Origin of the sequence: Cryobacterium sp. TMT2-42-4 (assembly GCF_004402645.1) — a bacterium.
GTDB classification, from domain to species: Bacteria; Actinomycetota; Actinomycetes; order Actinomycetales; family Microbacteriaceae; genus Cryobacterium; species Cryobacterium sandaracinum.
Genome location: NZ_SOFT01000022.1, coordinates 56,894 through 114,564 on the forward strand (window position 1 = coordinate 56,894; position 57,671 = coordinate 114,564).

The following is a 57,671-nucleotide window of genomic DNA, read 5'->3' on the forward strand; positions in this document are numbered from 1 at the left end:
GGCGACATCCGTTGCGACCAGGATGTCCAGCTTGCCGGACTTGAGCTGGTTGACGGTGCGCTCGCGCTGCACTTGGGCCACATCGCCGTTGATGGCAGCGGCGGAGTAGCCGCGTGCGCGCAGCTTCTCGGCGAGCAATTCGGTCTCGTTCTTGGTGCGGGTGAAGACGATCATGCCCTCGAAGTTCTCCACTTCGAGGATGCGGGTGAGCGCGTCGACCTTCTGCGGGTACGACACCATCAGGTAGCGCTGGGTCGTGTTCGCGGAGGTCGTGGTCTTGTTCTTGATCGTGATCTCTTCGGGGTCGTTCAGGTACTTCTTCGAAATCCGCCTGATCTGCGGCGGCATGGTCGCCGAGAACAGGGCGACCTGCTTGTCGTTCGGGGTGTCGGCGAGGATCGTCTCGACGTCCTCGGCGAAGCCCATCTTGAGCATCTCATCGGCCTCGTCGAGCACCAGGTACTTCAGCTGCGACAGGTCGAGCGTGCCCTTTTCGAGGTGGTCCATGATGCGGCCGGGCGTACCGACGACGATGTGCACCCCACGGCGCAGCGCGGAGAGCTGCACGCCATAGCCCTGGCCGCCGTAGACGGGGAGCACGTGCACGCCGCGCATGTGACCGGCGTACTTCTCGAATGCCTCACAGACCTGTAAGGCAAGCTCACGGGTCGGGGAGAGCACGAGTGCCTGCGGGGTCTTCTGCGCCATGTCGAGGCGCGAAAGAATCGGCAGCGCGAACGCGGCAGTCTTGCCGGTTCCGGTCTGGGCGAGGCCGACGACGTCGCGCCCGGCGAGAAGCGGGGGGATGGTGGCGGCCTGGATGGCGGAGGGAGTTTCGTACCCGACGTCCTTGAGCGCCTTGAGCATCGCATCATTGAGCCCGAGGTCGGCGAAGGTTTTCGTGTCGCGGGCAGTATCTGCCTCGCTCTGCGTGGGGGTCGTGTCAGGGGTGTGCATACTACAACGGTAATCCATCGGAGAGTGCGCCCCGTTCGTGCGGGAGGATGAGACCATGTCGACAACGCAGCAGCAACCCTGGGTGAAGAACTATCAGCCGGGCGTCCCGGCCGAGATCGAGCTCCCCACGGAGTCGCTCGTCGCGATGCTCGAGCGGTCCGTGATCGAGGCCGGTGACCACCCCGCACTCGAGTTCTTCGGGCGCCGCACGACGTACACCGAGCTCGGCGACCAGGTCGACCGGGTTGCGGAGGGTCTGCGGCACCTTGGGGTGCGAGCGGGAGACCGGGTGGCCCTGATCCTGCCGAACTGCCCTCAGCACGTCGTCGCCTTCTACGCGGTGCTGCGCCTGGGCGCCGTGGTGGTCGAGCACAACCCGCTGTACACCTCGCGGGAACTCCGCCACCAGTTCGAGGACCACCAGGCGCGCATCGTGATCGCCTGGGACAAGTCCGTCGCCTCCGTTCGCGCCTTCCCGCGCGACATCGAGATCGACCACATCGTGTCCGTGAACCTGCTCCTGGCGTTCCCGACCCTCAAGCGCCTCGCCCTGCACCTGCCGGTGAAGAAACTGCGCGAATCCCGCGAGGCCCTCACGATTGCCGCGCCGGGCACGATCTCGTGGAAGGAACTGCTCAGCCATGACCCGATCGATCCCGGGCATCCGCGCCCCTCGGTCGACGACCTCGCGGCCCTCCAGTACACCTCGGGCACCACGGGCCAGCCCAAGGGCGCCATGCTCACCCACTTCAACCTGTACTCCAACGCCCTGCAGGGCGAGGCATGGATGCACGGGGCCGAGTACCGCAAGGAGGTCTTCTACGCGATCCTGCCGATGTTCCACGCGTTCGGCATGACCCTGTACCTGACCTACGGCATCCGTAAGCAGGGTCTGCTCGTCTTGTTCCCCAAGTTCGACCCCAACTTGATCCTCGACGCCATGAAGAAGTCTCCCGCCACGGTGTATTGCGCGGTGCCGCCGATCTACGAGCGCACGGCCGTGGTGGCGAAGGAGCGCGGAATCTCGCTGCGGTCCTGCAAGTACTGCATCTCGGGTGCGATGAACCTGCCCGACCATGTCGTGGAACTGTGGGAGTCGGTGTCGGGCGGGCTGCTGGTGGAGGGCTATGGCATGACGGAGACGTCGCCGGTGGCCCTCGGCAACCCGTTCCACCCCACCCGCCGGCCCGGCACGGTCGGCGTGCCCTTTCCCTCCACGCTGATGAAGGTGGTCGACCTGGACGACCCCGCCGTGGAGGTGGTTCAGGGCCGGCCCGGAGAGCTGCTGCTGAAGGGCCCCCAGGTTTTCCAGGGCTACTGGAACAACCCCGAGGAGACCGCAAAGGCCCTCCTCCCCGGCGGCTGGCTGCGCACGGGGGACATCGTGACCGTCGACGCAGACGGCTTCACCACGATCGTGGACCGCGCCAAGGAACTCGTCATCACCGGTGGCTTCAACGTCTCGCCCTCGGAGGTCGAGGCGGTGCTGCGACTGCACACGGATGTCGTCGACGCCGCCGTCGTCGGCAAGGCTCTCGAACGCGGCGGGGAAATGGTCGTCGCGGCAGTCGAGCTGAAGCCCGGAGTGCCGCTCGATGAGGATTCATTGCGGGAGCACTGCCGCGAGCACCTCGCCGCCTACAAGATCCCGCGCCGGATCGTTTCGATCGAGGACATGCCCCGCTCCATGCTCGGCAAGATCCTGCGCAAGCAGGTGCGCGAGCAGGTTCTGCCGGGGCTCTGAGGCTGGGCCCGTTCGAGGGAAGCCCCGAGCGTTCGGGCCGTTTTTTCAGGGGGCACTAGCACTGGGGATGCTGTCGCTGCGGGCAGTGTCCCTTCCCTATGGCAGCGTATTGCACATGTCCATTTCACAGCCGCCAGCAGCCCCGGCACAGCAGACCCCCGTCCCGCCCCACGTCCCTGGAAGCCCGATGCCGGTGAAGAAGTCCGGCAACGGTCTCGGCCTCGCCGCTCTGATCGTCGGTCTCGTCGCGCTGCTGTTCGCGTTCATTCCGGCCATCAGCCTGGTGGCCGGCTTCATCGGCTTTGTTGGCCTGGTCCTCGGCGTCATCGCCATCTTCCGCAAAGGAAGGTCGAGGGGTGTCGCAATTTCCGGCACCGCTGTTTCGCTGATCTCCATCATCGTGGCGATCATCATGTCGATCGTCTATGCGGCGGCCTTCATCACCGCCGTCGATGACGCGATCCAGAGCGAATCCAGCGTGACGGAACCAGGCGTAGCCGCAGCCGACGACGCAGCGGAACCCGTCGAGGCGGGCGACGTGGGCACCCGTGCCAACCCGGCCCCCGTCGGTTCGACGGTGACCATTGAGGAGTTCGGCACCCCGACGTGGGAGGTCACGCTTGGTGCGGCCACGTTGAACGCGACGGATCAGGTGAAAGCTGCGAACGAGTTCAACCCGGACCCGGAGCCGGGAAATGCGTACGCGATCGTACCCGCTACTGTGAAGTACATCGGAGCGGAATCCGGCAACCCGAACTTCAGTCTCGACTTCACGTATGTGTCCTCGGATGGTCGGTCGTACGACGGCGGATTCGTCTCGATGGATGGGCAGCTTTCGGATGTCGCTGATCTCTATACGGATGCCACCGCAACCGCAAACGTAATCATCGAGGTGCCCGCGACCGGTCCGGAGGCCGGCCTGTGGGGCGTGTCCTACATCGGCGGCGATCCGGTCTTCCTCGCCGTGCAGTAGCTGGTTCGACACGGACTTCGAGGGAGGCCCGGCGGACCCGCGCCGGTATTCTGAGATGATGACGACGGCACCCGAGAACATTATGACGGATGCCCGGTTCACCCGCCTGCGCGCCGTGAACCTCGTCGTCGGCCTCCTCCTGCTGGCACAGGCCGTTCTGGTCTCCGTGGTCGTCCTGGCCCAGAGCGCCCCGGTGCTGCTGCCGGTCACGGCCGGCTTCCCCGGCGGGTCGGTGGATTCCCAGGCCGAACCGCAGGTCGTCGACCTGGCCGCCGTGAACCTCGGGGTAGCCGTCGCCATCCTGCTCGCCTTTTCCGGGTTCCTGCGCCTCGCCGCCGTGACCCCGACGTTCGCCGGCAGTTACCGGCGCGGTCTGGCCGCCGCACGCAACCCGCTGCGCTGGGTCGAGTACTCGCAGGTCTCCGCGATCACCGTGTTCCTGGTCGCCCAGCTCAACGGCGTCACGGAGGTGGGCACGCTGGTGGCGCTCTACGCCGTCACGGCCGGTGCCACGCTCTTCCTCGCCCTCACGGAGCGCGAACCGGCAGGCGGCTCGCTTCGGCCCTTCGTCTTCGGGGCCATGGTGGGCATCGTGCCGTGGGGAATCATCGCGTTCTATCAGATCGGCGCCGGAGTTCGCGGTGACGTGCCCGAACTTTTCGTGCGCACCGTCACCCTTTCGCTGCTCGCGGTGGCGGCCCTGGTCTGGACCAACGCGTGGCTCGGGCGGACAGGCGACGGCGCGTGGGCGCATCCGCACCGAGTGGAGATCGTCCAGATCGCCCTCGTCACGCTCGGCACCACGCTGCTGACCGGGCAGGTGCTGTGGGGCGTGCTGCTCTAGTTCGAGGCCTGGCCGGTAACGAGGCTCGTGGCGCAGGGTGTGGAAGTGGGCGCAGGGCAGAACGTGCGCCTGCTTCTACACGGTGCGCCGTGACCGATGCGGGCGCCGGGCCCAGGCGGGCTAGGTGAGCGCCCGGGCCACGTCCAGCCCGGAGCGCACGGCACGGGAGACCCCCGACGGATGCCCGTGCAGCCGCCCGAAACCGTCTCCCGCCACGAAAATGCCCGGCTGGTCCGCGCGGCGGGAGAACGTGGCATCAGGCACCGACTCCACCGCATTCGCGTACCGCCAGCGCTTGAGCTCCGAATCCACGACGGGCGCTCCGGGCAGCAGGCGGATCAGCTCGAACAGGAGCGCCGCCTGCGCGAATGTGGCGTCGGCTTCCCAGGTCGCCTCGGTCCACTGCGGGCTTGCGAAGACCTCGAGCCAGAGCTGGCCGGCGTCGTCCCGGTGCCTGACCCGAACCGCCTCGATGACGCCGTCGGGAGTCGACCGGCCCACGAGGTGACCCGGGAGATCACCCTGAGCGCCACCGTCGACGACGCAGAGCAGAACGGCCCGTTTGTCGTAGGTCACCTCGTGCAGCTCGGGAGCCACGAGAAGCCCGCTTCCGCGCAGGATCTTCACACTCTGCGGAACCGGTGCGGTGAGAACCACCGCCCGGCCGGCGAACGGTGCCCCGGAGCCGTGCGGCACCACGTGGATGAGCCCGGACTCCTGCACGACCAGGTGAGTGACGACGGTGCTCCGCAGCGTCGTGCCGGCCGCCCACCGCTTGGCGATGTCGCCCGCGGGCTCGTCGAAAGCCCCGTCCGCGCGGCCCTCGGTCACAGGCGTGAACCGGGCGCCCGTTCGGTGCATGATCTCCTGCGTCACCTCAGGGTCGTGGCTGCGAACCGTGTCGACGGACGGGTTCAGCAGCCGGCCGTCGAGGGGCCGGCTGGACAGTCGACCGCCCGGACGGGAGCCCTTGTCGAGGAGCAGCACCGAACGGCCGCGCTCCTGAAGGTTCTGGGCGACCGTCAGCCCGCACACACCGGCACCGACCACGACGACATCCCACGTTTGCATGTCTGGAGGCTAGTGCACGCAGTCGTACGCTTGTTCTTGTTGCCACCGCCGCCGACATCGGCACGGATGCAGCAGCTCGCCGACCATGAAGAGGAGTCCCGCATGAAGATCGTTGTCACAGGTGGAAGCGGAAAGCTCGGCCGGACCGTCGTGAAGTACCTTGTCGCCGAAGGTCACGAGGTGCTGAACCTCGACCGTGACGGTGCCCGCAGCCATGACCTGGTGGTCGTGGACCTCACAGACTACGGCCAGGTCGTCGACGCGGTCCTCGGTATTGACGACCGGCACAGCGGGTTCGACGCCATCGTGCACCTGGGCGCGATCCCGGCCCCTGGCCTGGTTCCCGACGTGGCCACGTTCCACAACAACATCCTCTCCACCTACAACGTTTTCCAGGCGGCCCGGCGTGCGGGCATCACGAAGCTGGTCTATGCGTCCAGCGAGACCGTGCTCGGTCTGCCGTTCGACATCGACCCGCCTTACATTCCCGTGGACGAGGAGTACCCGGCCCGCCCCGAGAGCACGTACTCGCTGGTGAAGCACCTCGAGGAGCAGATGGCGATCCAGCTCACCCGGTGGGATCCCGAACTGAGCATCACGGCCCTGCGCTTCTCCAACGTGAAGGACCCGGAGGACTACGCGGTCTTTCCCGCCTTCGACGCCGACGCCACCCTGCGCAAGTGGAACCTGTGGGGCTACATCGACGGCCGTGACGGCGCCCAGGCCGTGCTGCGGGCGCTGCAGAACGCGAAGCCGGGCTTCGAGACGTTCATCATCGCCGCCGCCGACACGGTGATGAGCCGGCCCAACGCCGAGCTGGCCGCCGAGGTCTTCCCCGGCGTCGAACTCCGGGAGGTCGGCGAGAACGACACCTTGCTCTCCATCGACAAGGCCCGACGGATGCTCGGCTACGCACCGGAGCACAGCTGGCGCGACCACGTGTAGCCATCGCCCGGAGGGAGCGGTAGAACTGTGGCATGACGACGACACCTCTCGTGCTGGGTCCCATGTTGCGGTACGTGGACACGGTTTCGGCGAGCATCTGGGTCGAGACCCGGGGCACGGCATCCGTCGGGGTCGACGCCGGGAACCGATCGTGGACGGCGCGGACCTTCGCCGTGCACGGCCACCATTACGCGCTGGTGCACGTCGACGGCCTGGGACCGGGCACCGTCACGCCCTACACCGTGTCAATCGACGGGGCACAGGTCTGGCCCCCGGCTGATTCGGTCTACCCGGCCTCCGTCATCACGACGCTGACGCCGGGCGCACCCCTACGGCTGTCTTTCGGATCCTGCCGCACCAGCGTGCCCCACGACAAGAAGGGCACGCGCACGCACGGGGTGGATGCCCTCAGGGCGTACGCCCTGCAGATGGCGGAGGGCGACGGAATCCTTTCCTGGCCGGACCTGATGCTGTTTCTCGGCGACCAGGTCTACGCCGACCTCACCAGTGAGGCGATGCAGGAGTTCATCCGCGATCGCCGCGACATCAGAGAGCCGCCCGGCGAAGAGCTGGCGGACTTCGAGGAATACGCGCACCTCTACAACCTGGCCTGGTCGGACACGGCGAACCGATGGCTGTTGGCCACCGTGCCCGTCGCGATGATCTTCGACGACCACGATGTGCGCGACGACTGGAATGCGTCGCTCAGCTGGAAGCGCCGGATGGAAGCCACGTCCTGGTGGCACGGACGGATCGTGGCCGGGCTGGCCTCGTACTGGGTCTACCAGCATCTGGGCAATCTCTCACCCGGGGAGCGTGCCCACGACGAGGTGTGGCAGGCAATCCAGACGCATGACGGCGCCGAAGAACTCGACCTCAGCTCGGTGCTCGACGGGTTCGCCGAGCGGTGCGACCGGGAGCCGACCACCTACCGGTGGAGCTATTGCCGCGACTTGGGTGAGGACCGACTGATCGTCCTCGACTCCCGCGCGGCGCGCGAACTCGATCCCCGGCGGCGGGCGCTGGTGGACGAGCAGGAGACGGCCTGGTTTGACGAACGGATGCAGGGCGGGTTCCGGCACCTGGTGGTGGCGACCTCCCTGCCGTTCCTGCTCCCACCGGGCGTGGCGGACATCATCACCGACGTCGCTGACGGCAAACGGGGCGCGGCTCCGCAGCCCGTGACGTTCCTGTCGGGCGACGTGCACTACTCCTACGTGTCGGAGTTGGACCGCACCTCGGGCAATCGCATCATCCAGGCCGTCTGTTCGCCGATTCGCAACCCGCTGCCCATCCTGTTGCGGTCCGTCTCCGCCGTCCTCTCCTATGGAATGTCCACCCGGCTGAGCGCGCTGCTGTCCCGGTCGGTGGGGGTTCCTCCTCCGCCGTTCCACTGGTCGGGCATCATCGGGCCCTGGTTCGACAACTGCCTGGCGACCGTCGCCGACACCCCCGATGGGCTGCGGCTCTCCTGGGCGTCCGGAGTCGTCGATGGCGGTGATCCGGCTCACCCGACCGTCACGGAACGCGCCGCGATCACGGTGGCACCGCGCCGCGACGCAACGCTCGGCCGATGAAAGTTGTATTCGGTATTGAGGGCCGGTAGCTGGTTGGTGCACCTAGAGCGCCAGCAGCTGCGGTCCGCCCGGTGAGCCCACGCTGAGGCCGGCCCACGACACGAGGGTCCAACCGTCTTCGGGAGAGCCGGACAACTCGACCATCCCCGTGTTCTCGAGGTCGGTCGTGCCCGCGAACAGGGGCGACACATTGCTGGCGCGGGCCGCGGTCCACACGCGGATCGCCGCGCCGTGGCTGAACACCGCCGCCGTGTCGGCACCGGCGGCGGCAGACGCGATATCGGCGTCGAACCGGGAGAAGAAGCTGTTCCCGTCCAGGCCTTCAGGCATCCTGGCTGTCAGGTCCCCGGTGACCCAGGTCAGCACGGTTTCAAAATAGGTGCGAATGGATGCCCGGTCGCTGAGTCCCTCGAGCGCGCCCGCTTCGATCTCGTGCAGCCCGGTGGCCACCTGAACGTCGAGCTGCAACGCGGTCGCCAGCGGCTCGGCCGTGAGCTGGGTGCGTACGAGCGTCGACGCGAAGATGACGTCGATGGACTCGAGGCGCAGGGCATCCGGAATCACCGAGGCCTGCCGGGACCCGAGCTCGGTCAGGCCGGGACCGGGGTGAGCGGTGTCGAGCTGGCCGAGCACATTCGCGGGCGTCTGGCCGTGGCGGATCAGGAAGAGTCGCATTATGCCCCCAGCATAGGCATCGCGGTCGGCGAGCGTCCGCAGGGTGAGGTCTTCGCAGCCGAGGGTGACAGCATGGGGGGAGCAGGCAGTGCATCCACGAGAGGGAGAAACCCCATGACGATCGTCAAAATCAACGCCATCACGGTACCCGGCGACAACGGCGACGAGCTGGCTCGCCGGTTCGCCGCCCGAGCCGGTGCGGTCGACGACCGACCGGGTTTCGAGGGTTTCGAACTGCTCAAGCCCACGGATGACCGCAGCACCTGGCTGGTCGTCACCCGCTGGGCCGACGAAGAGTCCTTCCAGGCCTGGCTGACCTCGCCGTCCTTCGCGCAGGGTCACCGCGGCGACGACCCCACCGATGGTGCGGCGCCGGCGCGGCCCGTGGGCATCAGCAGCGAGCTGTGGTCCTACGAGATCGCCGGCGGCTCGACGGCCTGACGCAGTCGCGTCCGCTGCGGTGCCCGAGGCCACGGCGCGTAACACGCAGCCGCGCGGCGAGAGGCCCGGTTAAGCTGGGCCGATGAGCGAACCCCGTGCACACGACGCCACGCAATTCGACGCCGTGCGCCCGGTCCGGTCCCTGGCTCTGCTCGATGCGTTGGCCATCCGGGTCGTCATCGCCGACGGCGCCATGGGCACCATGCTGCAGGAGCACAATCCCACCCTCCTGGACTACCAGCAGCTCGAGGGCTGCAACGAGATCCTCAACGTCAGCCGGCCCGACATGATCGAAGCCATCCACGATGCCTACCTCGAGACCGGCATCGACGCGGTGGAGAGCAACACCTTCGGCGCGAACTGTCGAACCTCTCGGACTACGGGATCGAAGACCGCATCGAAGAGCTCGCCCGGCTGGGAGCGGAAATCGCCCGCCGGAGCGTGGAGGCCTTCGAGGCCCGTGACGGCCGAATGCGCTGGGTGCTCGGCTCGATGGGCCCCGGCACGAAACTGCCCAGCCTCGGCCACACCACCTACGCCCACCTCAAGGCGACGTTCGCCGAACAGGCGCACGGTCTCATCCGCGGCGGCGCCGACGCCTTCCTGATCGAGACCTCCCAGGACCTGCTGCAGACCAAGTCCGCGGTGAACGGGTGTAAGCAGGCGATCGCTGAGACGGGCATCCGGCTGCCGATCTTCGCCCTGGTCACGGTCGAGACCACCGGCACCATGCTGATGGGCAGCGAAATCGGCGCGGCGCTCACGGCCCTGGAGCCGCTCGGCATCGACGCCATCGGCCTCAACTGCGCCACCGGCCCGACCGAGATGAGCGAGCACCTCCGCCACCTCTCCAAGTATTCGCCTGTGCCCGTGATGTGCATGCCCAACGCCGGCCTGCTCCAGTTGACCGCCACCGGTGCGAGCTACCCGCTCACCCCCGAACAGCTGGCCACGGCGCACGAATAGTTCGTCAAGGAGTTCGGGCTGGGCCTGGTCGGCGGATGCTGCGGCACCACGCCCGCGCACATGACCGCCGTGGTCGAAAGGTTGCGTAGTGTCACGGTGAAACCCCGCACCCTCGAACAGGACGCGGGTGTCGCGAGTCTGTACCAGCACGTCAGTTTCGACCAGGACAGCGCATTTTTGGCCATTGGAGAGCGTACCAACGCCAATGGATCGCGCGCTTTTCGTGATGCCATGCTTGCTGAAAACTGGGACGACTGCGTCGACATCGCCCGCAGCCAGGTGCGTGACGGCGCTCACCTGCTCGACGTCTGCATCGACTACGTCGGTCGCGATGGAGTCGCCGACATGAAGCAGGTCCTCTCCCGACTGGCCGGCGCCTCGACCCTGCCGCTCGTCGTCGACTCCACTGAGCCGGCCGTGCTGCAGGCCGGCATGGAACTCATCGGTGGGCGTCCGGTCGTGAACTCGGTCAACTTCGAAGACGGCGAGGGGCCCACGTCGCGGTTCGGCCGCATCATGCCGCTGGTCAAGGAGCACGGCGCGGCCGTGATCGCCCTGACCATCGACGAGGAGGGCCAGGCCCGCACCGCCGAACACAAGGTGCGCATCGCCACCCGTCTGGTGGACACCCTCGTGAGCACCTGGGGCATGCGGGTCGAGGACATCATCGTCGACGCGTTGACCTTTCCCATCGCGACCGGCCAGGAAGAAACCCGTCGCGATGGCATCGAGACCATCGACGCGATTCGCCAGATCAAGGCGAAGTATCCCGGCATCCACACGACGCTCGGCGTCTCGAACGTGTCCTTCGGGCTCAACCCCGCGGCCCGCTCGGTGCTCAACTCGGTCTTTCTGCACGAAGCCACGGAGGCGGGCCTCGACTCGGCCATCGTGAACTCGGCCAAAATCGTGCCGCTCGCTTCGGTGCCCGCCGACCGCCGCAAGGTGGCGCTCGACCTGGTCTGGGACCGCCGCGAATACGACGCCGAGGGCACCCTCACCTACGACCCGTTGGTGGCCCTGCTCGACCTGTTCGCCGGCGTCGACTCCGCCGCCCTGAAAGACGAGCGCGCCGACGAGCTCGCCGCCCTGCCGGTGGGCGAACGCCTGGAACGACGCATCATCGACGGTGAGGTCAAGGGGCTCGAGGCTGACCTCGCCCGTGCCGGGGGGTTGAGCGCCCTCGATATTGTCAACGTGCACCTGCTCGTTGGCATGCAGGTCGTCGGTGCCCGGTTCGGCAGCGGCGAGATGCAGCTGCCGTTCGTGCTGCAATCCGCCGAGGTGATGAAAGCCGCCGTGGCCCTGCTCGAGCGGCACATGGAGAAATCTGAAGCGGCCGGCAAGGGCACGATCGTGCTCGGCACCGTACGCGGTGATGTGCACGACATCGGCAAGAACCTCGTCGACATCATCCTCACCAACAACGGCTACGACGTGATCAATATCGGCATCAAGCAGCCGATTGCCGAGTTCATCCGGGTCGCCGAGGAGAACAACGCCGATGTCATCGGTATGAGCGGGCTGCTCGTGAAGTCCACGGTGGTCATGAAAGAGAACCTGCTCGAGCTCGAGTCCCGCGGTTTCGCCGACAAATGGCCGATTCTGCTCGGCGGCGCGGCCCTCACCCGCTGCTACGTCGAGGAGGACCTTGCCGCATCGTTCGACGGCACGGTGCGCTACGCGCGGGATGCCTTCGAGCGCTTGGCATTGATGGAACCGCTGGTCGCCGTCGCGCGGGGCGCCGACCCGGCATCCGTGAGTCTGCCGCCGCTCAAAAAGCGCATCCACAAGCGCAGCCTGCTCACCGTCACGGAGCCGGACGCCATGCCCGCCCGCTCCGATGTGGTCGCCAACAACCCCGTGCCCATTCCGCCGTTCTGGGGCACCCGCATCGTCAAGGGGATCGCGCTGGCCGAGTACTCCGCGTTCCTCGACGAGCGGGCCACGTTCATGGGGCAGTGGGGTCTGAAGCCCAGCCGCGGCGACGGCAAGAGCTACCAGCATCTGGTGGAAACCGAGGGCCGACCCCGGCTGCGCTACTGGCTCGACCGCATCCTCTCCGAGGGTATGCTCGACGCCTCCGTCGCCTACGGCTACTTCCCGGCCTACAGCGAGGGCAACGACCTCGTCGTGCTGCACCACGGCGACGACCTGTCGGGCGTGCTGGGGGTCGCCGGCCTGCTCGCCCCCGACGGCGGCTCCGGCGGCCCCGTGGGTTCCGAACGCCTGCGATTCGTTTTCCCCCGGCAGCGGCGCGACCGGCACCTGTGCCTGGCGGACTTCCTTCGCCCACGCGAATCCGGCCAGACGGATGTCGTCGCCCTTCAGCTGGTCACGGGCGGAGCCAACGTCGACACGGTCACGGCGAAGCTCTTTGCCGAGAACAAGTACCGTGACTACATGGAGCTCAACGGGCTGACCATGCAGCTCACCGAGGCGCTGGCCGAATACTGGCACTCCCGGGTGCGGGAGGAGCTCGGCCTGGGTGCCGAAGACCCGGCCGAACTGGCCGGCATGTTCAAGCTCGAGTACCGCGGCGCCCGGTTCTCGCTGGGCTACCCGGCCTGCCCCGAGATGGAGGACCGCCGTACGGTGGTTGAACTGCTCAGGCCCGAGCGGATGGGTGTGGTGCTGTCGGAGGAGCTGCAGCTGCACCCGGAGCAGTCGACGGATGCGTTCGTGTTCCACCACCCGGAAGCGAAGTACTTCTCGGTGTAGCCGGTTCGGCCTGGGGTGGTCGGGTGGCCCTGCCCGGCCGGCCCAGCTTCGCTCGCCGGAGCGCGGCCAGTGCGGCCGGGCCCACCAGCACGATCCCGACCGTCGTGGTGATGGCGCGCACGGTGTCCCAGGTGAGGGTCGACGTCACGAGCGTGTACAGGGCGAAGGAGGCGAGGTTCTCGCCGAGCGGGGCATCGGCCGCATAGGAGATGTCGGTGCCCGAGCCCACCGCGAACGGCCAGAACCAGAGGTTCATCACCAGTCCGAAGAGGTAGGACGCCACGATGCCGTAGGCCACGAGCATCGCGATCTCGAGGCGGGCCGCGCCGATAGGTGCGGAACGGATGCGCGGCAGCAGCGCCGCCCCGGCTCCCACCCAGCCGCAGGCGAACATCTGGAACGGGGTCCACGGGCCGAATCCACCCCACAGGGCCGAGGACACCGCGATGGTGAGCAGGCCGAGCAGGAACCCGAAGCGGGCCCCGTAGGCGCGACCGGCCAGGATCAGCAGGATGAACACAGCCTCGACGCCGCCGACGCCGGTGCCCGCGATGCGCACGGCGGCGCCGACCGCGGAGAGCACCCCCAGCAGGGCCACGGTCTTGGCCGTGTACATCTCCCCGTCGAGGGTGAGCGCGAGGGCCACGATCAGGGCCGGCACGAGCGCGAAGGCCACGACCGGCGCGGCCGCCTGGGCGTTCTCCGGCAGCGCCGAGGCGAAGAACGGCCAGGCGAAGCCGGCGGCGGCGAGGATACTGCCGCCGCCGAGCACCCAGGCGGTCCAGCCCGTCCCGCCGGTGCGCCTCATGACCGCACCGGTTCCGGTTCGGTGAGCAGGCCGGCGGCCATGATGACCGTCTTCGTCGCCAGGGAGCGGGCGAAGTCGCGGTCGTGGGTGGCGAACAGGACCGCCGACGTGTCACTCGAGGCGCGCACTAGCGCGGCGGCGACGAGCGCCCGGGCCTGTGGATCGAGGCCGCGCGTCGGTTCGTCCACCAGCAGCACCCGCGGCTCGGCGGCCAGCTGGATGGCCATCACGAGGCAGAGGCGTTCGCCGGCCGAGAGGTCCCGCGGATGCCGCCGCATCAGGTGCGCCGCCTCCGCCACGGTGCCGAGCCCGAGCAGGTTCGCGAACCGGAGCGCGGTCCCGATCCCGGTTCTCCTCCCGGCCGGGGTCTTCAGCCGGCGGTCGGCCCGGCGGCACTCCTCGGCCACCGTGACGGCGAAGAGTAGATCGTCGAAATTCTCCGGTACCAGGGCCACGGCCGTGCGGCGGTATCGGGGGCGCAGCTGCGCCACGTCCCGCCCGGCCACGAGTACGCTGCCTCGCGTCGCCGAGAGGGCGATCGCGCGCAGCAGGCTGCTCTTGCCCGCGCCGTTCCGACCCTCGAGCGCCACCAGGTCGCCCGCGTAGAGGTCCAGCGACACATCGTCGACCGCCCGCTCGCTCCCGTGCAGGACCGTGAGGTGACGGATACTCGCGAGCGGTCCCGCAGGCCCGGTGCCGGGGGTGGTCAGGGTGCTCTGACCCTGCTGTGCCGCCCGCTGTGCCGCCTGCTGTGCCGCGACCAGCGCACTCGGCCGCTCGCCCGGGCCGAGCGCATGCACGCGCGCACCGCGGAGCTCGAGCCAGGCATCCGCCGCATTCGACCACTCCCGGGTGTTGTGCTCGGCGACCACGACGCAGACCTGGGTCTCGTGGGCCAGGCGGTCGAGCACCTGCACCACCCGCTCCCGGGCCGGGGTGTCGAGATCGGCCAGAGGCTCGTCCACGAGCAGCAGGATCGGCTGGTCGACCAGGGCGGCGCCGATGGCGACGAGACTGGCCTCGCCCGCCGAGAGCTCCGAGGTGCCGCGGCCGAGCAGATGCTCGATCCCCAGCCGCTCGGCCACCTCGCGCACCCGCTGCTCCACGAGGACCGGTGCGATGCCGCGCACCGCGAGGGCGAAGCCGATCTCGTCCGGCACGGTTTCGGCCACGAAGGAGAGCCGCACGTTCTGGGTGACAAGTCCGACGAAGCCGGCCGTTTCGCGCGGGGGAGTGGCGGCGCGATCGGCGCCGCCCACCTCGATCGAGCCGTGCTGGGTGCCATCGGCGAAGTGCTGGAAGAGACCGCTCATGCTGTGCAGCAGGCTGGTCTTTCCCGATCCGGTCGGACCGACGATCACGGTCAGCGTGCCGGGAGCGAGGTCGAGGGTGAGTCCCTCGAGGTGCCAGCGCTCACCCTCGAAGCCAAGTGCGGCATCCGTCATCACGACCGGCTTCTCACACCCGCCGGCTGCCGCCCGGGTGGCGGCGAACCCGCGGGACTCCATGGACGCAGCAAGGCCGAGCGCCCGTTCCACGGTCTGCTCGAAGACCGGCACCAGCAGGGCCGGTGCCGACCGTTCGCCGCGCAACGCACCGGCCGTGCGCACCCGGCGCACCGCGTCGATCAGTGCCGGGAACGTCGCCCAGGCGATCACGAGCGACCGCGACAGGGCGCGCAGCGGGCCCCGGTTAGCGCCGCGGGCGAAGAAGCGGCGCACGTCGACGAGCGCGTTGAGCACACCGAACCCGAGGATCACCAGAGCGAAGGGCAGCGCGCTCAGGGCGGCATTGCCGAGGCCTCCGGTCGTGACGGGCCCGAACAGCGCAATGTGGTTGAACGGCCCATCGAGCGGCAGGCGCGGGAGGTCGAGCAGCAACAGGCCACCGCCGGATGCCCCGCCGAAGGCCACCCGGTAGATCACGCGGATGCCCACGAACGCTCCGGCGAGCAACGCCGCCGAGCGCAGGGGGGAAAACCGGAAGCGCAGCACTAGCTTCCGGGGGTGGGCGTCTCGGTGCCGGTCGTGAAGACAAGGCCGACGGACTGGCCTGGTTCCAGTTCGAGGCTGCCGAGGCCCTCCTCGGCGTACTCCCACTCCGCGTCGGCGGTGGGCTTGACCCAGAGCGCCCAGTAAGCGGCGGCGGCGGGCATGGACGCGCAGGATTCGGTGAACGGGGTTTCGCCGGCCACGTCGATGGTTTCGTCGGCGGCCGGGCGGCCACTTACGCGGCAGACCACCTGGTCGCCCCACTCCGCGGTGCCCTCGGTTGCCACACCGGCGGTCTCCAGGACCGTGCTGGCCGCGATCGTCTCGGCGGTGGCGGTGGCGACGCAATCCCTGATCTCGGGGGCGTCGAGCGCGCCGAAGTCGACGACGACGCTCACGCCGGCACAGGCCCCGTCGGCCGGAGCGGCGGTGGCGGAGGCGGTGGCGGTGGCGGAGGAGGCGGCGGGGGTGGTGTCGGTCTCGGGTGCGCCGGTGGTGCATCCGCTCAAGGCCAGCGCTCCCACCAGGATCAGGGTGGCCAGTGCTGTCAGCTTCATGTGCTCCAGAATACCGAGCGGCGGGTGAAGTCTGGTTTCTGTCACGCGCCGAGACGGGGGCACCGAGTGTTCACCGGGCCGACACCGGCTGGAGACCGGGAGACCTCCGGGCGTCAGCTTGAGGCTCATAGATTCGATGGCGTTGTACCTACCCCCTATGAAGGAGTCGCGCCTTGCGCAAGAAGATCGTTGTCTTTGCCCTTACCGCCACCGCCACTGCCACCGCAGTCGTCGGCATCGCCCCTGCCGCGCTCGCCGCGACCGGCCCGTTCGATTTCGTGCCTCTCGCCGGTTCCGCCTACGGCATGGGCAGCACCGACTGGACCCAGCCGTACCTGCTCCCGGAGGGTTTCACCCAGACCCTCGTGCACGACGAAACCGTGCTCGACGTCTACCCCGGCGTGGACGACCTGCATGACATGAATACCCAGAACGAGACCGGTGCCCAGGCCGGCCGCTACCTCTACAACACCTACGAGGTCGGCTCGAACGGTGCCGTCTCTGTGACCGACCTGAAGACCGGTGCGGTCAGCGTCATCGCGCAGCGCGCGGACTGGAACCGTCTCGACGGCATCCGCTGGACTCCCTGGGGCAGCCTCCTCGTCACGGAAGAGACCACCGGCGGCAAGGTCTTCGAACTGTTCTTCGCGAAGAACGACCCGACCACGGTCGAGCGTATCGAGGAGCGCACCGAGCTCGGAGCCCAACGTCACGAGGGCATCGACGTCACGGCCGACGGGTCCGTCATCGTCATCGACGAACTCAATGGCGGCTCAATCTTCAAGTTCGTGCCGACCGTTCGCGGCGACCTCTCCCAGGGCCAGATGCACGCCCTCAAGATCACCGGGCTGACGGATGCCGCTCAAAAGTGGAACCAGACCACGTTCACCGAGAAGGTGGGCGCCTTCGAATGGGTGGCCCTCGACCAGGCGCAGGTGCGCGTCGACGCGGATGCCGCGGCCAACGCGGTGAGCGCCACCGAATTCGGTCGCCCGGAAGACGTCGAGGTCATCGGCCAGACCCTGTACGTGGCCAACACGTCCGAGGAGCGCGTGGTCGCTATCGACCTCTCGAAGCTCACCGTCAGTAGCTTCGTCGAGGCCGGCGTGAACGTGCCGGTCGAGGACAAGGCCGCCGGGGTCAGCGGGTTCAACAACCCGGACAACCTTGCAGAGGGCCCCGATGGCGCCCTCTGGATCACGGAAGACAACAGTTTCAGCGACATCTTCCGGGCCGAAAAAGACCGGGACCACGACGGAGCGTCCGACAGCGTCGAGCTCTTCGCCTCGCTGACGGATGAAGGCGCCGAGACCACCGGGATCTACTTCGGCAAGAACCCGAAGGAGCTGTTCGCTACGGTGCAGCACCCCGACAAGGACCTCGCCGACGGCATCTGGAAGATCACGCGCGACTAGCCCCACCCCGGCGGCAGGCTCCTGCCGCGCCGAGGTCAGCCGCGCGAGGCCGTCGAGCATGGTCTTGCTGGGGGCTCGGTGCTCCGATCCGGCGGCGTCAGCTCCCGGCTGACCTCCCGGTAGCCTGCCTCCACCTCCCGCATCCGGTCGACGGACGTGCGTCCACGCACCATCAGGGAGGTTTCGACGTCGAGTGCAGGGCCTTCACCTCCGGAAAGCCGCGAAGGGCGTGGATCACCTTCGTGTTCGCGCGCCCCTCAACCTCGATCAGGGTGATCGCCCAAATCGAGTTCGGGTCGCGGTCCTCCCTGATCCGCACGCCGAAACCCACGACGGTTCCCGAATCGGTCAGCCTCTCGAGCCTGCTGTCGACCGTGGACCGGGTGACACCGAGGTCGCGGGCGAGGCTGGCCACGGGCTCGCGGCGTTCACGCGGAGGGCGGAGAGCAGGCGGCGGTCGAGTCATCAAGGGGATACATTGCACATAGTGTATGTATCCAGCCGGCATAATGCATAGTCACCTGGGCAGAATGCGGCAATAATCGAATGGCGGCTGCACATTGCCCACGCATAGTGTTGTAACCCTGAACGAGGGGAGACGCGCGTGGTGCGCTTTGTAGACGTAGGAAACATCAACCGGTGGGCCGCCGCGACCGGTGTGGAACGCATCCTCACCGACATGGTCGAGTACCTCGAGCGGGACTTCCGCCGCTGGCCTACCTTCGACAAGGCACCGCGCGTGGCCAGCCACTCACCGCTCGGCGTGATCGAACTCATGCCCACGAGCGACGGCGTCACCTACGGCTTCAAGTACGTCAACGGCCATCCGTCGAACCCGTCGCGCGGCCTGCAGACCGTCACCGCCTTCGGCGTCCTCGCCGACGTGCAGAGCGGCTACCCCACGTTCTGGTCCGAGATGACCGTGCTCACGGCCTTCCGCACCGCCGCGACCTCGGCCATGGTCGCCCGCGCGCTGGCCCGCTCCGACGCCCACACCATGGCCATGATCGGCACGGGCACCCAGTCGGAGTTCCAGGCGCTCGCCTTTCGCGGGCTCCTCGGCATCAACCGGCTCCGCGTCTGGGACACCGATCCCGATGCCCTCGCCAAATTCGTGCGCAACCTGACTCCGCTCGGTTTCGAGATCCTGGTCGCCACCGGGGCGACGGATGCCGTGACGGGTGCCGACATCATCACGACCTGCACCGCGGACAAGGCGAATGCCACCGTACTCACCGACGCCATGGTCGGCCCCGGCGTGCACATCAACGCCATCGGCGGCGACTGCCCGGGCAAGACGGAGCTCGACGCGGGCATCCTGCACCGCGCCGACGTCTTCGTGGAATTCACCGCGCAGACCCGTATCGAGGGCGAAATCCAGCAGATGCACCCCGAATTCCCGGTCACCGAGATCTGGCAGGTGCTCCTCGGCGAGGCCGCCGGCCGCACCTCGGCAGCGCAGATCACGGTCTTCGACTCCGTAGGCTTCGCCATCGAGGACTTCTCGGCGCTCCGCTTCCTGCAGGATGCCGTCGACCAGACCTCGTTCTACACCGACATCGACCTCGTCGCCGACCCCGATGACCCGAAAGACCTCTTCGGTCTGGTCACCGCGGGCGCGCCCGTCCTCGTCTGACCCCGGTGTCCGTGCAGGCCCCGTCGGCCGTGGTGCTCATCCGGCCACATTTCTTCTCGCCGAACCCCGAGACGGCCCATGACAACGCTTTCCAGTCACGGGACGCCGGGCACGACGCCGCCCTGGTGGCCGAGGCCGCCTACGCCGAGGTGACCCAGGTAGCAGGCACCCTGGAGGCGCAGGGCATCGCGGTGCACCTGTTCGATGACGACGGGCCGGGCCGCCCCGACAGCGTGTTCCCCAACAACTGGATCTCGACCCACGCCGGGGGTCACGTGGCGCTCTATCCGATGCACGCGCCGAACCGGCGCACCGAGCGTCGGGGTGACATCGTCGAGATGCTCAAGCAGCGCTACCGCGTGCAGGATGTCGTCGACTACTCCGGTCTCGAACTTGACGACGTCTTCCTCGAGGGAACCGGCGCCATGGTTCTCGACCATGCGGCGCGCATCGCCTATGTGGCCCGGTCGCGGCGGGCCGACCCGATCGCGCTCGAACGGTTCTGCACCAACTTCGGCTACGAGCCCATCGTCTTCGACGCGTCTGACGAGAACGGCACGCCGATCTACCACACCAACGTCATGATGTGCATCGCCACGGACTTTGCCCTGGTCGGTCTCGACCTGATCGAGTCGCCGGCCCGGCGCAGCCACGTCGTGGAGCGCCTGGCCGCGCAGGATCGTCAGGTGATCGCCCTCGACCGCGATCAGATCCGCAACTACGCCGGCAACGCGATCGAACTGCACGGCCGGAACGGACGGATGCTGGCGCTCTCCCGCCGCGCCCTCGGCAGTCTGACTGCCGAGCAGCGCCGGATCATCGAGCAGAGCTGCGCGATCCTGCCGCTTGACGTGCCCACGATCGAACTCGCCGGCGGCTCAGTGCGGTGCATGCTCGCCGGGATCCACCTCGACCGTCGTGCTGCGCTCACCTCTCAGGCGGCCGCTGCCGCCTGAGAGCTCAGGCGTTCCACGCTAGAGGCGTTCGTCCGGATGGATGCTCCTGGTTGCAGCCCGGCGGTTGCGTCCGCGAAACCAGTCCGTGGGGTGCACCTTCGGGAGGATCTTCGCAACCGCGAGTGCGGCGAACATGACCGTATTGATGGCGACGAACGCCGCAAGGATGGCGAATTCGTCCGATTGAAGCACCGTTGACGGAAGGAGGATTCCGACCGGAACCAGGGCGGGGAGAGCACCAACCATGATGGATCAGTCCACCCTTCGCAGTTCGTCGTGGGGTGCGGAGTGGACGACATGGCCCCACTGTGCCTGCCGGCCCAGGGTGATGTCGATGATCCCCTTGACGTAGACGAGGTCGAGGAACACATCGAAGATCAGCTCGGGGAAAAGCGTAAGCGCCAGCAGGCGTGCCCGTCGGCCGCCCGCCCAGACCGACACGACACGTTCGGCGATGAAAACGAGACCGAGGCCCAGCCAGAACGGAAACCAAACCCACGAATCGATCGCCAGAAGCGTCACGAGCACGAGCAGCAGGAACGCGCTGAGCGCGATGACGCTGTAGCCCAGGCCCAACTGCTGGGCCCAGTACCGGAAGGTGGACGGTGAGACGCCGTACGCCCCGATGTTCTCCAACGCGCCCCGTTGCCAGCGCAGACGTTGCACCCACAGAGTGCGAACGGTTGGCATTACCTCGGTGACGACCGTGCACTCCGAGGGAGAGATGATGAGCGCGCCCAGCGACTTCAGGGCAATGGTGAGCTCGTTGTCTTCCGTGAGCGCAGCCGTGTCATAGACATCCCCGCTGGCACCGGGAATCGTGTCGCCGCGACTTTCAGCCACCGTACGCAAGGCGGCGGGCCGGAATAGCGAAGCGGTGCCCGTGAGAACGAAGACGTGGCCCCGGCGACGGCGAATGTCACGGGAGTACCGAATGTACTCGTTGCGCTGGAACTGACCGAGAAGCCCGGAACCTTCCTCGCCGTAGAACAACCCACCGACCGCCATCAGCGCACGATCGCTGGTGAAGCGACCGACGGCGGCCTCCAAGAAGCCGTCGTCGAGACGTGTGTCGGCATCCAGGACCATGATGAGGTCGTTGTCGCCCTGGCCCGGTAGGAGCACCTTCAGGATCTGATTAAGTGCCCCGGCTTTCTTGAATGTGTTCCGGCGAGATTCGAAGATCTCCACCCCCAGCGATCGGGCAATGTCGACGGTCCCGTCGGTGCAGTTATCCGCCACGACCACGACGCGTTCCGGGCGGTGCGACTGGGCGAGCAGCGATGAGAGTGTCGCGAAGATCGAAGCCTCTTCGTTGTGCGCGGGCACCAGAACGGTGACGGTCACGGCGCCGGCGAAGACTCCGCGCGTTCGTGCCATTACGACTCCCGCCGAGAGGGGCGTGGTGCGCTGGTTTAAGGATCGACGGGCCTTGCTGGACGTTCCTCGTTCGAGCATTGCAATTCCTGCGGCGAAGAGGAAAGCCAGAGCAACGGCGCCGAGGATGACCCGCGGCGTCGGTGCCGCCAAATCATAAAGCACCCGCCACATTCCGAGCAGCAGCCCTTGGGAGGGCATTTCGCCCGCCGTCGGCGTTCCGGCGGCGACGACGAACCAGAGGAGGGCCGCTGCGCCTCCAGCCACAAGCCCGATGACGACGCCGACGCCGCGATCGAAAGTCTTTGCCCCCATGAGCGCAGACTAGCAGAGCAGGGGAACCTCGACCCTCCCGCTGCTGCTTCCGCTGCGGAAGAACTCGATCGCCGCCTCCCGGAACGCGCGTGACGTCGGGGCGTTGAAGTGATTGCGCCCGGGGACCTCGAAGAATTCTCCGCTCGGTGTGGCCGCGGCGAGTGCCTTGGAGGCCTCGAGGATGCTGTCTTTGGTCCCGGTGGCGAAGAGCAGGGGCTGCGTCGGCGCGTTGTCCGCGCCGGGTTGGGGGCCGCCGCGCATTCCCTCGACGAGGGCCACGAGGGCTTTGAGGTCGTTGCCGGGCAGCGCGCGGGCCATGGTCAGGTAGGCGCCGGTAAGGCGGTCGGCGACCTCGGTGCCGTGCTCGATATGAGCGCGGGCATCCGTGACCTTGAAGCGTTTGAGGGGGTCACCGTCGGGTATGCCGCCGAGCACGGCCCGCGAGATGCGTCCCTCCAGTTCGCGGGCGGCCTGCCAGCCCACGCGGGCGCCGAGGGAGTATCCCGCGTAGGCGACCTCGTCGAGCAGGTAGGCGTCGAGTACCCGCAACACGTCGTCGACCAACGCCTCCATCGTGTAGTCGGCGGGGGAGCGGGGCTTGTCGCTCAGGCCGTGCCCGCGCTGGTCGATCGCGATCACGTGGAAGCCGGCGCGGATGAGATCGCGCGTCCAGCCGGTGACGTGCCAATTGGCGACGGCGCTGGAGGCGAAGCCGTGCACGGCGAGCACGGTGGGGGCGCTCGAATCTCCGAATTCGTAGGTGGCTAGGTTGACTCCATCGGCCGAATAGACGAAGCGGTGCGGTGGTGCGGTGCGTTGTGACATCACGGACCATTGCATCACGACCATCCGGATTTCGGCCCACCAGATCAACTCTTGAGCAATCCCGCCACCCCGCTTTGCCAGCACTCTGCCAGCTTAAAATGAGGATACGTCCAGAAATTCCGGGCAGTCTTGAAACTTCGCCCGGCCGGATCCCCGACCGTGGAACGTCAAAAAAGAATCGTGAGCGCAGCCGCGCGCGCGCTTCGCCCTGTGAAAGTTATGCCAAACTCAGACTCGTCTTCCCCTTCGTCCGACCTTTTCCCCAGTTCAAAACCTGAATCGGACGCCATGCCGATCCGTGCGGCAGCCGCAATCGGCACCGACATCGGATTCACCCGCCATCAGGAAACGCGTCGCCGGCGTGGACGAAGTCGCCTTTTCGTGGCCGGTGCCGTCATCGCCGTCGGCGCCATCGTGGGCAGTGGATTCTCCGCCCAGTCTGCGTCGCAGGCTGCCGAGGCCGAGCAAAAGAAACGCATCATTGCCACCGCGGCTCTGGCAGCCGCCACCGGCCCTCATCCCGAGCAAGCAGGCAGTCTCGAGGGAGTCGTCCCGGCCCACGCCTCCGCGAGCGCCCGCACCACCCTTGCCGGTGCCACCGGCGTGATCGCGGCGGCCCAGGGCAAGACGGATGTCTCGGCCCTCTCGAGCACCGTCGCCTCGCTCAGCGAGTACACGCTTCTGGCCCCCGAGCGAGTTTTCGATCTTGTGGAGCAGGTCACTGCCCAAGCCGAGGTCGTGAAGGCCTCGACCGCTGAGGCCGATCGCCTCGCCGCGGAGCAGGCTGCGGCTGCCACAGCGGCTGCCGCAGCTGCTCAGGCTGCCGCGGATGCCCAGGCGCAGGCTGCTGCCCAGGCGGCGGCTCCGAAGCCGGCAGCACCGAAGCCGGTCGCTCCTGCCCCGGCACCGCCCCGCCCCGCCGCCCCCACGAACCCCAGCGGAGCCCAGGCGATCGCCCGGGACATGATGGCGTCCAAGTACGGCTGGGGCGCCGACCAGCTCGGATGCCTGGTCAGCCTCTGGAACAAGGAGTCCGGCTGGAACGTCAACGCCTACAACGCCTCGAGCGGTGCCACCGGCATCCCGCAGGCCCTGCCCGGCAGCAAGATGGCCTCGGCCGGCGCCGACTGGGCGACCAACCCGGCCACCCAGATCTCCTGGGGTCTGAACTACATCGCGGAGCGCTACGGCGACCCCTGTGGAGCGTGGAACAAGTCGGTGGCCTCGGGCTGGTATTGATGGTCAACATCTTCGAAAAGTAGCGCACATTTGCGGCGCGCTACTAGAACTGGGATTTCATCAGTGCCAAAATTGGGGTATGGAAAACCTGGCCGATCTCAGCGACATCGAGGACTCCGACCGTCAGAACTTCGACGTCAAGCAGCTTGACGACGGTGGCGTGCTCGGCGTCGTGACGGCCGAGACGTCCGGCGACGCGGCGTCCCTCGCTCGCAGAATGAGCGTCCTGGCCCAGCTCAGAGCGGATGCCTTCGCGGCACTGGTAGTCGACGGCGTCACCCCCGCGGGGCTCGGCCGGGGCATCCGCGCCACCGTGAACGTGACGGTGCCGGTGCCGGTGCCGGTGCTCACCCTCCTCGGCCGCGGCGACGAGCCGGGTCACCTTGAGGGGTGCGGGCCGATCGACCCCGAGACGGCCCGGGAACTGGCGGCCGGAGCGCCGAGCTTTACCCGCATTCTCGTCCATCCCGAGACCGGCGTGATGCTGTCGGTCGGCCGACATCAGTACCGGGTACCGAAGGACCTCCGACGGCTCCTTGATATTCGAGACGAAACCTGCCGATTCGCCGGCTGCAACCGACCGGCGGCCCGCGCCGAGATGGACCACAGCCACGAATGGCGAGAAGACGGCATCACTCGGTACGACAACCTCGCCAGCCTCTGTGCGCCCGACCACCGGTTGAAGACACAAACCAACTGGACGGTGACCCAGTCGCCGGGCGGCGAGCTCCACTGGACTGCGCCCAGCGGTCTCCACTACAGGTCCGATCCGGCAATACCCTTCGAGCCTCCGGGCGCCGTCGACGACCCACCGCCCTTCTCGGGCCGGCGTTCAGGGTCACAATGTCTGCGGAAGCTCCCTCTCGTGCTCACGCGAGCCCAGGGCGTAGCCTCAAGCCATGAAGCGTGCGCTCGCAATTGCCCTGGTGTCGGCCCAGTTCCTGCTGCTCCTGGCGCTGGCCCTCCTTCCCCACGGCACACTGTGGCCGGCGAACCTCGCCGTTGTCGTCGCCGCGATCGTGCTCGCTGTCGTAGGCGCGGTCTTCGCCGTGCTCGCCGTGCTCGGCCTCGGACCGGCCCTCACCGCGAGTCCGATTCCGCGGGAGCACGCGCCGCTGGTCACCACCGGTGTATACGGTCTCGTGCGCAGCCCCATCTACACCGGTCTGATGATCGGCGGCCTGGGGCTCGTGCTGCTCGGCGCATCGGTCTGGCATCTCGTAGCCTGGCTCGCCCTCGTGCTGTTGCTGGCGGGCAAGGCGCGCTGGGAAGAGCGGATGCTCGTGGCCGAGCAACCGGACTACGCCGCTTACGGCGCCCGCGCCGGCCGCTTCCTCCCCGGGGTGGGCCGGCTGAAGCCGTGACGTGGTGAACCAATCGACGGAGATTTTGGAGCACAGTGCTTTTCGGCCGGGTTTTGGGACATTTCGGCCAGATTCACCGTCGAATTCGTTCAGGACGCGGAGCGGAACACGAGGGCTAGAACATGACGGCTAGAACATGACGGCTAGACGAAGACCAGAACCAGCCGCACGACGACAGCCAGAATCGCGACTCCCGACAGAGCCAGCGACGCGAGCACCAGCCCTCGCCCTCGGGCGCCGGCCGGGATCACACTGAAAGCCCGCAGTGAAAGGGAAAGCCCGATCAGGGCAACGAACAGCGCGGGAAACGGCAGCAGCACCGCGAGGACGACGCTGACGACCGACACCCAGAAACCCGGCACCCGGCCGGGCGTCTTCGACCAGTCCAGGTGCGGCGCACCGAGATTGAGCAGGTTGTTGCCCTCCATGTTCGCGCGCGGGTCGGTCACGTGTCGCTCCTTCAGCTTGTCCTGCCAGTCTCACACGCGCCACGAGCGCCTGCCCGCGTGCCGGCCCGCACGCGGGGACCGTTACCCTTGAGGAGGCCCGGGAAGGAACTTCGATATGAGCGAGCTTGCGGGTGAACTGGCGCGGGTGCGCGAAGCCTTCGACAAACCCACCCTGCGCCTGCTGGACCGCAAGTGGGCGCCGTTCGTGCTCGTCGTGTTCAAGTCCTCCTTCAGCCGCGACCGGCGCAGCGTGCGGGCCGATCTGCTGCACACTCAGGTCGACGCCTACCTTGCCGACCTGCGCTCGGTCGGCAGCGATGTGCCGGGCAAGACCGGTCGGGCCCTCTGCGTGCAGTGGATGAACGACCAGTGGCTTTTCCGCGAAACGGGGGAGGGCGACGAAGAACACTACTCGCTCACCTCGCACGCCCTCGAGGCGCTGCTCCTGGTCGAGAGCCTGTCCCGCGATCGGGCTTTGATCAGCGAATCCCGTCTCACCACGATCGTCGATACGGTGCGTCACCGCGCCACGCAGGCCAACCCTGATCGGGAGGAGCGCATCCGTCGCCTCGACCGGGCGATCGCCGAGAACGCCGCCGAGCGTGACCGCCTCGCAGCCGGCGGCGAGATCGCGCCCGTCTCGAACGAGCAGATGCGCGAGGGCTACGCCGACCTGGTCGACCTGATCGGCCAGCTGCCCAGCGATTTTAAACGCGTCGAGGAATCCGTCGCCGCCATGCACCGGCAGATCGTCAACGATTTCCGCGGCGAGGAACGCCCGATCAGCGAGGTACTCGACGAGTACCTCGTGAAAACGGATGCCCTGATGACCTCGACCCGGGAAGGTCGCGCCTTCGAGGGGGCCTTCACCCTGCTGCGCGACGACGACCTGCTGCGGGAGCTGGGGGACGACCTGGAGACGATCCTGCTGCATCCGTTCGCCCTCGAACTCAGCGCCACCGACCGCCGCAGCTTCATGGGCACCGTGCGCCTGATCCGCAAGGGCATCGATGATGTGCTCACCCAACGCAACGGGTTGACGACCACCCTGCGCGAGCACATCGTCAACCACGACGTGGTCAAGGACCGCGAACTCGAGCGCCTGCTGCGCGAGATCAACAAGGAACTCGCGACCTGGATGCAGACCGCCGGGCCCCGCAGCACGGTCACCGCCGAACTCATGCCGGGAACCCTCGACGCCCCGCACCTCCGCGAACGCTTCTACGACCCGGGCGCCCACCGCGCGCCGCCCGAGCTGCAGGATGTCTCCGACGACGCCCCACCGCCACCGAGTCTCGACGAGATGCGCACGCAGGGCGGCCCGCTGCTGGGGGAGCTGCGCGACGCGATCGTGACGGCCTTCAACCACGGCGACGCCGCATCCGTCGGTGACGCCTTCAACGACCTCGACGTCACCCTGCGCCGCCCGGTCGAGATCCTGGGGATGCTGCAGATCGCCACCCAGATCGATGCGGTCAGCCGGTCCCAGACGCTCGAACGCTTCGAAACCGTGCGACCCGACGGCTCCACCCGCAGCTTCGAGGTGCCCCGAATCATGCTCAGCGACGACGAAACTGCGGCGCTGTCCGCCCTGAACTACGGATCCGACAATGACTGACGAGCCCACCGCCGAGCACACCGACATCGATTCGCCCAGCTTGTCCCTCTTCGAGGGCGACGAGGGCGGGCTCACCGTGGAGCAGCGTCGCACCCTGGTGCTGCTGCTGAAGCACCGTTACATCTCCGCCGCGCTGCAGCCGGCCGAATGGCAGACACTGCTGCGCTCCCAGAGCCTGCTCAAATCGCGACTGAACGACATGTTCCTCGATCTGCATGTCGACCTGCACTACGAGGTGGCATTCAAACGGCAGGCGGTCGCCGAGGGCGGAGACCGATTCCCGACCCTGCTGCACGACGTGTCCTACACGCGGGAGGAGACCATTCTGCTCGTGCTGCTGCGGCAGCGATTCCGCAGCGAGCGTGCCAACGGCCATGACATCGTCATCGTGGACCGCGACAACCTGGTGGAGAACGTCGGTCATTTCCGGCCCGAACACGCCACCGACCGCTGGGGCGACGCCCGAAAGGCCACGGCCGCCGTCGACAGCCTCGCGAAGGCGCGGGTGCTGCTGAAGACCAGCGACCCCGACCGATTCCGCATCTCCGCCGTGATCGAGGTGCTGCTGCCGGTGGAACGGCTGAGCGAACTGCTGGAGTGGCTGGTCACCCAGAACTCCGATTCCGGCTCGGAAGCCACCGATCTCGACGATCTGCGTCTCCTGTCCGAAGCCCTGCCGGAGGCCCTGTCATGAACGATTCCCCGCTCTTTTATGTCGATGGCCTCACCGAGGGCACCACGCAGTGGCGCGCCGAGTCGTTCCAGATGGTGAACTGGGGTGGCTTTCAGGGCCACCACGAGGTTGCTTTCGCGCCCAGCGCCACCCTGGTGTCCGGGGCGTCCGGAACCGGCAAGAGCAGCCTGCTCGACGCCTACCTCGCCCTGATGATGCCGTCGGACACCCCCTTCAACGGCGCCTCCAACGACGCCGGTTCCGGGCGGGCGCGCAGCGCCGACCAGCGCAGCCTGATGACCTACCTCAAGGGCAAGACCGACGCCAACCGGGAGGCCGGCACGGGCGAGCTGCAGGACCAGGTGCTCCGCGGTGCCCACGAGTCCACCTGGGGTGCCGTGTCGATGACCTTCATCGATGACAACCAGCGCCGTTTCACCGTGTTGCGGGCCTACTTCGTGCCCCGCGGCAGCACCCGGTTCGGCGACATCACCATGAAGATGGCCACGATCGACGGATACCTCGACCTGCGCGACCTGGCCGAGGTGACCGAGTCCCGGTTCGACAAGCGCGCTCTCAAATCCCGGTTCCCCGAACTGGATGTCTTCGACACCTATGCGGCGTTCGCCCAGACCCTGTACACCCGCCTGGGCATCGGCGCCAACGGTGAGGGCGGCAAGGCGCTCCGGCTGCTCGCACGCATCCAGGCCGGCCAGCAGGTGAAGACGGTCGACGGGCTCTACAAGTCGATGGTGCTGGAGGAACCGTCCACCTACGCGGCCGCCGACAAGGCCGTCGCCCACTTCGAAGACCTCGAACGGTCCTACGGCGCCATGGTCGCCGAGGCGCAGAAGGCCAAGGTGCTGGAACGCCTGCCCGACCTGCATCGCGTCTACGAGACGGCGACCGATAAGGCCGACCTGATCGACACCTTTGGCGTGCACCGCTCCGGCGACACCCCATTCGTGCTGTGGCAACTCCGCACGGAGCAGAGCCTGCTCGAGGAAGCAGCCGACGTCAACCGGGTGCAGCGGCGCGACACCCAGCTGCGCTCCACGACGGCCCGGGATGCCGAGACCGCGTTGAAAGCGCGCGTCGCCGACCTGCAGCGCCAGCAGCGTGACAACGGTGGCGACGTGCTCGTCAGCCTGCAGAACGAGCTTGGCCAGCTCACCGACAAACGCGACGACGTGGCCGCCGAGCGCTCCAAGTTCGACGAGCGCATCCGGCCTCTCGGCCTCTCCATCGACTCCGGCGACGACTTCGATCGGGCCCGCGCCGCGGCCGACGGGTTCCTGTCCGGCTTTCCCACTGCCGAGACCGACCTCGAGAACACGAGAAGCGCGCTGCAACGCACGGCCTATCCGGTCGAGGAGAACCTCCGCACCCTGGGGCAGGAGCACCAGTTCCTGTCCGGGCGGGCGAGCCTGGTTCCCCAGCACCTGCACAGCGCACGCCTGCTGATCGCCGAGGCGTCGGGCATCCCCGCCGAGGAGCTGCCCTTCCTCGCCGAACTGATCGATCTGGCCCCCGGCGAGGACGCCTGGCGCCAGTCGGCCGAGGTCACCTTGGCATCCGTCGTGCGCGTCCTGCTCGTCGACGAGACTCGTCTGCGCGCGCTGAGCCTGGCCATCGACCCGCTCCGCATCCCCGTGCGCATCCACTTCGACGGGGTGCCGCTGCGCTCGCACGAGCAGATCGACGGTGACCCGCGCTTCGTGTCGGGAAAGCTCGTCTTCAAGGACTCGCCCTTCAGCGGTTGGGTGCGGGACCGGGTACAGGCCGCGAATCTCGACGCGGAGTGCGTCGCCACGGCCGCCGACCTCGTCGGGGACGGCCCGAGGGTCACCCCGAGTGGGCAGACCCGCAACGGTTCCCGCGGCGCCCATGGCTGGAACAGCGACCAGAAGTCGATCATCGGCTTCTCCAGTCGCACCCGCCTGCACGACATCGACGAGGAGCTGGCCCGCCTGCGGTTGGAGGCCGACAGCCTCGCGCGTGAAGCCTCCGCGCATGGTGCGAGCCTCGCCAACCTCCGGGCCCGCAGGGCCGCACACCAGTTCGTCGTCGACGCGGCCTGGCCGGCCATCGACGTGCAAGCCGCGGATGTCCGCATCGCTGAGAAGCGAGCCGAGCGCGAGCGCGTGCTCGCCGACAGTGACGTGCTGCGCGCCCTGAAAGATGAGGAAGAGCGGCTGGCCGCCGAACTGGAAACAGCCCAGAAGCTGAAGCACGCCACGGAGGTTGCCCTGCAGGCCCTCGTCGCCGAGCAGGGCCGCATCGTGGACCGGCAGGATGCGGTGAGCAGCCGCCTCGACCGCATCGATGGTGATCCGGAGACCGCGCTGTCACTGTCGGAGGAGCACACCACCCACCTCGACGCCCAGTTCGCGGCTGTCGCCGACCAGCATGACCTCGACGCGTTCGACGGGGCCATCAGGCGGCTGCGCGAGCGCCTCACCGAGCAGTCCAGCCAGGACCGGGACAGCGCCGCGGGCGCCCGCAACACTCTGGTCGGCATCTTCGAGACCTTTCAGAGCCGCTGGCCCGACCCGAACATCGGCGTCTCGCTGGATTCCTACCCGAGCTACCGGGACATCCTTGATGCCGTCTACACACTCGGCCTGCACGAGCGGCGTCAGGAGTGGAAGCGCCGCCTCGCGCTCTGGAGCGGCCAGGACCTGGTTCCCCTGGTCGGGGCATTCACCTCCTCCATCGAGGAAATCGAAGATCGCCTCCGTCCTATCAATGAGATCCTCACCACGCTGCCGTTCGGAGCCGGGCGCGACCGCCTCAAGATCGCGTTGCGTCGCCTCCACCTCGACGACGCCACCGCGTTTCGCACGGAACTCAAGGTGCTGTCCTCCGGATCCACGGACGCCTTCACCGACGAGCAGACCGAAAGCCGGTTCACCCGGTTGCAGGCGTTCATGAACCTGATCCGTAAGTCCGCCGACGGTCCGCGCCAGGAATCCCAGCGCGATCTGCTGCTCGACGTGCGCCGGCACGTGGAGATCACCGCCGTGCGCACCACCCCGGAGGGCGTGGAAGTCAGCACCTACTCGTCGCTCGGCGGCAAGAGCGGTGGCGAGTCCCAGGAACTGGTGGCGTTCGTCGTGGGAGCCGCCCTGCGGTTCCAGCTCGGCGACGAGAGTCGCACCCGCCCGCGCTTCGCGCCGGTCTTCCTCGATGAGGGTTTCGTGAAATCGGACTCCGAGTTCGCCGGCCGTGCCGTGTCGGCGTGGAAGGGGCTTGGCTTTCAGCTCATCATCGGTTCCCCGCTCGACAAGGTCACCGCGCTTGAGCCGCACATGGAGCTGGTGCTCTCGATGACCAAGAACAACAGCACCGGGTTCTCCTACATCACGCCGCTCTCGTCGCCGGTGCGTTCGGGTTAAGCTTCGCGCAGGGCCCAACCGCGACAGGGGAAGCCCTGGTTTCGGCGGGCCCGCACAGTAAGATTTTGTAGCGTGGCCGCAATTAAGGTGATCGTCGACGAGGGGCTCAAGATCGCGCTTTCCGCCGTCCGGATGGCGGTGAAGAACGACATCATCGTGGGCGCTCTCGGTGATCACGCCGACTACGATCCGGAACGCTACGCGGCGACCGCCCGTCACGAGCTGCACCTGCTCACCCGGCAGAACGAGCAGTACGCCCGCCGGGTCAAGGACCAGCGCAAAGAACTGACCAGGTCACGGTGGACCTCCGATCTCACGGAAGACCAGCATCACGACATCATTCAGCTCAAACTGCGCCGCCGCGTGCACGAGAAGCTCGCCGAGGCCCTCGAGGCCGTGGCCGCCGACGACGACAAGGTCGCGCGTCTCGTGCGGCGGGCTCAGCGGGCCGCCAGCGACGAGGTCAGTGACGCGGTGTCATCACGCCTGATCAGGCTGAACATAGACTGGAATGACCCCGATTACGAGGCCCGGCGGGAGGCCCGCACCGAGGTGTTCCTGCACATCGACCTCGCCCTTTTGAAGCTCAAGCATGACGCCGCGACCGACCTGTCCGCCAGCGACTACTGACTCCGGACTCAGCTGCGGGAGAAGAACCGAGCGAAGAAGCCGGGGGTCGGGGCGTCTTTCTCGTGTCCGCGGCACCGCTGTGCCCCCGGAACGCCTCGCATCACCTGGTCGACGTGCTGGCCGCACCCGGCCCAGGTCGTTTTTCCACACTTCTTACACGTAACTTGACGGCACATCCGTTGAACCCTTTCGTTGAACTCGTCCGCCCAACATACCCCATGGGGTATCAGTTACGCTGCACGGCGTGCCCGCCAGGCGCGCCACGCACCGGTCGACCACAGCGCCCACGCCACGAGCACCGGCTGGAAGAGCAGGCGGATGCCGCGGGACAGGTCCGAATCCAGGCCGAACGAATCGGTGGCCGTGACGAACTGGGAGATGTTGCCGGGGAAGATTGCCAGGAAGAACAGGGCCACGACCCAGCCCACCTGCACCGTGCGCCTGGCCAGCAGCAGCAGTGACAGGCCCAGAGCGATCTCGACCAGGCCCGACGCAACCACGACGAAATCACCCTCGAGCGGCAACCAGGTGGGCACCTGGGCGAGGAACGCCTCACGGTTCCACGCGAGGTGGCTGATTCCGGCGACGAGCAGGAACGCCCCCAGAGCCAATCGGCCGATCAAGCGGGGGATCGAGGTGCGGAGGGTGCCGGTGGCAACGTCAGCGGTCATGAATCGACTTTAGCCGCGATCTCGGCGTCCGTTCGGGCGTTGAAGATGCCCCACATGATGTGCGTCGGGCCGCTGCCGTCCCTGCCGGGCGCCGCCGCGCGGCTGATCCACCGCTCGGCGGCCGCGGTGGCGCCGAGCGCGGTCAGAGACGGCGCGATCCGGGACTTGCGAATCTTGCCGGCCATCACGCCGCCGTCCGGCGCAAGCCTCCAGCCGCGGCTGGAGGCGAGCACCTGCCCCACCTCTTCGTCGGTGAGCCACCGGGAAAAGCTGCGGCTGGGTGGATCAATGTCGGTGAGCTTCACGCGAGTGCCACCAGTTCGGCCTCCAGGCGTTCCACATCGACCCGGTGGCAGAGTTCCGTGGCCGGTGTCATCGCGGTGGCGGTGCCGGCGGCGACGGCGGCCTGGAACGCCCGGTCCACCGGGAACCCCTGCGCGATCCGCAGCACGAACGCACCGAGAAAGCTGTCGCCGGCCCCGACGGTGCTCTGCACCGTGACCTGCGGCACCCCCAGACGGATGATCCCGCTCGCCGAGGCGAGCACGGCTCCCGCTCCGCCGAGCGTCAGCGCGACGACTTCCGCGGACCCGCGGGCGACGAGCTCGGCGGCCGCGTCGATCTTGCTCTGTTCGGTGTCGAGGGTTGCGCCGACAAGCTCTCCCAGCTCACGCCCGCTCGGTTTGACCAGGTAGACCCCCTCGTCGAGCGCGGCCGCGAGCGCGGGACCGGACGTGTCCACGATGCAGCGGGCGTCGCGCCCGTGCGCCAGACGGGTGACCCGGGCGTAGAAATCGTCCGGGACTCCCGGCGGCAGGCTGCCGCTGGCGACCACATAGCCGCCGACCGGAATCGACTCTCCGACGACCGCGAGACAGGCCCGCCACTCGGTTTCACTGAGCTCGGGGCCTTCCAGCACGAAGCGGAACTGCTTGCCGGTGCCCGTCTCGTCGACGGTGAAGCTCTCGCGGGTGCTGCCGTGGATCGGCACCGCCAGGGTCGGGATGAGTTCGGCTTCGATCAGCCGGCGGAAGGCCTCCCCGGTGGGGCCGCCCGCGGTGTACACGGCCAGGGCCTGCCCGCCGAGACGTTGCACTACCCGAGCCACGTTCACACCGCCGCCACCCGGGTCGAGGCGGGACCGGCCACAGCGCATCTTGTGTTCGCTGACCACGTGCTCGGTTGACGTGCTCACGTCGAGAGCAGGGTTGATGGTGAGGGTGAGAATCGGCCGCAGCAGGGCGGCCCTGGGGGAGTCCATGGTCCCAGCGTAGAAGACTTCCCCGCACGCCTCGTGCTGGCGCGGGGTCGGGCCGATAATCGGAGCATTCGCCCCATGACAGAAGGAGGCTCCACCATGACGACCCAACTCAATCCCTACCTGGGGTTCCGGGATACGACCCGGGAAGCGATGGAGTTCTACCGGACGGTGTTCGGCGGCGAGCTGACGCTGAGCACGTTCGCCGAGTTCGAGGCGAGCGACGACACGGCTGAGCAGGACAAGATCATGCACGCCATGCTGACCACCGACGACGGCCTGGTGCTGATGGCTTCCGACACCCCGAACCGGCTGGAGCACCGTCCGGGCACCAACTATTCCGTGTCGCTCAGCGGCGACGACGAACCGGTGCTGCGCGGCTACTGGGACAAGCTCGCGGCCGGGGGCACCGTCGTCATGCCGCTCGAGCCGTCGCCGTGGGGCGACAGCTTCGGCATGTGCGTCGATAAATTCGGCGTGAGCTGGATGGTCAACATCGCCGGCGCACCCGCATAGGTCGGTGGTGGGGTTCGCATTCGACACCGCGCAGATGCAGCAGCGTCTGCCGAGGCCCACCACTACGATGATGCTGTGAAGCCCTTCCTGCTGCTCGCCACCCGTTCTGAGGACGAAGCCGCCGATGACGAGTACGCCGGATTCCTCGCGGCCGGCGATCTGGAACCCGACCAGCTCCACCGGGTGCGGCTCGAGGCTGCGCCGATGCCACCGATCGACCTGAACGGATACTCGGGCATCATCGTGGGCGGCAGCCCCTTCAACGCGAGCGATCCCGCCGAGGTCAAGTCGTCCGTGCAACGCCGCGTCGAGGCCGAGTTAACCGCCCTCCTCGACCAGGTGCTGGCCCGGGACTTCCCCTTCCTCGGTGCCTGCTACGGCGTCGGACTGCTCACCAGTCATCTGAGTGGCAGGCTCGACCGCACCTGGTCCGAGGAGGCCGGGCCGACCTGGATCTCCCTCACCGAGGCCGGCGCAGCCGACCAGCTGTTCGCCGCGCTCGCGCCCACCTTTCAAGCTTTCGTCGGGCACAAAGAGGCCTGTTCAGAGCTGCCGCCCGGCGCCGTCTTGCTGGCGACCGGGCAGAACTGTCCCGTGCAGGCGTTCCGGGTCGGCAACAACGTCTACGCGACGCAATTCCATCCGGAACTGACCAACGCCGGCATCCTGACCCGCATCCGCATCTACCGCGAGTACGGCTACTTCGATCCCGACGCCCTGGACGACGTCATCGCGGCGATCGACGCATCCATCGTCACCGAGCCGGCCAACCTGATGAAGGCCTTTGTCCTGCGCTTCGGCAGGTAGGGCCGGCGGGGTCCGGCACGGGTCCGGCGCGGGTCCGGGACCGGTCCCGGATCTAGAGTGGTCCCATGGAACTCGAACCAACCGACCGTTCTGCGGCGGCGCTGCTGGAACTGGCACGATCACTCGGGGTTGACACCTCTTTCACCGGCTGGGACGGTGCTTCACGGGCGGTCGACGTCGGCACCCTGCGTAAGGTCCTGGGTGCCCTCGGCGTTCCCGCCGGCACGCCTGCCGAGGTTGATGCGGCGCTGACCGAGCAGAGCCTCGCGCCCTGGCGCCGGCTCCTGCCTCCCGTCGTGGTGCTCCGCGAGGGCGGCGAGGACGAGGTGCCCGTGCACACCGGCGCCGGTTCGACGGCCCTCGTCTGGATCGTCGCCGAGGACGGCACCCGGCACGAGGTGTTGCAGACGGGGCTCTGGGAGAAACCCCGCACCGTCGACGGTCGGCCGATGAGCCGGGCGACGTTCCAGATCCCGGCCGGCCTGCCGCTGGGCTGGCACACCCTGCACGCAGAGAGCGGAGACCACACGGCGCGCTGCGGCCTCGTCGTGACCCCGCCCCGGCTCGAGACCACTCGAAACCTGGCCGGGCATCGCGACTGGGGTCTGATGGCCCAGCTCTACTCGGTGCGCTCCTCCCGGAGCTGGGGGATCGGCGACTTCGCCGACCTTGCCGACCTGGCCGCCATCTCCGGCTCCCAGTACGGAGCCGACTTCGTCCTGGTCAATCCGCTGCACGCGTCCGAGCCTGCCCCGCCGGTCGAGCCCTCCCCGTACCTGCCGTCGAGCAGGCGCTTTTTCCACCCGCTGTACATCCGGGTCGAGGACGTGCCCGAATACGGCTACCTCGCCCCGGCGGCACGAGCCGTTGTCGAGTCCCTCGCGGACCGGCAGCACTCGGCCAACCTGGAGGCGGACCACCTCGACCGCGACTGCGCCTACGCTGCCAAACTGACCGCGCTGGAAGCCGTGCACCAGGTGCGGCCGACCCCCTCCCGTGCCCACCGGTTCGAGGAATTCTGCGCCGAGCAGGGTCAGGGTCTGGTCGACTTCGCGCTCTGGTGCGCCCTGGCCGAGCTGTTCCCGACGGATGCGCCGGAATGGTCGATCGAGCCGCGCGGCCCCCGCGGTCCCTTCGCCGCCGAGCACCGGGAGCAGCTCGCGGACCGCATTGAATTCCACAGCTGGCTCCAGTGGCTCTGCGACCAGCAGTTGGAGACCGCTCAACGCGCGGCGACGGATGCCGGAATGACCATCGGCATCGTGCACGACCTCGCGGTCGGGGTACAGATCACCGGGTCCGACGCCTGGACCCTGCAGGGCGTTCTCGCCCCGGGCATGACCGTGGGAGCCCCGCCGGACATGTTCAACCAGCAGGGCCAGAACTGGTCGCAGCCGCCGTGGCACCCCGGCCGGCTGGCCGAGTCGGGCTACGTCGCCTACCGGGACATGCTCCGCAGCATCCTGCACCATGCCGGCGGCATCCGGGTGGACCACATTCTGGGTCTGTTCCGCCTGTGGTGGATCCCGGTCGGCGCCGGACCGGGAGAGGGCACCTACGTGCACTACGACCACGAGGCACTCATCGGTATCCTGGCCCTCGAGGCTCAGCGCGCCGGCGCGGTGGTGATCGGCGAAGACCTCGGCGTATTCGAGCCCTGGGTGCGTGAGTACCTCGCCGAACGCGGCATCTTCGGAACCTCGATCCTCTGGTTCGAACGAGACAACGGTGTGCCGCTGGCCCCCGAACGGTACCGCCAGGCCTGCCTGACCAGTGTGAACACCCACGATCTGCCTCCGACGGCCGGCTATCTCGCCGGCGACCACGTGGCCCTGCGCGAGTCGCTCGGTCTGCTCGGGCGATCGGTCGAGGAGGAGCGCACCGCGGACCTCGCCGAGCAGTCCGCCATGCTGGCCGCGCTTCGCGAACGCGACCTGCTGCCGCCCCTCGGCGCCGAGCCGGCCCCGACCGTGCAGGAGACGGTTGAGGCGCTCTACGCGTACACCGCACTGACGCCCTCGTCGCTCCTTGGCGTGGCTCTGGTGGATGCGGTCGGCGAGCGCCGGACCCAGAACCAGCCCGGGACCTCGAACGAGTACCCGAACTGGCGCATCCCGCTGGCCGGCCCCGACGGAAAGTCCGTGCTCATCGACGACCTGCCCGGCAACGCCCGCTTCGCCGCCCTGGTGGACGCGATCCGCGCCACTCCCTGAAGCGCTTCATCACGCCGAGGAAGATCTTCGCGCCGTTCGGCCCGAACGGCACCGAGCTGCGGAACCTCCGGGACCTGCCGGCCTCGCGGCCGGGTGTCGTATTCCGTTTCGGGCATTTAAACCGAGGAAAATGGGACGGATGACCACCCCCCAGAGCACCACCGCCTTTCGAGGCGCGCGCGACCACCTCCTGCAGTTGCGAGACGATCATGCGCGCGCCCAGGCCGAGTTCGAGTGGCCGGATGTGGGGGCGAACTTTAACTGGGCCGTCGACTGGTTCGACGTCATGGCCGCGGGCAACGACAGGACCGCCCTGTGGATCGTGGAGGAGGATGGCAGCGAACTGACGGTGACCTTCAGCGAGATGTCGGCGCGCTCCGACCAGGTGGCCACCTGGCTGGTCTCCCGGGGCGTCGGGCACGGCGACCACGTCATGCTGATGCTGGGCAACCAGGTCGAGCTCTGGGAGCTGATGCTCGCCATCATGAAAGTGGGCGCGGTCATCCTGCCCACGTCCACGGTGCTTGCGACCGGCGACCTGGCGGATCGGGTTCTGCGCGGCGGGGTGCAGCACGTCATCGCCAACGCCGGCGACGCCGCCAAGTTCGACGCGGTGCCCGGCGACTTCTCGCGCATCTGCGTCGGTGCGGCCACCCCCGGCTGGGCCAACTACGCGGATGCCGCGCTCGTCGCGGCCGAGAAGCCCGCCGTGGTCGTCTCGTCCGACGACCCGTCCCTGATCTACTTCACCTCGGGTACCACCAGCAAGCCGAAAATGGTGGTGCACACCCAGACGTCCTATCCCGTGGGGCACCTGACCACCATGTACTGGATCGGACTGCGCCCGGACGACGTGCACCTGGCCATCAGCTCGCCCGGCTGGGGCAAGCACGCCTGGAGCAGCTTCTTCGCCCCGTGGATCGCCGAGGCCACCGTCTTCGTCTACAACTACGCCCGGTTCGACCCGTTCGCCCTCGCCGACCAGCTGCACCGCGCGAAAGTGACCACCTTCTGCGCCCCGCCGACCGTGTGGCGCATGCTGATCCAATCCGACGTCGGCGCCAAGCCGGTAGGACTGCGCGAGATCCTCTCGGCCGGCGAGCCGCTCAACCCGGAGGTCATCCATCAGATCCAGCGTTCCTGGGGACTCACCATCCGGGATGGCTACGGCCAGACCGAGACCACGGCGATCGTGGGCAACGCCCCGGGTTCCGCTCTGCTGGCCGGTTCGATGGGGATGCCCCTACCGGGCGTCGCGATCACGCTGCTCGACCCCATCACCGGTGAGGAGAGCGACGAGGGCGAGATCTGCCTCGACCTGTCCCGCACCGCGGTCAACCTGATGGCCGGCTACCACGGGGATCCCGAACGCACGCGTGAGGCCGTGCGGGACGGCTACTTCCACACCGGTGATGTCGCCAGCCGCGACGCCGAAGGCTATATCACGTTCATTGGCCGCACCGACGACATCTTCAAGTCCTCCGACTACAAGGTCTCCCCGTTCGAGGTCGAGAGCGTGCTGCTGGTGCACCCGGCCGTGGCCGAGGCGGCCGTCGTGCCCGCGCCCGACGACACCCGGCTGAACATCGCCAAGGCCTACATCGCCCTGGCGGCGGGCTGGGAGTCCAACGGCGAAACGGCGCTCTCGGTGCTGCGCCACGCCCGCACCGGTCTGCCCCCGTACATGCGGGTGCGGCGGGTCGAGTTCTACGAGCTGCCCAAGACCAGTTCCGGCAAGATCCGCCGGGTGGAACTGCGCATGCGCGAGGATGCCGCGGCCGCCGAGAACACCCGGCTCCCCGGTGAGTGGCGCGACGACCAATTCCCCGAGCTCAAGCGCTGACCGGCCGTTCCGGCCGCTCACGGTAATCCGGCGGAGACCCCCAGGACGAGGCCGCGGATGGCCGCGAGCGGGATCGGCAGCCAGGAGGGTCGGTTGCGGGTCTCGTAGACGGCCTCGTAGAGGGCCTTGTCCAGCTCGAACGCATCGAGCAGGGGTTCCTGACCGGCCAGGCTCTGGCCGGATTGCCGCGCGTAGCCGTAGAGGAAGGCCTGCCGGCATGCCGCGGCCCACTCTTCGGCCGACGCCGTCTGGTCGCCGGGCGATGACCGCTCCACCGTGCCGGCCACATAGGAGAAGGACCGCAGCATCCCGGCAATGTCCTTCAACGGCACATCCGGCTGAGTGCGATCGAGAAGAGGGCGCAGCGGTTCGCCCTCGAAATCCACCAGCACCCAGCCGCGGCCGGGGACCTCGAGGGCCTGGCCGAGATGGAAATCGCCGTGGATGCGCTGCAGCCGGGGCCAGCACGCCCTCTCCGCCCGCTCGAAGATCGCCTCGACGGCCGTATCGTAGCCGGTCAGGGCGGGCACCTCGGCGGCGGCGCTGCGGTAGCGCTCGCGCATCCGGCCGAGTTCGGCGGCGATGACCGCGGGGGTGGCGTCGTGAGTGGGCATCACGGCGGCCAGGTCGGCGTGCACTGCTGCCGTCGCCACGCCCAGCGCCCGCGCCTGTTCGCTGAAGTCCTCCCCGGCCCCGGCAGAAACCAGGGCTGCCCGCCAGGCATCCGGGGCGCCCGGCAGGAACTCCTGGGCGAAGACGAGATGACCCGTGAGGGTGACCCGCGGTTGCTCCGGGTCGGTCCACTGGCCGACCACGCAGCCCACCGGTTCCGGCACAAAGTGTGAGCCGGCCCGGGCCAGGGCCGACTGCACGGACACGTCCGGATTCTCGCCGGGATGCAGCATCCGGAACACCTTGCAGATGACGGGACGAGCCGGGCGCCCGGCGGCGTCGACGCAGTCCAGAATGATCGAGGTGTTCGACTGTTCTCCGCGCAGCACCCGGCCGGCGACAACTCGGGCCGGCCGTTCGGCGGGATCTGCGCTCGACAGGAGTTCGCCGCGAGCCCGCGCGCCGAGGTTTCCGGGCTCAGGCGAGGTGGCCTGGCGCAGGATGAAACCCAGCAGAGCGCGCCCGTAGGCCGGGTCGGCGGTGCCGTCGTAGACCGCGCTGCCGTCGGCGAGGGTGACGATGAGGCCCTGCCCGTCTGCGGGCAGGGGAGTGGTCCGCTGGGTCAGGGGCAACTGGTAGAGGGTGCGGGTCGGGGCTGCGGCATCAAAGACGAGCTCAGTGCGGATGTCCACCTCTGCTTCCTCGCTCGGAAGCACCCAGCGTCCGATGCTGACCAGTCTCGGCACACGGCCCTTGTCGGCGAACCATCGCTGCGTCGCCACCCAGTGGTTGAGGTAATCCGGGAGTGGGATTGCGCGACCGTCGACAGTCATGGCCTCAGCGTGCGCCCGCGGCGACGGGAGCCGACAGCAGGGACACCACGACGGTGCCCCCCTTCGTCGACTGCTCGCCGATCGGCTCGAAGCCGAGCCGGGAGTGGAACGCCAGCGACCGAGGGTTCGGAGGGGTGATGTTCACTTCGCAGAAGACCTGGCCGACGTCGGCCGCCCGGGCCGCCGCGAAAATCGCGGTGTACAGCAGGGCCCCGAGACCCTGGTTGCGGGCCTGGTCCGACACCACGATGCGGTCCACGTAGAGGAAGGACTCCGACCGGGCGGAGAACCACCGGTAGTTCTCGCTCGCGTAGTCGGCGTCGACCCCGAACAACACGGCGAAGCCGAGCACCTCACCCGGCGCTTCGTCGTGCACGACCGCGAGGGCGTGGCTGCTGGCCGCGAGCAGGGCGGAGAGGCTCGCCTCGTCATGGGCGTTGACGGCAGGCACGGCGGCGTTGTTGAGTCCGAGCACCGGTGCGGCGTCGGTGGGAAGGAGATGGCGGAGCGAATAGGGCATGGGATGACGATAATCCAGGTGCCGCCTACTCGGTGACGCGCCGGCGCATCCCGTTCGCCACCAAGGCCAGGCAGAGCGCGCAGACCACGAACAGAATGCTCAGAAGCACCGGGTAATCGAAGACGGCAGTGAGCCAGGCGAAGGCGACCGGCAGCAGGAAGCCGATGTAGGTGAGGCTGTAGTAGACCCCGGTGATGCCCGCCAGGTCGGCTGCCGTGGAGATCTTCTGGATCTCCACGAGCCCGGCCACGATGCACACACCGTAGGCGGCGCCGAGCACGATGGCCGTGAGGAACGCGAGCACCGGGGACAGCACGATCGCCGTCGCCACGCTGAGACCCACTCCCAGCAGCATTACGGACATCCCGACAATGAGTGCACGCCCAGCGGTGACCCGGTTGATCCGAGCCACCTGCGGTTGCACGAGCGCGCCGGTGCCGAGGGTCACGACCGTGAGCAGGGTCGCGTAGGCGAGGTTGAGGTTGCCGAGTTGGTCCCGGACCAGAGTGGGCATGATCGCGTAGGCGATGCCCGCGGCGCCGAAGACCCAGGGAGCTGACGGAATGATCACGCGCACGAAGCGGCGGTGTCCGGCCAGCGGAACCGCCAGGTCCTGCCAGAAGGGCCGGTGTGCCCGGTAGCGCGGCACGGTCTCCGGGGCCCTCAGTAGGCGGGGGAGCACAAGCAGGCTGAGTACGATGTGTACGACATAGGGGGACAGGGTCGGCATCGGCCCCCACTGCGCGAGCACTCCGGCCACCCCGGCCCCGAGCCCGAACCCGACCGTGAGGGTGAGGGCAGGCCGCCGTGCCCCTGCCGTGCGGCCGGCCTGGTTGTCGAACGGCGGGCTGGACAGCTCCTTGAGCCACGCGGTTCCCACTGCCATCGCCACGGCGACGCTCAGCCCCGCCAGCAGGCGCCCGGCGGAAAGCATGATCCCGCTTGAGAATCCCAGACCCAACAGGATGCTGGCGAGAATTCCCAGGACGACGCCTGCCAGGGTCAGGGCTTTGCGCCCGTAGCGGTCCGAGAGTGCGCCGGCGAGCAGCAGCCCGGGGACCAGGCCCACCACGTAGAAGCCGAGGAAGAGGTCGGCCATGACGACGGAATAGTGGCCGAGCGATTCGTACATATGCAGGAGGGGCGTGAAGTGGTTCCCACCCCAGGCCATGACGAACAGGGCAGGAGCGGCGAGCTGCCAGGCGGGAACGGTACGGCGGAAAGTCATGGGTCTTTTCTGAAAAGCAGGTGCGGGTAGGTGGGGGACGATCAGGGCGCCAGCTGCGCGTGATGACCGTCTTCGACGTGCTGGCGCAGAGCGACCTCGTAGGCGAGGGTGTCGCCGCCGCGCAGGTGGTGGGCAAGGATTCGGTGTTCGGCCACCAGACGGTCGAGGTTGCGCGGGTCGCGCAGGGCTGCCCGGTGCACGAGGCGCTCAAGCCGGGGGCCGAGCCGGGTGTAGATTCCGTCGATGACCCGGTTGTGCGTCTCGTCGACGATGCGGGCATGGAACCGGTGGTCGGCGCGGGCGAACGTGAGCAGGTCGCCGGCCAGGGCGGCGTCGGACTGGACCCGAATAAGGTCCTGCAGCTCGGCGTCGACGCCCGGGATGTCGTCCGGCCGCTCGCTGAGCAGGGTCACCGCCGTGTTCTCCAGCATGATGCGCACCTGCAGCAGCTCGGCCGTCTCCGTGTCGCCCAGGGCTGTGACGACCGCGCCCTTCTTGGGGAAGAGCGTCAGGAGCCCGTGGGCCTGAAGTTCGAGAAAGGCCTCCCGCACGGGGGTGCGGCTGGTGGACAGGGCCTCGGCAATCTCTCCCTCGGTGATCAGTGAGCTCGCGGCCAGGGTGCCGGAGATGATGGCGTCGGCGACGGTCGTGTAGATCCGGTCGACGGCGGAGGGGGCCGCGGCGGGGGGCCTGGCGGCTCCGCGGGACACCGGGAGGAAGCTCATCCCTCAACCCTAGTCACTCAAGCACCTATCAATAAATGCATCAATGGATGCAATTCCATGAATTTCGCGTTCGGGTGGGTCTGACGGGAGTAGTGTTGGAAAAGAGGGCAAGTCACACGGTGCATCGTTGCATTAGCCGGAGCCTCGTGGTCCTGCCCTCTCGGCCCGACTGCGGGAGAGACACTTTCGCGGAGGGTGTCTCGATCCCACGAGGAGAGCAATCTACATGACAATCACTGAAGGTGTTCGCAGCGGAACGGATGATGCCGGTCAGACTGACTTCGCCTCCGGCCCCTGGCAGGATTCGATCAATCTGCGCGACTTCATCCAGCGCAATTACACCCCCTACGTCGGCGACTCGAGCTTCCTTGTCGGCGCGACCGCACGCACCACGGGAATCTGGGCCAAGCTGTCCGAGATGTTCCCCGAGGAACGCCGTAAAGGCGTCTACGACGTCGACGCCGCCACGCCGTCGTCCATTACGGCCCACGCTCCGGGCTACATCGACCAGGCCAACGAGGTAATTGTCGGACTGCAGACGGATGCTCCGCTCAAGCGTGCCATTATGCCTTTCGGCGGGTGGCGCATGGTTGCCACCTCGCTCGAGACCTACGGCTACCCCGTGTCGCCTGAGCTCGAAAAGATCTTCACCGATTACCGCAAGACCCACAACACCGCCGTCTTCGACGCGTACACCCCCGCCGTTCGACGTGCGCGCAACAGTCACCTGATCACGGGTCTGCCCGATGCCTACGGCCGCGGCCGGATCATCGGCGACTACCGCCGCGTCGCCCTCTACGGCGTCGACGCCCTGATCGCCGGCAAGAAGAACGACCGCGCCGAACTCGACATGGAGCCCTCGACCGAGGACATCATCCGCGCCCGCGAGGAGAACTCGGAGCAGATCCGGGCCCTCAAGGAACTCATCCAGATGGCGGCCTCCTACGGCTCCGACATCTCCAAGCCGGCCACCACCGCGCGCGAAGCCGTGCAGTGGCTCTACTTCGCCTACCTCGGCGCCGTCAAGGAGCAGAACGGTGCGGCAATGTCGTTCGGCCGCAACGCGGCCTTCCTCGACACGTTCATCGAGCGCGAACTCGTCGCCGGCACCCTGACCGAAGAGGGCGCCCAGGAGCTGATCGACGACCTCGTCATCAAGCTGCGCATCGTGCGCTTCCTGCGCACCCCCGAATACGACGAGATCTTCGCCGGCGACCCGACCTGGGTTACCGAGTCGCTCGCCGGCATCGGTGAAGACGGCCGCCCGCTCGTCACCAAGACCACGTTCCGATTCCTGCAGACGCTGTACAACATCGGCGCAGCACCCGAGCCGAACCTCACCGTTCTCTGGAGCGACGCTCTGCCCGAGGGCTTCAAGCGTTTCTGCGCCCAGGTGTCGATCGACACTTCGGCCATCCAGTTCGAGTCCGACGAGATCATCCGCGCCGAGATGGGTGACGATGCCGCGATCGCCTGCTGCGTCTCGCCCATGCGCGTCGGCAAGCAGATGCAGTTCTTCGGTGCACGCGTCAACGCCGTCAAAGCGCTGCTGTACTCGATCAACGGCGGCAAGGACGAGGTGTCCGGCAAGCAGGTCGCCCCGGCCACCCTTCCGAACGCCGAAGAGGTGCTCACCTACGAGACCGTCTTCCCGGCCTACCTGGAAACGCTCGAATGGCTCGCCGAGACCTACGTCACGGCCCTGAACTGCATCCACTACATGCACGACAAGTACGCCTACGAGCGCCTCGAAATGGCGCTGCACGACAAGGACATCATCCGCACGCTGGCCTGCGGCATTGCCGGCCTCAGTGTGGTTGCCGACTCCCTGTCGGCCATCAAGTACGCCACGGTCCGTCCGGTCCGCGACGAGACCGGTCTGGTCATCGACTACACGATCGAGGGCGAATTCCCCCAGTTCGGTAACGACGACGACCGCGTCGACACCATCGCCGTCGACGTGATGGAGCGGTTCATGACGATGATCCGCAAGCACCCGACCTACCGCGACGCCATCCACACCCAGTCGATCCTGACGATCACGTCCAACGTGGTCTACGGCAAGGCCACCGGCAACACGCCGGACGGCCGCCGCAAGGGCGAGTCGTTCGCTCCGGGTGCCAACCCGATGAACGGTCGCGACACCCACGGAATGCTCGCGTCGGCGCTCAGCGTCGCCAAGCTTCCCTACAGTGAAGCGCAGGACGGCATCTCGCTGACCAACACGGTCGTTCCCAGTGGCCTCGGCCACACCAAGGAAGAGCAGATCACCAGCCTGGTCGGCCTCATCGACGCGTTCACGTCGGCGACCGGCTACCACATCAACGTGAACGTGCTCAACCGCGACACTCTCGAAGACGCCATGGCGCACCCGGAGAACTACCCGCAGCTGACGATTCGCGTCTCCGGCTACGCGGTGAACTTCGTTCGCCTGACCCGCGAGCAGCAGATGGATGTCATCAGCCGCACGTTCCACTCGCACTGATCACTGATATCGACGCGGCGACGCTGAGTAGGACGAGACAATGCCAGCAGTAAACCTCGGTCTGCCCAGCGCCGGCGCGGCCATCGCCCTGGTGGACGGTTCATCCGTGAGCAGTGAACAAGCCGAACTGGCTGAACTCCACCACCTCGAAATGGAAGCGATCCACAACGGGTCGGTCGCCAGCGTCCACTCGTGGGAACTGGTCACCGCCGTTGACGGTCCCGGCACGCGAATGACACTCTTTCTTTCCGGGTGTCTGCTGCGCTGCCAGTACTGCCACAATCCGGACACCTGGAAGATGAAGGACGGGCTGCTCACCACGCTGGACGACCTCGTCGCCCGGGTCAAGCGCTACAAAGGCGTCTTCGACTCGACCGGCGGCGGGTTGACCATCTCCGGTGGGGAACCACTCATGCAGCCTGCCTTCGTGACGCGACTCTTCGAGGAGTGTCACAAGCTCGGCGTGCACACCACCCTGGACACCTCCGGGTTCCTGGGTAAGAGCGCGTCCGACAAGCTGCTGGACAACCTCGACCTCGTGCTGCTCGACGTCAAGTCGGGCATCCCTGAGACCTACAAGGAGGTGACCGGCCGAGACCTCGCTCCGACGATCGCGTTCGGTGATCGCCTGAGCGAACGGAACATTCCCGTCTGGGCGCGTTTCGTTCTGGTCCCGGGGCTCACCGACGCCGTCGACAACGTCGACGCCGTCGCCGAGATCGTGTCGCGCTGGCCGAACGTGCAGCGCGTCGAGGTTCTGCCCTTCCACCAGATGGGTGAGGACAAATGGGACCGGTTGAACATCCCGTATCCGCTGCACGGCTCTCACCCCCCGGATGAGGCACTTCTGGTGCGGGTCCGGGCCCAGTTCGCGGCGCGGGGCCTGACGGTCTTCTAAGCAGGAATCACCGCTCGACGCACACCCCCGGATCAGACGAGGCGTGGCATCTCTACAGATGCCACGCCTTTTCTGCGCGGTAAACCAGCAGATGCCTCCGGCCGACCTGTGCGCAACCCCCTAGCCGCGGAGTACAGCTCAGGTTTGCATGCCATCGGACCCTTTCGGGGTCATGGACGCTAGGGGTGGTGCAATGGGTACGCCGAAATTCACCGGTCGCAGAACTGTCGGAGGCGTTGTGGGAGGCCTGCTGGCCCTCGTGGTCTTGAGTGGCGTGGCCGGGCTGCTCGTCACCGCGGCCATCACCCCCGTGATCGCGCTCTCCGGCCTCGGTGCCACCAACACGATCACCGTGTTCGAGAATCTGCCGGGCTACCTGGACATCGAACCGCTCTCCCAGAAGAGCAACATCTACGCCACCCGGAACGACGGCACGTCCGTGCTGCTGGCCTCCTTCTACGATCAGAACCGCATCGAGGTCGACTGGGACGAGATCAGCCCCTACGCCCGGGATGCCGTCATCGCCAGCGAGGACCCGCGCTTCTACGAGCACGGCGGGATCGACGCCCAGGGCACCCTGCGCGCGGTGGTGACGACCACCCTCGGGGGAGTCACGCAGGGTGGGTCGTCGATCACCCAGCAGTACGTCAAGAACGTGCGCGTGCAGAAGTGCGAACTCGAGCCGGACGACCGGCTGCGGCAACGATGTTACGACGCCGTCACCGCCGCCACCCCCGACCGTAAGATCAAGGAAATGCGCCTCGCAATCGGGGTGGAGAAGAAATATCCCAAGAACGACATCCTGCGCCAGTACCTCAACATCGCCGGTTTCGGCGGCACCGTGTACGGCATCGAGGCCGCGGCGAACTACTACTTCGGCACGACGGCCGCAGAGCTCACCCTTCCGCAGGCCGCAAGCCTGGTGGCGATCGTGAACAACCCGGCCAAGTTCCGCCTCGACAATGCCGGTAGTGAGAGCAACGGCTACGCAGTCAACAAGGCGCGCCGGGACTACATCCTGCGCGAGATGGTGAAGCATGAGAAAATCACCCCAGCGGAATTCCAGGCTGCCGTGGCCACACCGGTTCAACCGGCCATCCAGGAGCCGAGCACCGGCTGCCAGACCGCCGGGGGCAGCGCCTACTTCTGCGACTACGTGACGCATCTGCTCCGGAACGACCCGGCGTTCGGGGAGGACGACGGGAAGCGCCTGCAGAACTTCCGGCGCGGCGGCTATGCCGTGTACACCACCCTGGACCTCGACCTCCAGTTGGCGGCGGAAGCGACCCTGGCGGCCAATGTGCCGATGGAGTACCCCGGCTGGGACGTGGGCAGCGTCATCACGAGCGTGCAGGTCGGCACCGGGCGGGTGCTGGCCATGGCACAGAACAAGCGATACAGCCAGGACCCGACCGTGCAGGCCACCAGCGCCGCCTACACCGAGGTCAACTACAACACCGACTATGCCGAGGGTGGTTCGAGCGGGTTCCAGCCGGGGTCGACCTACAAGGCCTTCACCCTGGCGGAATGGTTGAGGACGGGCCACCGGCTGGACGAGCGCGTCGACTCGGCGCGGAAGGCCAACTGGGGCACGTTCGACGACAGTTGTCGGGGGCCGCAGAACTATGATTCGCAGAACTGGAACCCGAGAAACGACGCCGGGGAGAGCGGCGGAAACTACAGCGCGCTCGAGTCCACCCTCGGCTCGATCAATACGGGCTTCATCGGGATGGCGAAGAAACTGGACCTGTGCGGCATCCGTCAGACGGCCGAGGCTTTCGGAGTGCATCGCGCCGACGGCAGCCCGCTCGTGCAGACCGCGGCGGCCGTGATCGGAACGAATGAGGTGGCTCCGCTGACCATGGCCGTTGCCTTCGCGGGCATCGCCAACCGCGGGGTGACCTGCTCACCGATCGCGATCGACCGCATCGTGGGCGCTGACGGTGACGAGGTGCCCGTGCCGGAATCGGAGTGCGCCGCTTCGGTGGACCCGACGGTGGCCGAGGGCATGGTCTACGCGATGCGTCGGGTGATGACCGACGGCACGGCTCAGCAGTCCTGGGGTGCCACCACGCCCCGGGTGCCTCTGATCGGCAAGACCGGCACCACGGACGGAGGTAAGGACACCTGGATGGTCGGGGCCAGCTCGAAGGTGGCGACCGCCGCCGCCGTCGTCAGCGTCACCGGGGAGGCCCGGCAGCGCTCCATCAGATTCGCCAGCGGCCCGGCCGCCACGGCCCGGCACCGGATGTGGCCGGACGTCATGTCGGTCGCGAACGCGAAGTATGGGGGAGACGAGCTGGCCGAGCTTGGGCCGACCCCGGTGGTTGTTCCGGTCGGGGACACCGGGGTATCCGACGGCCCGACGGACGGTTCCGACGACTAGGGGTTTCCGGAACCGGAACGGGTGACGGCGACGAGCGCTTCGTTGTGCCTGAGGAAGCCCGGCTTCCAGGGTGGGTCGAAGCGGGCGAAGTAGGGTCGGCCTGCGAGCAGGAGACCCTCGCGGCTCACCGCGTCGACGAGGAGGGTGCCGTTCTGCGCGAATCTTTCCTCGCTCCAGCCGCCGTTGAAGCGGCGGGCGGCGACCGTGCGCTCGGGGACCTCCTTCGTGCTGACCTGCGCGTTGCGGGGCACGGGCACCTCCGCGGGCGGCATCCCGTCGGGGAGGACGAAGCTGACGGTGTGGCTCTGCGGGGTCGTGGTCTCCTGGATCACGGGCGCGGTCATCGCGAGGCGTGTCGAGGTCTGGTTGTTGCCGCTGATGTATTGGAAGAGCGGCCCGAAGCCGCGGTTGCCTGCCGCGGAGAAGTCCCCGGCCACCTCCACCTGCACCAGCACGGTGCGGGGATAGTGACGCAGTTCGAAGTCGGCGTACTGACGAAGCACGTCGTAGCGCTGTTTCTCGGTCATGGACAACAGTGTAGGCGCGGGTCAGGCGGTGCGTCGGGGCCATAGATGGTGCACATTCGTGGTCGCCATGGCCGCCAGGTCCTCGGCCAGTTCGTCGGCCAGGTCGTGGGCGCGGTCGGCGTTCCGGGCGGCCGCCTCGCCCGCGTGACGCAGCTTGACCCGGCGGGCGACATCCGTGAGATCCCACAGGTTCTCGCCCGTGACGGAGACGCCCTTCGCGCCGGACCGACGGGTGCGGCCGCGCACCAGCAGCTGGCCGGTGTGGAACACCGGGCCGCCGATGCGCTCCTGGGCGTCGTGGAAGAACACGACGTTCGAGACCGGTCCGGTGCCGTCGTCGAGGCTGACGAAGACCACCCGGCGCCCGTTGCGCATCGGCGGCGTGTTCGTGGCTCGGCGCACCCCGGCCAGGAGCACCTCGGTGCCGCCGGGCAGGTTGATCAGCTCGGAGGCCGGCGTAACGCCCAGCTCCGTGAACAGCGGGTAGAACCGGGCCATCTGGTGCCCGGACACCGCCAGGCCCAGATCCCTGAGTTCGAGGTCGGTCTGGCTGCGGCCGCGCAGCTCGAGCGAGGTCACCGCGTTGAACCGGGACCCCTCGTATTCGAGCACCGGCAGAGGCACGTCGAAGGCGAGCTGGTCGTCGTGGACGGTGACCGCTGTGCCGCGGAGAGACTGGATGTGGGCGAGCAGCTCGTGCCGACGGGTGCGGTCGTACCCGATGAAGCTGTCGAGTGCTCCCACCCGGGCGAGCGCCTCGAACGTGCTGCGCCGCGGGCGCACCCTGTCCCGGAAGTCCTGCAGCGAGGTGAACGGCTGGTGGCGCACGATGCGGGCGCGTTCGGCGGCCGTGCAGCCGGAGAGTTCCGGCAGGGCGAGACGGATGCCGCGCCGGCCGCCGTCGGACTGCTCGCCGTCGATCTGCTCCACCCGGTAGTCGAGGGCGCTGTGTTGCACGTCCAGGCCCAGTACCGGCACGCCGAGCAGCCGAGCCTCGGCCACGATCAGGTCTTTCGGCCACATACCGGGGGCGTGGGTGAGGAGTCCGGCCAGGAATACCGCGGGGTGGTGGGTCTTGAGCCAGGCGGACTGGTAGGTGGGCAGGGCGAACGCCGCCCCGTGCGCCTTGGCGAAACCGAAACTGCCGAACCCGGCGAGCACCGTCCAGGCGCGGTCGATCACGGCGGGAGTGAACCCGCGCTCGAGGGCACGCATCCGCACGTACTCCTCGATCCGGGGAAGCTGCTCCGGTTTGCCTAGGTGGCGGCGGAAGACATCCGCCCGCCCGAGCCCGCAGCCGGTGAGTTCGTCGAACAGGCGCATCACCTGCTCGTGGAAGATCACCACACCCTGGGTCTCCCGGAGGAACGGCTCGAACCGGGGGTGGATGTAGTCGGGCATCACCTCCCCATGCCGGGCCTGAAGGTATTTCAAGGGCATGTTGTTCTGCATCGGCCCGGGCCGGAACAGGGAGATCTCCACGGTGAGATCGTTGAACACCTCGGGCTGCAGCTTGCCGACCAGCTCCATCTGGCCGGGAGATTCGATCTGGAAGATGCCGAGGGTGCGAGTGGAGCGGATCAGTTCGAAGGTGTCCGGGTCGTTCAGTGGGATTCGGTCGAGGTCAATGATCTCGCCCGACAATCGGTGATGTTCCTCGACGGCGTGGGCCATGGCCGACTGCATCCGCACACCGAGGATGTCCAGCTTGATCAGGCCCATCGGGTCCATGTCGTGCTTGTCGAACTGGGACATGGGCAACCCCATGCCGGACGCCTGCACCGGGGTGCGGTCGAGCAGGGAGGCGTCGGAGAGGATGACGCCGCAGGGGTGCACGGAGATGTGCCGGGGAAGCCGGTCGAGTTTGGCGGTCAGGTCGACCAGCAGGTCGAGCTGCGAGGAGGCGCGCACCTCGGCGGCCAACGGCTCGAGCTCGGGCTTTTCGGCCAGGGCGCGGCGGAAGTCGCGCGCGTTGAAGCGCCACATCTGCTTGGCGACCGCGGCCACCTGCTCGTGATTCATACCGAGGGCCAGGCCGGCGTCGCGCACGGCGCCGCGGCCGCGATAGGCGTTCGTCATGGACATCAGCGACACCCGATCGCTGCCGAAGGTGTCAAAGAGCGTGCGATAGACGTCGTGCCTTCTGGCGGACTCGACGTCGAGGTCGATGTCGGGCAGGGTCTGCCGCTCGGGGGAGAGGAACCGCTCCCAGAGCAGCCCGTTGGAGATGGGCTCGACGGAGGAGGTGTGCAGGGCGTAGTTGAGCACCGAGCCCACCCCGGACCCGCGCGCCTGGATGCGGATGCCCATTTCCCGGATGATGTCCGCCACCCGGGCGACGGTGAGGAAGTAGCCGGCGAAACCGAGGTGCTCCACCGTCTTCAGCTCGTGCACGAGTCGTGCGTGCGCAGCATCCGCCAGCGACCGGCCCGCCGGCGACGTGACGGGGTAGCGGTCGTCGATGCCGGCCCGGGCTCGGGCGTGCAGCTCGGTCAGCGGGTCGCCGCTGACGCCGATGATGCGCGCCTCCGGCATGCGCGGGCGACCCAGGCCGATGTCGGAGTCCGGGTCGAGGCTGCACCGCTCGGCAAGCTGCTCGGTGTCGCGGAACAGTCGGTCGACGGCGCCGTCGTCGTGCAGCCCGGCGTCGACGACCATGCGCGCCACCTGCCTCATGGCGACTTCGGGTTTCAGCCAGGCCTGGCCGTTGGTCTGCAGCTGCTCCAGGTTCGCCAGCGCCGTCAGGGTGCGGGCCGCGTCGGCCAGGTCGGCGGTGACGGCCTCGTCGGGGGTGCCGTAGCGCACGGCGTTGGTGAGCACGGCGGGCAGTGCGGCGTGCTCGAAGAGGGCGAGCATGCGGGTGGCCGGCGTCACACTGCCGGGAGTGCCCGGCGCCGCCAGATGGCAGACGATTTCACCCACCACCGATTGCGGCGGCAGGGCGCGCAACCACGCGGTGAGGCAGGCGCCGGCAGCATCGGTGTCGCGGCGCTCGACCGATTGGCCCACGTCGGAGGCAGGGCCGAGCAGCACGGTGAGGCAGCGCAGTCCGGCCAGCTCGGCGAGGTGCGAGCGGGCGATGCTGGGGCGCCCCGACGCGCTGTGCGCGGCGCCGTTGTGGGCGGCGCTGACCGCGCGGCAGAGGGCCGCATAGCCACGACCGTTCATATCACCGTGGGCGAGCACCACGATCCGGCCCAACGGATGCCCGTCGTCGTCGTGCACCGCGAGGTCGGCGCCCAGCCCCGCCCGGATGCCCGCTGCCGCGCAGGCGCGCACGTGTTTGACCGCGCCGTAGAGACCGTCCCGGTCGGTGAGGGCCAGGAAGGAGCCGTTCTGCGCCTGCGTCTGCTCCACCAGTGACTCGGGGAGAGTGACCCCGAAGTGCGTGGAGTAGGCGCTCGCGACGTGGAGGTGTGCGAACATGTGACTCCTCTGCGGGCAGGTCGATGGGTGATAGATAGAACAAATGTTCGATGTAGGGAGTGTACGTCACACGGCCGACACGCGCTACCGGCAGTCTGCCGAGGCAGTCTGGCTAGGCTGGGTGGCTCAGCCGTTGTTCGCCTCGTTTGGAGATCCCTATGACCACGCCCACTTCGTCCTGGACGGACTATCTCGGCCGGGCCGCCATCCGCTCCGGCCAGGCCCTGCTGGTCCTCGCCCTGCTGGTGGTGGCCCTCTACGGGATCACGCAGCTCAAGCTGGTCTTCACTCCGCTCCTGATCGCCCTGATCGTGGCGTCGGCGCTGCGCCCCTTCATGCGGTTCCTGCTGGCCCGCGGGGCGAACGAATCCCTTGCCGCGGCGATCACCCTGATCTTGAGCGTCGCGGTCTTCGGTGGCGTCGTCACCCTCGTGGTGTTCGGCATCCGTGGCGAGTGGGACACCCTCTTCACCTCGGCCAGCAAGGGGCTCGACAGCCTGCAGGAACTGCTCACCAGCGGCACGCTGCCGATCGATTCCGCTCAGATCGATTCGGTGCGCGAGTCGGTCATCGACTTCGCCACCAGCAGCCAGTTCGGGTCCGGGGCCCTGGCCGGGGTCTCCGTGGCCGCCGAGATCGTGGCCGGCGTGGTGCTCGGCCTCGTCGTGCTCTTCTATTTCCTGAAGGACGGCCCTCACATTTGGAGCTTCCTCATCCAGCCGCTCGCCGGCAAGCGGCACGAGCGGGCCGCACGCATCGGCGTGAGCAGCGTCGAGGTATTCGGCAACTACGTGCGCGGCACGGCGATCGTCGCGTTCGTCGACGCCCTGTTCATCGGGATCGGACTGTGGATCCTGCAGGTTCCGCTGGCGCTGCCGCTCGCCGTCATCGTCTTCGTCGGCGCCTTCATCCCCATCGTCGGGGCGACGGCCGCCGGCATCCTCGCCGCACTGGTGGCCCTCGTCACGAACGACCTGACCACCGCCATCATCGTGGTCGCGATCGTGGTCGCCGTGAACCAGCTCGAGGGCAACTTCCTGTCCCCGGTGGTGCTCGGCAAGTCACTGCGCCTGCACGGCCTGGTGATCCTGCTGGCGCTGACGGCCGGCACGATCCTGGGCGGCATCGTCGGCGCGGTCATCTCGGTGCCGATCGCCGCCGTGGGCTGGGCCGTCATCAAGGCCTGGAACGCTCCCACGCCGCCGGTTCCGGTGCCGCCGGTCGCGCCGGTCTAGCTCACGAATTCGTTCGGGCGAGCGGTGATCAGCTGAAGGCGGAGATGCCGGTCACGGCCCGGCCGACCAACAGCGCGTTGATCTCGTAGCTGCCCTCGTAGGAGTAGATCGCCTCGGCGTCGGCGAAGATCTTGGCCATCTCGTACCGGGTGCTGATGCCGTTGCCGCCGAGCAGACCGCGGCCCAGGGCCACCGTTTCGCGCATCCGGGTCGTGCAGGTCGCCTTTGCGAGGGCCGCCTGGTCCATCGTGAGCCGCCCGCTCTCCTGCAGTCGCGCCATCTGCACCATCAGCGACAGTGACAGGGTGGCGTTGCCGATCATGCGGGAGAGCTGCTCCTGCACCAGCTGGAAGGATGCGATGGGCATGCCGAACTGGCGCCGCTCCAGCGCATAGGCGCGGGCCACATCGAAGGCGGCGAGCTGCTGGCCGACCGCCTGCCACGACACCCAGATCCGCGAGTTCCGGAGCAGCACGTTCGTGTCCTGAAAGCTCCGGCTGCCCGGCAGCCAGTTCGTGTACGGGATCCGCACCTCCGTGAGGGTGATGTCGGCGTTCTGCACGATCCGCACCGCGATCTTGTTCTCGATCGGGGTGGCCGTGAACCCGGGCCGCTCCGTCTCGACGATGAATCCCTTGATCTGCCCGTCCGCGGTGTCCCGGGCCCAGACCAGCACGTAGTCGGCCATGGCGCCGTTGCCGATCCAGCGTTTGGTGCCGTTGAGCACCCACTCGTCGCCGCTGCGGGTGGCCGTGGTCTCCATCATTCGGGAGATGTCGGAGCCGTGTTCCGGTTCCGTCAGGGCGAAGGCCCCGATCTTCTCCAGGGCCAGGAGGCCCGGTAGCAGACGTTCCCGCTGCTCGGGTGAGCCGAGCTCGTCGATGGCGGCGGCGAACAGCTCGTGGTGCACGCCGTAGAACGTGGAGATCGAGGTGTCGGCGCGGGTCAGCTCCATCTGCAGCAGCCCCGTGAGCAGATGGCTGGTCGCGGCAGCACCGGTCGCGGCGAGGTTCTGCGCGGCGAGGCGGGGCAGCAACTCGAACGGGAACTCGGCGCGGTTCCAGTAGTCCACGGCGAGAGGGCGCACCTCGGCCTGATAGAACGATCGTGCCGCGGCCAGCCGCGCGCGCTCACCCGGGGTGAGTAGATCGGTGACGAAGATCAGGTCGGCGTCGACGTAGGGCATCTCGCCCAGCCCGAGCCCCACTCCCAGCCCCAGCCCCAGCTCCTGCTCGCCGAGCGGCGCGAAGAACGCCGCGACGGACGCCTCCGTCACCTCGCCGAGACCGGCGGGCGACCACCGGGGGCTGCGGTCCTTGTCGATCACCTGGGCCCGGATGCCCTCCTGCAGCTCGCTCCGCTGCAGGAAACGGAGCGTCACCCGGTACTCCTGATCGAGCGCCTCGTCGAGGCTCGGGAGCCGCCGGGCCCGGCGCAGCGAGGACAGCGTGACCGCGAGGGCGGTCGGCGACCTCGTGAGGATGAGGGCGGCGGCGTCGCGGGCGGCTTCCACCGGGGAACGTCGCAGGGCGGCGACGATCTCGCCCACGTCATCGGACGCGTAGCACTCGTCGATCCAGTGCCGCTGGGCGAGGAGGTCGGAGGGCGGGGGAGTCTCGGCCAGGGCGCGCACGGCCTCGGCCGCGTCGGTCACGGCCAGGGTGCGGGCCAGGGCAGGGAGTCGGTCGCTGTGCACGAAGTGGTCGGCCAGGCCCAGCGCGATGGCGTCGGACCCGGAGACTAGGGCGGCGGTCAGGGCGAGGTGGGTGCCGAGCTCACCGGGGGCATGGGACAACAGCCAGCTTCCGCCGACGTCGGGTACGAAGCCGATCGCGGTCTCCGGCATCCCCAGCCGCGTGCGCTCGGTCACGATCCGGGTGTTCGCGTGGCCGGAGACGCCGACCCCGCCGCCGAGCACGACGCCGTCCATCACGGCCAGGTACGGTTTGGCGAACCGGTGGATCTGCGCGTTCAGATGGTACTCGTCGGCGAAGAACCGGGCGGCCTCGGCGTCAGCGTCCGCTCGATCGTCCGCGCCCGCGTCCGCACTGCGGTAGATCGCCACGATGTCGCCCCCGGCACAGAGGCCCCGGTCGCCGCTACCGGTCAGCAGAACGGTCTCGACCTGCCCGTCGGCGGCCCAGTCGGTCAGCACCGCGGACATCCGTCGGATCATCGCGTGGGTCAGGGCGTTCAGCGCCGCCGGGCGGTTCAGGATGATCTGGGCGAGCCGCCCGTCGCGGCGCAGCAGAATGTCCGGCCGGTCATCCATGAGCTCGAGCATGGACCCCACGCTACCGGCACGGACTCAGATCGCTCGGAAGCGACTCCGCAGCGACGCAGAACCGGGCGAGCTGCTCCGCCTTCTGGGCATCGAATTCGGCGTCGGTGACGGTCCCCGCGTGCCTGTTCGCCGTCCGACGGCCGCGACGATCCGCTACCGCCGGGCCACATCGTGACCATTGCTGCCTTCCACTGAGTGGAAACTACCGGACCAGGTGGCATCATCACCCCACAGGATGACTTCATCACCTGTCACCGTCGCTAGGAGAAACCCGTGTCCCCAGAAAACACCCGTGTCGCCATCATCGGCGCCGGCCCCGCCGGACTTCTGCTGGCCTGGGCCCTACGTGACGCCGGAATCGACCCGATCGTGGTCGAGAACCGTTCCCAGGACTACGTGCTCGCCCGCATCCGGGCCGGGGTGCTCGCGAATTCCGCTCTGGCGGTGGCCCGCGATACCTTCAAGACGATCGACATCGGCACCACGAACTGAAGCTGAAGGACCACTCCATGGACAAGACGTACTCCTCCGCCGCGGCTGCCGTCGCCGACATCCCGGATGGGGCCTCCCTCGCCGTCGGCGGCTTCGGCCTGGTCGGCGTCCCGATCGTGCTGATCCGGGCGCTCCTGGCCCAGGGCACCACCGACCTCCGGGTCGCCTCCAACAACTGCGGTGTCGACGGTTGGGGGCTCGGCGAACTGCTGCGGGAAGGGCGGATCAGCCGGGTGATCGCCTCCTACATCGGCGAGAACAAGGACTTCGCCCGCCGCTATCTCGGCGGTGACATCGAGGTGGAACTGACCCCGCAGGGCACCCTGGCCGAGCGGCTCCGGGCCGGCGGCAGCGGAATCCCCGCCTTCTACACCGCCAGCGGCGTCGGCACCATGGTCGCCGAGGGTGGGCTGCCCTGGCGCTACGGGCCGGATGGGTCGGTGACGGTGTCGTCGCCGCCCAAGGAGACCCGCACCTTCGCGTCGCTCCGCGGCGGGGAGAAGGAGTACGTGCTCGAGGAGGCCATCGTCACCGACTTCGCCCTCGT

47 protein-coding genes and 2 pseudogenes (2 of these 49 running past the window's edge) are annotated in these 57,671 nt (G+C 68.0%); 27 read left to right on the plus strand and 22 right to left on the minus strand.

Annotation, left to right across the window (positions count from 1 at the left end):
- Positions 1-957 carry the 5' portion of a DEAD/DEAH box helicase gene (locus tag E3O18_RS06840; RefSeq protein ID WP_134394539.1) on the minus strand. It extends 855 nt beyond the left edge of the window, so only the first 957 of its 1,812 coding nucleotides appear in the window; it begins with the start codon at positions 955-957; its stop codon lies beyond the left edge, outside the window.
- A gap of 55 nt (positions 958-1,012) precedes the next feature.
- Here E3O18_RS06840 and E3O18_RS06845 point away from each other — a divergent pair, with 55 nt between their 5' ends.
- From E3O18_RS06845 to heR, 3 genes are all read left to right on the plus strand, one after another.
- Positions 1,013-2,701, plus strand: a complete 1,689-nt coding sequence (locus E3O18_RS06845; protein ID WP_134394538.1) for a long-chain-fatty-acid--CoA ligase — start codon at positions 1,013-1,015, stop codon at positions 2,699-2,701.
- A 115-nt stretch (positions 2,702-2,816) separates the two neighbouring features.
- A complete protein-coding gene (locus E3O18_RS06850) occupies positions 2,817-3,674 on the plus strand; it encodes a hypothetical protein (protein ID WP_134417776.1) in 858 nt (285 codons plus the stop codon).
- Between the two features lie 58 nt (positions 3,675-3,732).
- Positions 3,733-4,518: a heliorhodopsin HeR gene (gene heR / locus E3O18_RS06855; protein WP_134417777.1), complete on the plus strand. Its 786-nt coding sequence runs from the start codon at positions 3,733-3,735 to the stop codon at positions 4,516-4,518.
- A gap of 120 nt (positions 4,519-4,638) precedes the next feature.
- Here the strand turns inward: heR and E3O18_RS06860 are convergent, their stop codons facing one another.
- Positions 4,639-5,589 carry an FAD-dependent oxidoreductase gene (locus E3O18_RS06860; protein ID WP_134417779.1) on the minus strand — a complete coding sequence of 317 codons (951 nt, stop codon included), beginning with the start codon at positions 5,587-5,589 and terminating at the stop codon, positions 4,639-4,641.
- A 102-nt stretch (positions 5,590-5,691) separates the two neighbouring features.
- Here E3O18_RS06860 and E3O18_RS06865 point away from each other — a divergent pair, with 102 nt between their 5' ends.
- On the plus strand, positions 5,692-6,534 hold the full coding sequence (locus E3O18_RS06865) for an NAD(P)-dependent oxidoreductase (RefSeq protein WP_134394534.1): 843 nt from the start codon (positions 5,692-5,694) through the stop codon (positions 6,532-6,534).
- A 32-nt stretch (positions 6,535-6,566) separates the two neighbouring features.
- A complete protein-coding gene (locus E3O18_RS06870; protein ID WP_134417780.1) occupies positions 6,567-8,111 on the plus strand; it encodes an alkaline phosphatase D family protein in 1,545 nt (514 codons plus the stop codon).
- Between the two features lie 42 nt (positions 8,112-8,153).
- On the opposite strand, the gene E3O18_RS06875 is transcribed toward E3O18_RS06870, so the two are convergent.
- Positions 8,154-8,786 (minus strand): histidine phosphatase family protein, encoded by a 633-nt coding sequence (locus E3O18_RS06875; protein WP_134417781.1) that lies wholly within the window; start codon positions 8,784-8,786, stop codon positions 8,154-8,156.
- A gap of 114 nt (positions 8,787-8,900) precedes the next feature.
- Here E3O18_RS06875 and E3O18_RS06880 point away from each other — a divergent pair, with 114 nt between their 5' ends.
- A complete protein-coding gene (locus tag E3O18_RS06880) occupies positions 8,901-9,227 on the plus strand; it encodes an antibiotic biosynthesis monooxygenase family protein (RefSeq protein ID WP_134394531.1) in 327 nt (108 codons plus the stop codon).
- Between the two features lie 82 nt (positions 9,228-9,309).
- Positions 9,310-12,914 (plus strand): annotated as a pseudogene (metH, locus tag E3O18_RS06885) (methionine synthase).
- On the opposite strand, the gene E3O18_RS16500 reads toward metH, so the two are convergent.
- The 3 genes from E3O18_RS16500 to E3O18_RS16765 are packed head-to-tail and all read right to left on the minus strand — an operon-like array spanning position 12,802 to position 16,270.
- Complete coding sequence (locus tag E3O18_RS16500; protein ID WP_241978134.1) at positions 12,802-13,722, minus strand: ECF transporter S component; 921 nt, start codon at positions 13,720-13,722, stop codon at positions 12,802-12,804. The pseudogene metH and the gene E3O18_RS16500 sit on opposite strands and share 113 nt — an antisense overlap.
- Entirely contained in the window at positions 13,719-15,716 is a 1,998-nt protein-coding gene (locus E3O18_RS06890; RefSeq protein WP_241978135.1) for an ATP-binding cassette domain-containing protein, read from the minus strand. The genes E3O18_RS16500 and E3O18_RS06890 overlap by 4 nt, the downstream gene beginning before the upstream one ends.
- Positions 15,716-16,270, minus strand: a complete 555-nt coding sequence (locus tag E3O18_RS16765; RefSeq protein WP_134417782.1) for a hypothetical protein — start codon at positions 16,268-16,270, stop codon at positions 15,716-15,718. Before E3O18_RS16765 ends, E3O18_RS06890 begins: the two co-directional genes overlap by 1 nt.
- Before the next feature lie 173 nt (positions 16,271-16,443).
- Between E3O18_RS16765 and E3O18_RS06900 the strand changes: the two genes are divergently transcribed.
- Positions 16,444-17,685: an alkaline phosphatase PhoX gene (locus E3O18_RS06900; RefSeq protein ID WP_241978136.1), complete on the plus strand. Its 1,242-nt coding sequence runs from the start codon at positions 16,444-16,446 to the stop codon at positions 17,683-17,685.
- A gap of 172 nt (positions 17,686-17,857) precedes the next feature.
- On the opposite strand, the gene E3O18_RS06905 is transcribed toward E3O18_RS06900, so the two are convergent.
- Entirely contained in the window at positions 17,858-18,151 is a 294-nt protein-coding gene (locus E3O18_RS06905; protein WP_134417783.1) for an Lrp/AsnC family transcriptional regulator, read from the minus strand.
- Between the two features lie 138 nt (positions 18,152-18,289).
- Between E3O18_RS06905 and E3O18_RS06910 the strand changes: the two genes are divergently transcribed.
- Positions 18,290-19,321: an ornithine cyclodeaminase gene (locus E3O18_RS06910; protein WP_134417785.1), complete on the plus strand. Its 1,032-nt coding sequence runs from the start codon at positions 18,290-18,292 to the stop codon at positions 19,319-19,321.
- Positions 19,322-19,326: 5 nt separating this feature from the next.
- A complete protein-coding gene (locus E3O18_RS06915) occupies positions 19,327-20,277 on the plus strand; it encodes an arginine deiminase-related protein (protein ID WP_198410622.1) in 951 nt (316 codons plus the stop codon).
- A gap of 18 nt (positions 20,278-20,295) precedes the next feature.
- Here the strand turns inward: E3O18_RS06915 and E3O18_RS06920 are convergent, their stop codons facing one another.
- The 3 genes from E3O18_RS06920 to E3O18_RS06930 are packed head-to-tail and all read right to left on the minus strand — an operon-like array spanning position 20,296 to position 22,794.
- Positions 20,296-20,523, minus strand: coding sequence for a hypothetical protein (locus E3O18_RS06920; protein WP_134398216.1), 228 nt, complete (start codon positions 20,521-20,523; stop codon positions 20,296-20,298).
- A gap of 6 nt (positions 20,524-20,529) precedes the next feature.
- Positions 20,530-21,969: a glycosyltransferase family 2 protein gene (locus E3O18_RS06925; protein WP_134398217.1), complete on the minus strand. Its 1,440-nt coding sequence runs from the start codon at positions 21,967-21,969 to the stop codon at positions 20,530-20,532.
- A 9-nt stretch (positions 21,970-21,978) separates the two neighbouring features.
- A complete protein-coding gene (locus tag E3O18_RS06930) occupies positions 21,979-22,794 on the minus strand; it encodes an alpha/beta fold hydrolase (protein WP_241976667.1) in 816 nt (271 codons plus the stop codon).
- Positions 22,795-23,082: 288 nt separating this feature from the next.
- Here E3O18_RS06930 and E3O18_RS06935 point away from each other — a divergent pair, with 288 nt between their 5' ends.
- Positions 23,083-24,033 carry a transglycosylase SLT domain-containing protein gene (locus E3O18_RS06935; RefSeq protein ID WP_134417786.1) on the plus strand — a complete coding sequence of 317 codons (951 nt, stop codon included), beginning with the start codon at positions 23,083-23,085 and terminating at the stop codon, positions 24,031-24,033.
- A gap of 43 nt (positions 24,034-24,076) precedes the next feature.
- On the opposite strand, the gene E3O18_RS16510 is transcribed toward E3O18_RS06935, so the two are convergent.
- Positions 24,077-24,535 (minus strand): hypothetical protein, encoded by a 459-nt coding sequence (locus tag E3O18_RS16510; protein ID WP_241978137.1) that lies wholly within the window; start codon positions 24,533-24,535, stop codon positions 24,077-24,079.
- Here E3O18_RS16510 and E3O18_RS16770 point away from each other — a divergent pair.
- Positions 24,515-24,712 (plus strand): annotated as a pseudogene (locus tag E3O18_RS16770) (HNH endonuclease signature motif containing protein); the annotation flags it as partial. The gene E3O18_RS16510 and the pseudogene E3O18_RS16770 overlap by 21 nt on opposite strands.
- 220 nt (positions 24,713-24,932) lie before the next feature.
- Positions 24,933-25,397 (plus strand): methyltransferase, encoded by a 465-nt coding sequence (locus E3O18_RS06945; protein WP_134417787.1) that lies wholly within the window; start codon positions 24,933-24,935, stop codon positions 25,395-25,397.
- A 143-nt stretch (positions 25,398-25,540) separates the two neighbouring features.
- Here the strand turns inward: E3O18_RS06945 and E3O18_RS06950 are convergent, their stop codons facing one another.
- Positions 25,541-25,846, minus strand: coding sequence for a hypothetical protein (locus tag E3O18_RS06950; protein ID WP_104101449.1), 306 nt, complete (start codon positions 25,844-25,846; stop codon positions 25,541-25,543).
- Positions 25,847-25,961: 115 nt separating this feature from the next.
- Between E3O18_RS06950 and E3O18_RS06955 the strand changes: the two genes are divergently transcribed.
- The 4 genes from E3O18_RS06955 to E3O18_RS06970 all read left to right on the plus strand — a co-directional run bounded on the left by E3O18_RS06955 (position 25,962) and on the right by E3O18_RS06970 (position 32,165).
- The gene (locus E3O18_RS06955) at positions 25,962-27,464 is read left to right on the plus strand and encodes a DUF3375 domain-containing protein (protein WP_134417788.1); all 1,503 of its coding nucleotides are present in this window, start codon (positions 25,962-25,964) and stop codon (positions 27,462-27,464) included.
- On the plus strand, positions 27,457-28,158 hold the full coding sequence (locus E3O18_RS06960; RefSeq protein WP_134394520.1) for a DUF4194 domain-containing protein: 702 nt from the start codon (positions 27,457-27,459) through the stop codon (positions 28,156-28,158). Before E3O18_RS06955 ends, E3O18_RS06960 begins: the two co-directional genes overlap by 8 nt.
- A complete protein-coding gene (locus tag E3O18_RS06965) occupies positions 28,155-31,535 on the plus strand; it encodes an SbcC/MukB-like Walker B domain-containing protein (protein WP_134417789.1) in 3,381 nt (1,126 codons plus the stop codon). The genes E3O18_RS06960 and E3O18_RS06965 overlap by 4 nt, the downstream gene beginning before the upstream one ends.
- Positions 31,536-31,607: 72 nt before the next feature.
- Positions 31,608-32,165, plus strand: a complete 558-nt coding sequence (locus E3O18_RS06970) for a hypothetical protein (RefSeq protein WP_134417790.1) — start codon at positions 31,608-31,610, stop codon at positions 32,163-32,165.
- A gap of 230 nt (positions 32,166-32,395) precedes the next feature.
- On the opposite strand, the gene E3O18_RS06975 is transcribed toward E3O18_RS06970, so the two are convergent.
- The 3 genes from E3O18_RS06975 to E3O18_RS06985 are packed head-to-tail and all read right to left on the minus strand — an operon-like array spanning position 32,396 to position 34,097.
- Positions 32,396-32,836 (minus strand): DoxX family membrane protein, encoded by a 441-nt coding sequence (locus E3O18_RS06975; RefSeq protein ID WP_134394517.1) that lies wholly within the window; start codon positions 32,834-32,836, stop codon positions 32,396-32,398.
- Positions 32,833-33,141, minus strand: coding sequence for a hypothetical protein (locus E3O18_RS06980; protein ID WP_134394516.1), 309 nt, complete (start codon positions 33,139-33,141; stop codon positions 32,833-32,835). Before E3O18_RS06980 ends, E3O18_RS06975 begins: the two co-directional genes overlap by 4 nt.
- Positions 33,138-34,097, minus strand: a complete 960-nt coding sequence (locus tag E3O18_RS06985) for a 1-phosphofructokinase family hexose kinase (protein WP_174722111.1) — start codon at positions 34,095-34,097, stop codon at positions 33,138-33,140. Before E3O18_RS06985 ends, E3O18_RS06980 begins: the two co-directional genes overlap by 4 nt.
- A 96-nt stretch (positions 34,098-34,193) precedes the next feature.
- On the opposite strand from E3O18_RS06985, the gene E3O18_RS06990 reads away from it, so the two are divergent.
- The 4 genes from E3O18_RS06990 (at position 34,194) to E3O18_RS07005 (ending at position 39,473) form a co-directional block, all read left to right on the plus strand.
- A complete protein-coding gene (locus tag E3O18_RS06990; RefSeq protein ID WP_134394515.1) occupies positions 34,194-34,610 on the plus strand; it encodes a VOC family protein in 417 nt (138 codons plus the stop codon).
- Between the two features lie 75 nt (positions 34,611-34,685).
- Positions 34,686-35,417 (plus strand): glutamine amidotransferase, encoded by a 732-nt coding sequence (locus tag E3O18_RS06995; protein ID WP_134398222.1) that lies wholly within the window; start codon positions 34,686-34,688, stop codon positions 35,415-35,417.
- Positions 35,418-35,482: 65 nt separating this feature from the next.
- Entirely contained in the window at positions 35,483-37,630 is a 2,148-nt protein-coding gene (gene malQ / locus E3O18_RS07000) for a 4-alpha-glucanotransferase (protein WP_134417792.1), read from the plus strand.
- A gap of 130 nt (positions 37,631-37,760) precedes the next feature.
- On the plus strand, positions 37,761-39,473 hold the full coding sequence (locus E3O18_RS07005) for an AMP-binding protein (protein ID WP_277870888.1): 1,713 nt from the start codon (positions 37,761-37,763) through the stop codon (positions 39,471-39,473).
- 17 nt (positions 39,474-39,490) lie between these two features.
- Here the strand turns inward: E3O18_RS07005 and E3O18_RS07010 are convergent, their stop codons facing one another.
- Genes E3O18_RS07010 through E3O18_RS07025 form a run of 4 tightly spaced genes read right to left on the minus strand, consistent with a single transcriptional unit; the run spans position 39,491 to position 43,391 of the window.
- Complete coding sequence (locus tag E3O18_RS07010; protein WP_134417794.1) at positions 39,491-40,918, minus strand: phosphotransferase; 1,428 nt, start codon at positions 40,916-40,918, stop codon at positions 39,491-39,493.
- 4 nt (positions 40,919-40,922) lie between these two features.
- Complete coding sequence (locus E3O18_RS07015) at positions 40,923-41,438, minus strand: GNAT family N-acetyltransferase (protein WP_134398226.1); 516 nt, start codon at positions 41,436-41,438, stop codon at positions 40,923-40,925.
- Positions 41,439-41,463: 25 nt separating this feature from the next.
- On the minus strand, positions 41,464-42,666 hold the full coding sequence (locus E3O18_RS07020; protein ID WP_134394509.1) for an MFS transporter: 1,203 nt from the start codon (positions 42,664-42,666) through the stop codon (positions 41,464-41,466).
- Positions 42,667-42,707: 41 nt separating this feature from the next.
- Complete coding sequence (locus E3O18_RS07025; RefSeq protein WP_134394508.1) at positions 42,708-43,391, minus strand: GntR family transcriptional regulator; 684 nt, start codon at positions 43,389-43,391, stop codon at positions 42,708-42,710.
- Between the two features lie 226 nt (positions 43,392-43,617).
- Between E3O18_RS07025 and pflB the strand changes: the two genes are divergently transcribed.
- The 3 genes from pflB to E3O18_RS07040 all read left to right on the plus strand — a co-directional run bounded on the left by pflB (position 43,618) and on the right by E3O18_RS07040 (position 49,160).
- Positions 43,618-45,876, plus strand: coding sequence for a formate C-acetyltransferase (pflB, locus tag E3O18_RS07030; RefSeq protein ID WP_134394507.1), 2,259 nt, complete (start codon positions 43,618-43,620; stop codon positions 45,874-45,876).
- A 40-nt stretch (positions 45,877-45,916) separates the two neighbouring features.
- Positions 45,917-46,774, plus strand: a complete 858-nt coding sequence (gene pflA, locus E3O18_RS07035) for a pyruvate formate-lyase-activating protein (RefSeq protein WP_134394506.1) — start codon at positions 45,917-45,919, stop codon at positions 46,772-46,774.
- Between the two features lie 193 nt (positions 46,775-46,967).
- A complete protein-coding gene (locus E3O18_RS07040) occupies positions 46,968-49,160 on the plus strand; it encodes a transglycosylase domain-containing protein (protein WP_166784665.1) in 2,193 nt (730 codons plus the stop codon).
- On the opposite strand, the gene E3O18_RS07045 is transcribed toward E3O18_RS07040, so the two are convergent.
- Together E3O18_RS07045 and dnaE are read right to left on the minus strand one after the other, a co-directional pair.
- Positions 49,157-49,687, minus strand: a complete 531-nt coding sequence (locus tag E3O18_RS07045) for a heme-binding protein (RefSeq protein ID WP_134394504.1) — start codon at positions 49,685-49,687, stop codon at positions 49,157-49,159. The genes E3O18_RS07040 and E3O18_RS07045 overlap by 4 nt on opposite strands.
- A gap of 21 nt (positions 49,688-49,708) precedes the next feature.
- On the minus strand, positions 49,709-53,113 hold the full coding sequence (gene dnaE, locus E3O18_RS07050; protein ID WP_134394503.1) for a DNA polymerase III subunit alpha: 3,405 nt from the start codon (positions 53,111-53,113) through the stop codon (positions 49,709-49,711).
- 158 nt (positions 53,114-53,271) lie between these two features.
- On the opposite strand from dnaE, the gene E3O18_RS07055 reads away from it, so the two are divergent.
- Positions 53,272-54,348, plus strand: a complete 1,077-nt coding sequence (locus E3O18_RS07055) for an AI-2E family transporter (RefSeq protein WP_134394502.1) — start codon at positions 53,272-53,274, stop codon at positions 54,346-54,348.
- Positions 54,349-54,376: 28 nt separating this feature from the next.
- Here the strand turns inward: E3O18_RS07055 and E3O18_RS16520 are convergent, their stop codons facing one another.
- Complete coding sequence (locus E3O18_RS16520; protein ID WP_241976665.1) at positions 54,377-56,632, minus strand: 3-hydroxyisobutyryl-CoA hydrolase; 2,256 nt, start codon at positions 56,630-56,632, stop codon at positions 54,377-54,379.
- A gap of 273 nt (positions 56,633-56,905) precedes the next feature.
- On the opposite strand from E3O18_RS16520, the gene E3O18_RS07065 reads away from it, so the two are divergent.
- Together E3O18_RS07065 and E3O18_RS07070 are read left to right on the plus strand one after the other, a co-directional pair.
- The gene (locus E3O18_RS07065; protein ID WP_134394501.1) at positions 56,906-57,124 is read left to right on the plus strand and encodes an FAD-dependent monooxygenase; all 219 of its coding nucleotides are present in this window, start codon (positions 56,906-56,908) and stop codon (positions 57,122-57,124) included.
- Positions 57,125-57,141: 17 nt separating this feature from the next.
- A protein-coding gene (locus E3O18_RS07070; protein WP_134417795.1) for a CoA transferase subunit A crosses the window boundary here: on the plus strand, positions 57,142-57,671 show its 5' portion. It continues 298 nt past the right edge of the window; 530 of the gene's 828 nt are visible here — the first part of the coding sequence; the start codon lies at positions 57,142-57,144; its stop codon lies off the right edge, out of view.

Coding starts and splice junctions, on each gene's coding strand:
- E3O18_RS06845 (WP_134394538.1), top strand. CDS start 1,013: ATGTCGACAACGCAGCAGCAACCCTGGGTGAAGAACTATCAGCCGGGC.
- E3O18_RS06850 (WP_134417776.1), top strand. CDS start 2,817: ATGTCCATTTCACAGCCGCCAGCAGCCCCGGCACAGCAGACCCCCGTC.
- heR (WP_134417777.1), top strand. CDS start 3,733: ATGACGACGGCACCCGAGAACATTATGACGGATGCCCGGTTCACCCGC.
- E3O18_RS06860 (WP_134417779.1), bottom strand. CDS start 5,589: ATGCAAACGTGGGATGTCGTCGTGGTCGGTGCCGGTGTGTGCGGGCTG.
- E3O18_RS06865 (WP_134394534.1), top strand. CDS start 5,692: ATGAAGATCGTTGTCACAGGTGGAAGCGGAAAGCTCGGCCGGACCGTC.
- E3O18_RS06870 (WP_134417780.1), top strand. CDS start 6,567: ATGACGACGACACCTCTCGTGCTGGGTCCCATGTTGCGGTACGTGGAC.
- E3O18_RS06875 (WP_134417781.1), bottom strand. CDS start 8,786: ATGCGACTCTTCCTGATCCGCCACGGCCAGACGCCCGCGAATGTGCTC.
- E3O18_RS06880 (WP_134394531.1), top strand. CDS start 8,901: ATGACGATCGTCAAAATCAACGCCATCACGGTACCCGGCGACAACGGC.
- E3O18_RS16500 (WP_241978134.1), bottom strand. CDS start 13,722: ATGAGGCGCACCGGCGGGACGGGCTGGACCGCCTGGGTGCTCGGCGGC.
- E3O18_RS16765 (WP_134417782.1), bottom strand. CDS start 16,270: ATGAAGCTGACAGCACTGGCCACCCTGATCCTGGTGGGAGCGCTGGCC.
- E3O18_RS06905 (WP_134417783.1), bottom strand. CDS start 18,151: ATGACTCGACCGCCGCCTGCTCTCCGCCCTCCGCGTGAACGCCGCGAG.
- E3O18_RS06920 (WP_134398216.1), bottom strand. CDS start 20,523: ATGGTTGGTGCTCTCCCCGCCCTGGTTCCGGTCGGAATCCTCCTTCCG.
- E3O18_RS06925 (WP_134398217.1), bottom strand. CDS start 21,969: ATGGGGGCAAAGACTTTCGATCGCGGCGTCGGCGTCGTCATCGGGCTT.
- E3O18_RS06930 (WP_241976667.1), bottom strand. CDS start 22,794: ATGTCACAACGCACCGCACCACCGCACCGCTTCGTCTATTCGGCCGAT.
- E3O18_RS06935 (WP_134417786.1), top strand. CDS start 23,083: ATGCCGATCCGTGCGGCAGCCGCAATCGGCACCGACATCGGATTCACC.
- E3O18_RS16510 (WP_241978137.1), bottom strand. CDS start 24,535: ATGTCGGCCGACCGACAGCATCACGCCGGTCTCGGGATGGACGAGAAT.
- E3O18_RS06945 (WP_134417787.1), top strand. CDS start 24,933: ATGAAGCGTGCGCTCGCAATTGCCCTGGTGTCGGCCCAGTTCCTGCTG.
- E3O18_RS06955 (WP_134417788.1), top strand. CDS start 25,962: ATGAGCGAGCTTGCGGGTGAACTGGCGCGGGTGCGCGAAGCCTTCGAC.
- E3O18_RS06960 (WP_134394520.1), top strand. CDS start 27,457: ATGACTGACGAGCCCACCGCCGAGCACACCGACATCGATTCGCCCAGC.
- E3O18_RS06965 (WP_134417789.1), top strand. CDS start 28,155: ATGAACGATTCCCCGCTCTTTTATGTCGATGGCCTCACCGAGGGCACC.
- E3O18_RS06975 (WP_134394517.1), bottom strand. CDS start 32,836: ATGACCGCTGACGTTGCCACCGGCACCCTCCGCACCTCGATCCCCCGC.
- E3O18_RS06985 (WP_174722111.1), bottom strand. CDS start 34,097: ATGGACTCCCCCAGGGCCGCCCTGCTGCGGCCGATTCTCACCCTCACC.
- E3O18_RS06990 (WP_134394515.1), top strand. CDS start 34,194: ATGACGACCCAACTCAATCCCTACCTGGGGTTCCGGGATACGACCCGG.
- malQ (WP_134417792.1), top strand. CDS start 35,483: ATGGAACTCGAACCAACCGACCGTTCTGCGGCGGCGCTGCTGGAACTG.
- E3O18_RS07005 (WP_277870888.1), top strand. CDS start 37,761: ATGGGACGGATGACCACCCCCCAGAGCACCACCGCCTTTCGAGGCGCG.
- E3O18_RS07010 (WP_134417794.1), bottom strand. CDS start 40,918: ATGACTGTCGACGGTCGCGCAATCCCACTCCCGGATTACCTCAACCAC.
- E3O18_RS07015 (WP_134398226.1), bottom strand. CDS start 41,438: ATGCCCTATTCGCTCCGCCATCTCCTTCCCACCGACGCCGCACCGGTG.
- E3O18_RS07020 (WP_134394509.1), bottom strand. CDS start 42,666: ATGACTTTCCGCCGTACCGTTCCCGCCTGGCAGCTCGCCGCTCCTGCC.
- E3O18_RS07025 (WP_134394508.1), bottom strand. CDS start 43,391: ATGAGCTTCCTCCCGGTGTCCCGCGGAGCCGCCAGGCCCCCCGCCGCG.
- pflB (WP_134394507.1), top strand. CDS start 43,618: ATGACAATCACTGAAGGTGTTCGCAGCGGAACGGATGATGCCGGTCAG.
- pflA (WP_134394506.1), top strand. CDS start 45,917: ATGCCAGCAGTAAACCTCGGTCTGCCCAGCGCCGGCGCGGCCATCGCC.
- E3O18_RS07040 (WP_166784665.1), top strand. CDS start 46,968: ATGGGTACGCCGAAATTCACCGGTCGCAGAACTGTCGGAGGCGTTGTG.
- E3O18_RS07045 (WP_134394504.1), bottom strand. CDS start 49,687: ATGACCGAGAAACAGCGCTACGACGTGCTTCGTCAGTACGCCGACTTC.
- dnaE (WP_134394503.1), bottom strand. CDS start 53,113: ATGTTCGCACACCTCCACGTCGCGAGCGCCTACTCCACGCACTTCGGG.
- E3O18_RS07055 (WP_134394502.1), top strand. CDS start 53,272: ATGACCACGCCCACTTCGTCCTGGACGGACTATCTCGGCCGGGCCGCC.
- E3O18_RS16520 (WP_241976665.1), bottom strand. CDS start 56,632: ATGCTCGAGCTCATGGATGACCGGCCGGACATTCTGCTGCGCCGCGAC.